The organism is Nocardia sp. NPDC004860 (genome assembly GCF_040609015.1).
In the GTDB taxonomy this organism is placed as follows: Bacteria; Actinomycetota; Actinomycetes; order Mycobacteriales; family Mycobacteriaceae; genus Nocardia.
Genome location: NZ_JBEXJI010000008.1, coordinates 1 through 47518 on the forward strand (window position 1 = coordinate 1; position 47518 = coordinate 47518).

46 protein-coding genes are annotated in these 47518 nt (G+C 69.5%); 29 read left to right on the top strand and 17 right to left on the bottom strand.

What is annotated here, in order from left to right:
- Together ABZV44_RS17350 and ABZV44_RS17355 are read left to right on the top strand one after the other, a co-directional pair.
- A partial coding sequence (locus ABZV44_RS17350; RefSeq protein ID WP_354837106.1) for a phosphoenolpyruvate carboxykinase domain-containing protein occupies positions 1–405 on the top strand: 405 nt, incomplete at its 5' end.
- A gap of 2 nt (positions 406–407) precedes the next feature.
- Positions 408–788, top strand: coding sequence for a DUF5313 family protein (locus tag ABZV44_RS17355; RefSeq protein WP_354837108.1), 381 nt, complete (start codon positions 408–410; stop codon positions 786–788).
- Between the two features lie 12 nt (positions 789–800).
- On the opposite strand, the gene ABZV44_RS17360 is transcribed toward ABZV44_RS17355, so the two are convergent.
- Positions 801–1847, bottom strand: coding sequence for an extracellular solute-binding protein (locus ABZV44_RS17360; protein WP_354837110.1), 1047 nt, complete (start codon positions 1845–1847; stop codon positions 801–803).
- Positions 1848–2197: 350 nt separating this feature from the next.
- Here ABZV44_RS17360 and ABZV44_RS17365 point away from each other — a divergent pair, with 350 nt between their 5' ends.
- From ABZV44_RS17365 to pdxS, 11 genes are all read left to right on the top strand, one after another.
- On the top strand, positions 2198–4408 hold the full coding sequence (locus tag ABZV44_RS17365) for a bifunctional SulP family inorganic anion transporter/carbonic anhydrase (RefSeq protein ID WP_354837112.1): 2211 nt from the start codon (positions 2198–2200) through the stop codon (positions 4406–4408).
- Positions 4409–4592: 184 nt separating this feature from the next.
- Positions 4593–6800, top strand: a complete 2208-nt coding sequence (locus ABZV44_RS17370; RefSeq protein WP_354837114.1) for a bifunctional SulP family inorganic anion transporter/carbonic anhydrase — start codon at positions 4593–4595, stop codon at positions 6798–6800.
- A gap of 264 nt (positions 6801–7064) precedes the next feature.
- Entirely contained in the window at positions 7065–7844 is a 780-nt protein-coding gene (locus ABZV44_RS17375) for a (2Fe-2S)-binding protein (RefSeq protein ID WP_354837116.1), read from the top strand.
- Positions 7845–8330: 486 nt separating this feature from the next.
- Positions 8331–10388: a threonine--tRNA ligase gene (gene thrS / locus ABZV44_RS17380; RefSeq protein WP_354837118.1), complete on the top strand. Its 2058-nt coding sequence runs from the start codon at positions 8331–8333 to the stop codon at positions 10386–10388.
- Positions 10385–10978, top strand: a complete 594-nt coding sequence (locus ABZV44_RS17385; RefSeq protein WP_354837120.1) for an HIT domain-containing protein — start codon at positions 10385–10387, stop codon at positions 10976–10978. Before thrS ends, ABZV44_RS17385 begins: the two co-directional genes overlap by 4 nt.
- A 1-nt stretch (position 10979) precedes the next feature.
- Positions 10980–11651 (top strand): phosphatidylinositol phosphate synthase, encoded by a 672-nt coding sequence (pgsA, locus tag ABZV44_RS17390; RefSeq protein WP_354837122.1) that lies wholly within the window; start codon positions 10980–10982, stop codon positions 11649–11651.
- 20 nt (positions 11652–11671) lie between these two features.
- A complete protein-coding gene (locus ABZV44_RS17395; protein WP_354837546.1) occupies positions 11672–12634 on the top strand; it encodes a phosphatidylinositol mannoside acyltransferase in 963 nt (320 codons plus the stop codon).
- The gene (locus ABZV44_RS17400) at positions 12631–13755 is read left to right on the top strand and encodes a glycosyltransferase family 4 protein (protein WP_354837124.1); all 1125 of its coding nucleotides are present in this window, start codon (positions 12631–12633) and stop codon (positions 13753–13755) included. Before ABZV44_RS17395 ends, ABZV44_RS17400 begins: the two co-directional genes overlap by 4 nt.
- Entirely contained in the window at positions 13755–14795 is a 1041-nt protein-coding gene (locus tag ABZV44_RS17405; RefSeq protein ID WP_354837547.1) for an NUDIX domain-containing protein, read from the top strand. The genes ABZV44_RS17400 and ABZV44_RS17405 overlap by 1 nt, the downstream gene beginning before the upstream one ends.
- Positions 14796–14909: 114 nt before the next feature.
- The gene (locus tag ABZV44_RS17410) at positions 14910–15578 is read left to right on the top strand and encodes a hypothetical protein (protein ID WP_354837126.1); all 669 of its coding nucleotides are present in this window, start codon (positions 14910–14912) and stop codon (positions 15576–15578) included.
- A 354-nt stretch (positions 15579–15932) separates the two neighbouring features.
- The gene (gene pdxS, locus ABZV44_RS17415; RefSeq protein WP_354837128.1) at positions 15933–16853 is read left to right on the top strand and encodes a pyridoxal 5'-phosphate synthase lyase subunit PdxS; all 921 of its coding nucleotides are present in this window, start codon (positions 15933–15935) and stop codon (positions 16851–16853) included.
- Positions 16854–16934: 81 nt separating this feature from the next.
- Here pdxS and ABZV44_RS17420 read toward each other — a convergent pair whose 3' ends face one another.
- Entirely contained in the window at positions 16935–17423 is a 489-nt protein-coding gene (locus ABZV44_RS17420; RefSeq protein WP_354837130.1) for an MmpS family transport accessory protein, read from the bottom strand.
- Between the two features lie 326 nt (positions 17424–17749).
- On the opposite strand from ABZV44_RS17420, the gene ABZV44_RS17425 reads away from it, so the two are divergent.
- Entirely contained in the window at positions 17750–17950 is a 201-nt protein-coding gene (locus ABZV44_RS17425; RefSeq protein WP_354837132.1) for a hypothetical protein, read from the top strand.
- Between the two features lie 119 nt (positions 17951–18069).
- Positions 18070–18507 (top strand): SRPBCC family protein, encoded by a 438-nt coding sequence (locus ABZV44_RS17430; RefSeq protein ID WP_354837134.1) that lies wholly within the window; start codon positions 18070–18072, stop codon positions 18505–18507.
- Between the two features lie 19 nt (positions 18508–18526).
- Here the strand turns inward: ABZV44_RS17430 and ABZV44_RS17435 are convergent, their stop codons facing one another.
- Positions 18527–19471 carry a DJ-1/PfpI family protein gene (locus ABZV44_RS17435; protein WP_354837549.1) on the bottom strand — a complete coding sequence of 315 codons (945 nt, stop codon included), beginning with the start codon at positions 19469–19471 and terminating at the stop codon, positions 18527–18529.
- A 110-nt stretch (positions 19472–19581) separates the two neighbouring features.
- Here ABZV44_RS17435 and ABZV44_RS17440 point away from each other — a divergent pair, with 110 nt between their 5' ends.
- Positions 19582–20217 (top strand): HD domain-containing protein, encoded by a 636-nt coding sequence (locus tag ABZV44_RS17440; protein WP_354837136.1) that lies wholly within the window; start codon positions 19582–19584, stop codon positions 20215–20217.
- On the opposite strand, the gene ABZV44_RS17445 is transcribed toward ABZV44_RS17440, so the two are convergent.
- Positions 20189–20836 carry a TetR/AcrR family transcriptional regulator gene (locus ABZV44_RS17445; protein WP_354837138.1) on the bottom strand — a complete coding sequence of 216 codons (648 nt, stop codon included), beginning with the start codon at positions 20834–20836 and terminating at the stop codon, positions 20189–20191. The genes ABZV44_RS17440 and ABZV44_RS17445 overlap by 29 nt on opposite strands.
- 92 nt (positions 20837–20928) lie before the next feature.
- Here ABZV44_RS17445 and ABZV44_RS17450 point away from each other — a divergent pair, with 92 nt between their 5' ends.
- Entirely contained in the window at positions 20929–21948 is a 1020-nt protein-coding gene (locus ABZV44_RS17450) for a hypothetical protein (RefSeq protein ID WP_354837140.1), read from the top strand.
- 42 nt (positions 21949–21990) lie between these two features.
- On the opposite strand, the gene ABZV44_RS17455 is transcribed toward ABZV44_RS17450, so the two are convergent.
- From ABZV44_RS17455 to ABZV44_RS17500, 10 genes are all read right to left on the bottom strand, one after another.
- Positions 21991–22602 (bottom strand): hypothetical protein, encoded by a 612-nt coding sequence (locus tag ABZV44_RS17455; protein WP_354837142.1) that lies wholly within the window; start codon positions 22600–22602, stop codon positions 21991–21993.
- Between the two features lie 41 nt (positions 22603–22643).
- The gene (locus ABZV44_RS17460; protein WP_354837144.1) at positions 22644–24104 is read right to left on the bottom strand and encodes a hypothetical protein; all 1461 of its coding nucleotides are present in this window, start codon (positions 24102–24104) and stop codon (positions 22644–22646) included.
- Positions 24101–24802, bottom strand: coding sequence for an FHA domain-containing protein (locus ABZV44_RS17465; protein ID WP_354837146.1), 702 nt, complete (start codon positions 24800–24802; stop codon positions 24101–24103). The genes ABZV44_RS17460 and ABZV44_RS17465 overlap by 4 nt, the downstream gene beginning before the upstream one ends.
- An 11-nt stretch (positions 24803–24813) precedes the next feature.
- Positions 24814–26106: a VWA domain-containing protein gene (locus ABZV44_RS17470; RefSeq protein ID WP_354837148.1), complete on the bottom strand. Its 1293-nt coding sequence runs from the start codon at positions 26104–26106 to the stop codon at positions 24814–24816.
- Complete coding sequence (locus ABZV44_RS17475; RefSeq protein WP_354837150.1) at positions 26103–27014, bottom strand: protein phosphatase 2C domain-containing protein; 912 nt, start codon at positions 27012–27014, stop codon at positions 26103–26105. The genes ABZV44_RS17470 and ABZV44_RS17475 overlap by 4 nt, the downstream gene beginning before the upstream one ends.
- A gap of 3 nt (positions 27015–27017) precedes the next feature.
- The gene (locus ABZV44_RS17480; protein ID WP_354837152.1) at positions 27018–29279 is read right to left on the bottom strand and encodes a tetratricopeptide repeat protein; all 2262 of its coding nucleotides are present in this window, start codon (positions 29277–29279) and stop codon (positions 27018–27020) included.
- Positions 29276–29530 carry a hypothetical protein gene (locus ABZV44_RS17485; RefSeq protein ID WP_354837154.1) on the bottom strand — a complete coding sequence of 85 codons (255 nt, stop codon included), beginning with the start codon at positions 29528–29530 and terminating at the stop codon, positions 29276–29278. The genes ABZV44_RS17480 and ABZV44_RS17485 overlap by 4 nt, the downstream gene beginning before the upstream one ends.
- A gap of 147 nt (positions 29531–29677) precedes the next feature.
- Positions 29678–30499, bottom strand: a complete 822-nt coding sequence (locus tag ABZV44_RS17490; RefSeq protein WP_354837550.1) for a PaaX family transcriptional regulator C-terminal domain-containing protein — start codon at positions 30497–30499, stop codon at positions 29678–29680.
- An 84-nt stretch (positions 30500–30583) separates the two neighbouring features.
- On the bottom strand, positions 30584–31786 hold the full coding sequence (locus ABZV44_RS17495; RefSeq protein ID WP_354837156.1) for a saccharopine dehydrogenase NADP-binding domain-containing protein: 1203 nt from the start codon (positions 31784–31786) through the stop codon (positions 30584–30586).
- Positions 31787–31805: 19 nt separating this feature from the next.
- Positions 31806–32828, bottom strand: a complete 1023-nt coding sequence (locus tag ABZV44_RS17500; protein WP_354837158.1) for a CocE/NonD family hydrolase — start codon at positions 32826–32828, stop codon at positions 31806–31808.
- A gap of 89 nt (positions 32829–32917) precedes the next feature.
- On the opposite strand from ABZV44_RS17500, the gene ABZV44_RS17505 reads away from it, so the two are divergent.
- Positions 32918–33769, top strand: coding sequence for an acyl-CoA thioesterase II (locus tag ABZV44_RS17505; protein WP_354837160.1), 852 nt, complete (start codon positions 32918–32920; stop codon positions 33767–33769).
- A gap of 82 nt (positions 33770–33851) precedes the next feature.
- On the opposite strand, the gene ABZV44_RS17510 is transcribed toward ABZV44_RS17505, so the two are convergent.
- On the bottom strand, positions 33852–35543 hold the full coding sequence (locus tag ABZV44_RS17510; RefSeq protein ID WP_354837551.1) for an APC family permease: 1692 nt from the start codon (positions 35541–35543) through the stop codon (positions 33852–33854).
- A 208-nt stretch (positions 35544–35751) separates the two neighbouring features.
- Between ABZV44_RS17510 and pdxT the strand changes: the two genes are divergently transcribed.
- From pdxT to ruvB, 7 genes are all read left to right on the top strand, one after another.
- Positions 35752–36375, top strand: a complete 624-nt coding sequence (gene pdxT / locus ABZV44_RS17515; protein WP_354837552.1) for a pyridoxal 5'-phosphate synthase glutaminase subunit PdxT — start codon at positions 35752–35754, stop codon at positions 36373–36375.
- Positions 36376–36470: 95 nt separating this feature from the next.
- On the top strand, positions 36471–37223 hold the full coding sequence (locus tag ABZV44_RS17520) for a YebC/PmpR family DNA-binding transcriptional regulator (protein ID WP_354837162.1): 753 nt from the start codon (positions 36471–36473) through the stop codon (positions 37221–37223).
- 95 nt (positions 37224–37318) lie between these two features.
- Positions 37319–37843 (top strand): O-acetyl-ADP-ribose deacetylase, encoded by a 525-nt coding sequence (locus ABZV44_RS17525; RefSeq protein ID WP_354837164.1) that lies wholly within the window; start codon positions 37319–37321, stop codon positions 37841–37843.
- 97 nt (positions 37844–37940) lie between these two features.
- On the top strand, positions 37941–38387 hold the full coding sequence (locus ABZV44_RS17530) for a hypothetical protein (protein WP_354837166.1): 447 nt from the start codon (positions 37941–37943) through the stop codon (positions 38385–38387).
- Between the two features lie 113 nt (positions 38388–38500).
- Entirely contained in the window at positions 38501–39070 is a 570-nt protein-coding gene (gene ruvC / locus ABZV44_RS17535) for a crossover junction endodeoxyribonuclease RuvC (protein WP_354837553.1), read from the top strand.
- A complete protein-coding gene (gene ruvA, locus ABZV44_RS17540; protein WP_354837168.1) occupies positions 39067–39672 on the top strand; it encodes a Holliday junction branch migration protein RuvA in 606 nt (201 codons plus the stop codon). Before ruvC ends, ruvA begins: the two co-directional genes overlap by 4 nt.
- A 6-nt stretch (positions 39673–39678) precedes the next feature.
- Entirely contained in the window at positions 39679–40767 is a 1089-nt protein-coding gene (gene ruvB / locus ABZV44_RS17545) for a Holliday junction branch migration DNA helicase RuvB (RefSeq protein ID WP_354837170.1), read from the top strand.
- Between the two features lie 81 nt (positions 40768–40848).
- Here the strand turns inward: ruvB and ABZV44_RS17550 are convergent, their stop codons facing one another.
- The gene (locus ABZV44_RS17550; protein ID WP_354837172.1) at positions 40849–41817 is read right to left on the bottom strand and encodes an NADP-dependent oxidoreductase; all 969 of its coding nucleotides are present in this window, start codon (positions 41815–41817) and stop codon (positions 40849–40851) included.
- Between the two features lie 69 nt (positions 41818–41886).
- Between ABZV44_RS17550 and ABZV44_RS17555 the strand changes: the two genes are divergently transcribed.
- The gene (locus tag ABZV44_RS17555) at positions 41887–42870 is read left to right on the top strand and encodes a helix-turn-helix domain-containing protein (protein WP_354837174.1); all 984 of its coding nucleotides are present in this window, start codon (positions 41887–41889) and stop codon (positions 42868–42870) included.
- 4 nt (positions 42871–42874) lie between these two features.
- On the opposite strand, the gene ABZV44_RS17560 is transcribed toward ABZV44_RS17555, so the two are convergent.
- A complete protein-coding gene (locus ABZV44_RS17560) occupies positions 42875–43570 on the bottom strand; it encodes a GntR family transcriptional regulator (protein ID WP_354837176.1) in 696 nt (231 codons plus the stop codon).
- Between the two features lie 149 nt (positions 43571–43719).
- On the opposite strand from ABZV44_RS17560, the gene ABZV44_RS17565 reads away from it, so the two are divergent.
- The 3 genes from ABZV44_RS17565 to ABZV44_RS17575 all read left to right on the top strand — a co-directional run.
- Positions 43720–44868, top strand: a complete 1149-nt coding sequence (locus ABZV44_RS17565) for an acetamidase/formamidase family protein (protein WP_354837178.1) — start codon at positions 43720–43722, stop codon at positions 44866–44868.
- A complete protein-coding gene (locus tag ABZV44_RS17570; RefSeq protein WP_354837180.1) occupies positions 44868–46064 on the top strand; it encodes an amidase family protein in 1197 nt (398 codons plus the stop codon). The genes ABZV44_RS17565 and ABZV44_RS17570 overlap by 1 nt, the downstream gene beginning before the upstream one ends.
- A 23-nt stretch (positions 46065–46087) precedes the next feature.
- The coding region (locus ABZV44_RS17575; protein ID WP_354837182.1) for a DUF222 domain-containing protein at positions 46088–47518 on the top strand (1431 nt) is incomplete at its 3' end.

Here is a 47518-nt window from a genome sequence, read left to right on the forward strand (position 1 = left end):
TACTTCGCGCACTGGCTGGCGATGGGGGAGCGCGCGGGCGCGCAGCTGCCGAAGATCTTCCAGGTCAACTGGTTCCGGCGCAGCGCCGACGGGAAGTTCCTGTGGCCCGGCTTCGGCGACAACGTGCGCGTGCTGAAGTGGGCACTCGAACGGCTGGACGGCACCGCTCCGGCCGAGCGCACCCCGGTCGGCTTCGTGCCCACCGCCGCCGCGCTCGATCTCGACGGACTCGGCGACGGCTACCGTGGCCTGATCGACGCCGCCCTCACCGTCGATCGCGGCGAATGGGTGCGCGAACTCGAATCGATCGACGAGTGGTACGCCACCATCGGCGGCAACCGTCTGCCCGATGCCCTGCGTGCCGAACTCGCCGCCCTGAAACTCCGCCTGGCCGAGGAAGTCTGACCGTGCGCGACCAGACCAGCCCGAATCCGCTGCAGCGCCTGCGCTACATCTGCGGCGGGACGCTGCCGCCGGCCATGTCGCAGTGGGTGATCGACGATCTGACCGGGCCGGGGGCGGCGCGGCGCTACATGCTGCGCATCCTCATCCCGATCATCCCGCCGCTGTGCCTGTTCCTGCTCATTCCCGGTCCGCTGTGGATCGGGCTGGCCATGATGGCGCTGCTGTACCTGCCGCTGATCTACTTCACGGCCGCGCTCATGTACGTGTTCCGGCGGGCCCGCCTCACCAAGCACGGCCTGGATCCGGCCCTGGCCGACCAGCGCGAACGCGATCGCGCCGCCGCCGCGCGGGCCGCCTACGAGCGGGCGCACGGCCGCGGCTGAACCCGGGGCGGATCAGCTCAGGTAGCGCTGGGTGAACTCGGTCAGGATGCCGGTGCCGTTGCCCTTCACCTGATCCCAGGAGAAGGGCAGCTGCTTGACCTCGTCGTAGGAGCGGGTGCCGGGTGCGACCGGGACGTCGGTGCGGGCGGGAATCATCTTGTGCGCGGCGGTGATCTGCTGGGCCTCGGGGGTGAACATGTAGTCCACCAGGGCTTTCGCGGCCGCCGGATTGCGGGTGGTGTTCAGGATGAAGACCGGGCGCGGGGTGATGACGGTGCCCGAGGCCGGTGAGATGACCCGCAGCGGAACGCCTTTGGCGGCCGCGTCGTAGGCCGCGTAGTCGACGCCGCCGAGGACGACGGCGTAGGCGCCCGCGGTCACCTGGTCGAGGGCGGGGCCGTTGCCGCCGCGCACCACCATGCCATTGTCGAAGAGGGCGTCGAACATGGCCCAGGTGCGGTCCTTGCCCCACGCGCTGACCATGGCGGCCAGCAGGTCCCGGGCGGTGCCGGATTCACGCGGGTCCGGCATGATCACCCGGCCATGGAATTCGGGGGCGGCCAGATCGGCCCAGTCGTTGGGCAGGCGCGGGCTCGCCTTGCTGTTGACCACCATGGTGAGCGCCGACCCGTCCCGGCCGATGAAGCCGTGATCCTTGCCGATCCAGCCGTCGTGCACCCGGTCCGCGCCGTGCGGGGTGTAGGGCAGGGTGCGGCCCTGCAGGTCGTACTCCGCCGCGGGCGTCCACGACGCCAGGTACACCACGTCGGCCTGCGGCTGCGGGCCCTCCTTGTCGAGGATGGCGGTGATCTTGCCGGTTTCGCCGTTGACGACGTGCACCTTCACCCCTGACGCCCGGGTGAACCCGGCCAGCAGGTCGTCGGTGAGGTCCTGCGGATTCGCCGAGTACAGGGTGAGCTGCCCGGACAGCCCGGGCGGCGGGGTCCACGAACTGGTCACGGCGGGAACGGATGCCGGTTCGGCATGCGTGCCGCAACCGGTGGTCGCGAGCGTGGCGGCGGCGACGGCCGCGATGACAGCGCGGCGGGGGAGCGACATTCCGCGGAACCCTTTCCGAAGGACCCCGTCTCACTTCGGGTTCCACAGCAATCTGGCGCGAGAGATTAGGCAGCGTCTCTGACTCGGCAGGGTGCGCCGGGTGAACATCCGGTGACATCTCGGACCACGGCAATCCTTTTACGCGGTGCAGTGAGCTGTGTCACAGTTTGATAGCGGTTCGCCTCAACTGTCGCAAACGTTTTTCATTTCTTTTGCACTGTCTTTACGATTACCGGCGATCTGCCAAGCGTCGTGGTTCTCCAGCCTCGCCCGCCGCTGCCTCTCGATTCGATGCCAGTACATGTTGACCGATGAACCGGGCGGCCCTGCCGTGCCGGCGAAGGAGAGATATGTCCACCGACACCGATCAGCCTCCACGGACGTCGCTTCCCGGCTTCGCCGCCCTGGTGCGCCACGATCTACCTGCCTCGATCGTCGTCTTCCTGGTCTCCCTGCCGCTGTCCATCGGCATCGCCGTCGCCATGGGCGCGCCGGTCGCCGCTGGACTCATCGCCGCGGTGGTGGGCGGCGTGGTCGCCGGACTCTTCGGCGGATCGACCCTCCAGGTCAGCGGGCCGACCGCCTCGCTGACCGTGGTGGTCGCCGGATCCATCACCCAATTCGGCTGGGCCGCTACCTGTTTCATCACCATCCTGGCCGGTGGCCTGCAGATTCTGTTCGGGCTCAGCCGGATCGCACGCGGGGTGCTGGCCATCGCGCCGGTGGTGGTGCACGCCATGCTCGCCGGAATCGGCGTCGTCATCGCGCTCGAACAGGTGCATGTGCTCATGGGCGGCGATTCGCTGACCTCGTCCTGGGACGCCCTCGTCGCGCTGCCGCACCAGCTGGCCTCGGTTCACCCCGGTGACCTGTGCATCGGACTGGTCGTCATCGCCATCCTGCTCGGCTGGCGGCGGCTGCCCGAACCGGCTACCCGGGTGCCGGCGCCATTGGTCGCGGTGGTGGTCGCGACCCTGCTGGCGCGCGTGCTGCCGGTGCGGGTCGAGCGCATCACGCTCAATGGCTCACTGCCGGCGGAACTGCATCTGCCCCAGCTGCCGCACGGCAGCTGGGCCACGGTGGCGCTGATGGCGGTGACCATCGCGCTCATCGCCAGCGTGGAGACCCTGCTATCGGCCGTGGCGGTGGACCGGATGCGCCAGAACTCCAGGCGCCGAACGGATCTGGACCGCGAGCTGCTCGGTCAGGGCGCGGCCAACATCGTCTCCGGACTGATCGGCGGCCTGCCGGTGGCGGCGGTCATCGTGCGCAGCATCACCAATGTCAAAGCGGGAGCGCGCACCAAGGCCTCGACCATGCTGCACGGGCTGTGGATCCTGCTCTTCTCGGTGGCGCTGGTCGACGTGGTGCGCTCGATTCCCAAGGCGGCGCTGGCCGGACTGCTCATCGTGGTCGGCATCCAGCTCATCAAACTCGCCCACATCCGGCGCGCCCAGCGCACCGGCGACCTCGTGGTGTACGCCGCTACCGCCTTCGTGGTGGTGTTCTGGAATCTGTTGCTGGGCATGCTGGTCGGGCTCGCACTGGCCTTCGGCCTGCTGCTGTGGCGAGTGGTGCGGGTGTCGGTGGCGGCCGAGGAGGTGGACGCGCGGCGCTGGCGGGTCACCGTCGACGGCAGCTTCACCTTCCTGGCGCTGCCCAGGCTCACCGCCGAACTCGCCAAGGTGCCCGGCAGCGCCGAGGTGGTGGTCGAGATGACCGTCGACTTCATGGACCACGCCGCCTACGACGCGGTGCAGGACTGGGTGGACCAGCACCGGAGTGCAGGCGGCACAGTCGAATTCGTGGAGGTCGGCGCGGTGCGCATGGCCGATGTCGCCGACGGGCCGCCCGCCCGCGGGCACTCCCGGCACCTGCTGAACGAGGTCCTCGGGCCTTGGCGGCGCACCGCCACCGACGTGGACCCGATCGTCGCCGGCGTGGCCGCCTATCACCGTAGCCACGCGCACGTCGTGCGCCCGCACCTCGGGGTGCTGCGCGACGGTCAGGAACCGGACTCGCTTTTCGTCACGTGTGCCGACTCCCGCATCGTGCCGAACGTGATCACCAACAGCGGTCCGGGCGACCTGTTCACGGTGCGCAATGTGGGCAACCTGATTCCGCGTGACGCCCAGGACTCGTCGATGGAGGCCGCGCTCATCTACGCCCTCGACAAGCTGGATGTCCGCTCGGTGGTGGTGTGCGGGCACTCCGGGTGCGGCGCCATGGGCGCGCTGCACAGCGAACTGGTCACCGGGTCTCAACTCGACGACTGGCTCGCGCATGCCCGGCCCAGCCTCGAGCGCTTCCGGCTCGGGCATCCGGTCGCGGTGGCCGCGGCGGCGGCCGGGTTCGATCCGGTCGATCAGCTCGGCATGGTGAATGTGGCGGTGCAGCTGGAAACGCTGTACGCGCATCCGGTGGTGCGCCGCGGCGTGCAGGAGCGCGGTGTGGTGCTCTCGGGCCTGTTCTTCGATATCGCCACCGCGCGCGTGGTGGAGGTAACCGTGGACGGGATCGCCGAGATCGATGACGTCGGGCGGGTGGCCCAACCCGCGTGACGGCCGGGGAAGAAGGGGTGTGGGCCCGAGAGGGTTCATACCCCTTTCGCGTTGGGGCCCATCTTTCTCAGACTTTGATAAGTCTTTACCTTTAGTCTTGGCTCTGCTCGTCCGGTGAGTCTGCGGCCAGAGCTGTCCGCAGCTTTTATTCGATGCCCCCTGTACATGCTCGCTGAGGAGCGAAATGTCTCGCGACACCGATTCACCGCCAGGCAGAACCGACGGCCGGCTCGACAGCCTGCTGCGTCATGATCTTCCTGCATCCCTTGTCGTCTTTCTCGTCGCACTGCCGCTCTCGCTCGGCATTGCGGTCGCCTCCGGCGCACCCATCGCCGCCGGACTCATCGCCGCCGTGGTCGGCGGCCTCGTGGTCGGCCTGCTCGGCGGTTCACCGCTGCAGGTCAGCGGGCCCGCGGCCGGCCTGACCGTGGTGGTCGCCTCTACCATCAACGAATTCGGCTGGAAGACAGCCTGTTTCATCACCGCGCTGGCCGGTATGCTGCAAATCCTGTTCGGGCTCAGCCGCATTGCCCGCGCCGCGCTGGCCATCGCGCCGGTCGTGGTGCACGCCATGCTCGCCGGTATCGGCGTCACCATCGCGCTGCAGCAATTCCATGTGCTGCTCGGCGGCACCTCACAGAGTTCCGCGTGGGAGAACCTGAAGGAACTGCCGAACCAGCTGCTCAACCTGCACGGCGACGACTTCGTCGTCGGCCTGGTGGTCATCGCCATCATGCTCAGCTGGAAGTACGTGCCGGGCAAACTGAAGGTGCTGCCCGGCCCCCTGATCGCCGTGGTCGCCGGCACCGTGCTGTCGCTGGTGCTGCCCGGTGATCCGGAGCGAATCGTGTTGAGCGGCTCGCTGTTCGACGCCATCGGCCTGCCCGACCTGCCCTCCGGCGAGTGGGGTGAGGTGGTGCTCGCGGCACTGACCATCGCCCTGATCGCCAGCGTGGAGAGCCTGCTGTCGGCGGTCGCCGTGGACAAGATGCACACCGGCGCGCGCACCAACTTCGACCGCGAACTGGTCGGGCAGGGCGCGGCCAATGTGATCTCCGGCGGCCTCGGCGGCCTGCCCGTCACCGGCGTCATCGTGCGCAGCGCCACCAATGTGCAGGCCGGCGCCCGCTCGCGCGCCTCGGCCTTCCTGCACGGCATCTGGATCCTGGTGTTCTCGGTGGCGCTGGTCGGCCTGGTGCAGCAGATTCCCAAATCGGCCCTGGCCGGTCTGCTCATCGTGGTCGGCATCCAGCTGGTCAAGCTCGCCCACATCAAGCTGGCCCGGCGCACCGGCGACCTGCTGGTGTACCTGGTGACCGTGTTCGGCGTGGTGTTCCTGAACCTGCTCGAGGGCGTCATCATCGGCCTGGCGCTGGCCTTCGGCCTGCTGCTGTGGCGGGTCGTGCGCGTCTCGGTGACCGCCGGCGAGGTGGCCGGCACCGATCGCTGGCTGGTCAGCATCGACGGCACCTGCACGTTCCTGGCCCTGCCGAAACTGTCCTCGGAACTGGTCAAGGTGCCCGGCGGGACCGACGTGCTGGTCGAGATGAGCGTCGACTTCCTCGACCACGCCGCCTACGAGGCCATCCACGACTGGGCGGGCCAGCACGAAAGTACCGGTGGCACAGTCGAATTCGTGGAACTCGGCACCGCCCGCATGGCGCACGCCCTGACGGGCCCGCCGGTGCGCGGGCGCGCCCGCACCCTGCTCGACGATGTGCTGCGCCCCTGGCGTGAGGACGACGGCAACCCGATCACCCAGGGCGTGGCCGCCTTCCATCAGCGCAACGCCCACCTGGTGCGCCCGCACCTGGACGAGCTACGCGACGGGCAGAACCCGCACTCGCTCTTCCTGACCTGCGCGGATTCGCGGATCGTGCCCAACATGATCACCAACAGCGGTCCCGGTGACATGTTCACCATCCGCAATGTCGGCAACCTGGTGGTCCCCGGCGGCCGCGACAGTTCCATCGAGGCGGCGCTCGCCTTCGCCATCGACGATCTGATCGTGGACAACGTCGTGGTCTGCGGTCACTCCGCGTGCGGGGCGATGAAGGCACTGGTCGCGGGCGGGCCCACCGGGCCCGGCCTGGGCAACTGGCTGGTCCACGGCCGGGCCAGCCTGGATCGCTTCCACTCCGGCGACCCGGTCGCCGCCGCGGCGGCGCGTGCCGGATTCGGGGTGGACGACCAGCTGTCCATCGTGAATGTGGCCGTCCAGCTGGACACGCTGCGCGCCCACCCGGTGGTCCGGCGGGCGATCCTGGAACGTGGCCTCGAGGTCTCCGGCCTGTTCTTCGACATCGGGACCGCCCGAGTCCTGGAGGTCACCGCCACGGGCATCCGGGAAATCGAGGCACCCGAGCTATCGGCGTTGGCCCACACCCACTGATAGCGCCCACCCTGCGATGGTGCGGGCTTCCCGTTCGGGAATGCCCGCACCATTGTGTTTTCCGGGTGGCGATCCGGCCGGTACTCGCCGCCGGGCGCGTCGGCGCGGTGGGGGAGCCCGCGCGGCATACGCTGAGCGCGCCTCGCGGCATCGCGAGTCGAACGGGTGCGCCGGGGGTCGCGGGGGAGCGGCCCACATCGGCGCGAAAACGTGACATCGTGGGTAGTAATCACCGTGGATCGGCCGGATCGGAGTCGAATGGAAATGGTTGCGCAGCCCCCCGTTTCACAGGCGCTGGTGCCGGGCACCGACCTACTGCGACCACAGTGGCTGGCCGAGCGGATCGCCGACATGGGAATCTCGTGGGGGACTGCCAACACGCGAGTGTCGGGGACGCTGTGGTGGTGCATGGCGGCCTCGTCGCTGGTGGATCCGATCGTCGCGGCCATCGCGAGCGGGCGGCCCGCCTTCGACCCCGCGCTCGAGCACATCGCCCTGGAGATCCGGCCCGACGGCGGCGTGGAACGGGTGCTGCCGGAACCGCGCGGCTACCTCGTCGGCGCGGGTCCGCTGCCCATCGAATCCTGGTCTCCGATCGCGCCATCGCCGCGATCCGGGGAGGCCGCGGGCCCGGCGAGTGGCGGTCCGGTGGTGCCCGCCGAGGACGCGGACGCCGAGTCCGGAGGCTGCTGTGCGACGGCGTCCGTCGGACATGCGTTGCGGCACACGCTGTCTCGCGTGATTCCGGTGGTGGCCGAGGTGTCCGGCGCGGGCGCGGCCTCGCTGTGGGCGATCGTGGCCGACGCCATCGGCAACCGCGCGCTCGACATCGGGGCCGAGGATGCCGGTGCTCGCCTGGCCCGCGACGTCGCGGGCCGGCTGCCGGTGCCACGGTTCCAGGACGTCGGCGGCCGCACCTTCGTCCGCCGCATCTCCTGCTGCCTGGTCTTCGAGGTGCCGGGCTGCGAGATGTGCACCAGCTGTCCCAAACGCCCCGCCCCCGAACGCGAAGCCCTGCTCGCCGAGGTCGCCGCGCGGGGCTGACGGCCCGGTCGAGCGCGTCGGCGCGACCGTGCCCGCCCGCAGCCGCCACTCCGGCTGCCCGAAACCTCCTGCGGCGCAGGACAAGCGCATACATCCGAGGTCGCCGCACGCGGGTGGCGGCCTCGGCGCCGCGGTGAATTCGCTTGCCGTGCCGATGCGGTCGCCCGGAGAATCATGCCGTCGACCTGCCCGGGAGCGCTGGACTCCGCGGTTCGGGCCGATCTTGTTCCACAGGTGCCGCCGGATCCTCGATTCTTCGTGCTGATCGGGTGTTTCACCTGGTCACCGGGGCGGGATCGCCCCCGGCCGGGACCCGCGCGGTGGTGGGCGACGCGGCGGGGCCGGTCCATCGGCGCGCGGTGACAACCGTGCCGATAGAGTGGTGCCGCCGGGGCTCTGCCCTTCACGAAGGGGGTGCCCGGTCATCCAGTCCAACCTGTACGGCGGATCGACCACCCGCCGTGAACCGCCAAGGAGTGTCCAGCCGTGACCACCTCACCCCAGCAGACCCCAGTCGCCCGCGTCCGGGTTACGGCTGGGACTACCGCCGGGGCCGCGGTGCGCGAGGCGGACCTGCCGAGCAAGGGCCCGGCCGCGGTCATCGTGGTGCGGGACGCCGAGGGCGCGCTCAAGGACCTGGCCTGGGTCCCCGAGCTCGACACCGAGGTCGAGGTCGTCACCGCCGATTCCCCGGACGGGCGCAATGTGATCCGGCACTCGGCCGCGCACGTGCTGGCCCAGGCGGTGCAGCAGGAGTTCCCCGAGGCGAAGCTGGGCATCGGCCCGTTCATCAAGGACGGCTTCTACTACGACTTCCAGGTCGACCGCCCCTTCACCCCCGAGGATCTGGCCAAGCTGGAGTCCCGGATGAAGAAGATCATCAAAGGCGCGCAGCGGTTTTCGCGCCGGGTGGTCGAGGTCGACGAGGCCCGCGTCGAGCTGGCCAAGGAGCCGTTCAAGCTCGAGCTCATCTCCGACAAGTCGGGCATCGACGATCCGGAGGTCATGGAGGTCGGCGGCAAAGAGCTGACCATCTACGACAACCTGGACCCGCGCACCGGCGAGAAGCTGTGGGGCGACCTGTGCCGCGGCCCGCACATCCCGACCACCAAGTACATTCCGGCCTTCAAGCTGACCCGCTCCTCGGCCGCCTACTGGCGTGGTGACCAGTCCCGCGAGGACCTGCAGCGCATCTACGGCACCGCCTGGGAATCCAGCGAGGCGCTGGACGAGCATCTGCGCTTGCTCGAGGAGGCCGAGAAGCGCGACCACCGCAAGCTCGGCCTGGAACTGGACCTGTTCTCCTTCCCCGACGAGCTCGGTTCCGGTCTGCCTGTGTTCCACCCCAAGGGCGGCATCATCCGCAAGGAGCTCGAGGACTACTCGCGCCGCCGCCACATCGCCGCCGGCTACGAGTTCGTCAACACGCCGCACATCACCAAGGGCCACCTGTTCGAGGTCTCCGGCCACCTGGACTGGTACCGCGACGGCATGTTCCCGGCCATGCACCTCGACGCCGAACTCAACGAGGACGGCTCGGTACGCAAGCCCGGCCAGGACTACTACGTCAAGCCGATGAACTGCCCGATGCACAACCTGATCTTCCGGTCGCGCGGGCGCTCCTACCGTGAACTGCCGTTGCGCATGTTCGAATTCGGCTCGGTCTACCGCTACGAGAAGTCCGGCGTCGTGCACGGCCTGACCCGGGTGCGCGGCATGACCCAGGACGACGCGCACATCTACTGCACCAAGGAGCAGATGCACGCGGAGCTGACCAACACCCTGCAGTTCGTGCTCTCGCTGCTGCGCGACTACGGCCTCGACGACTTCTACCTGGAGCTGTCCACCAAGGACCCGCAGAAGTTCGTGGGCTCCGACGAGCTGTGGGAGGAGGCCACCGAGACCCTGCGCAAGGTGGCCACCGACTCCGGCCTGGAGTTGGTGCCGGATCCGGGCGGGGCCGCGTTCTACGGCCCGAAGATCTCGGTCCAGGCCAAGGACGCGCTCGGCCGCACCTGGCAGATGTCCACCATCCAGCTGGACTTCAACCTGCCCGAGCGTTTCGAGCTGGAGTACACCGGCTCCGACGGCGCCAAGCACCGCCCCGTCATGATCCACCGTGCGCTCTTCGGCTCCATCGAACGCTTCTTCGGCGTGCTCACCGAGCACTACGCGGGCGCGTTCCCGGCCTGGCTGGCGCCGGTGCAGGTGGTCGGCATCCCGGTCGCCGAGACCTTCGCCGAGCACCTGGACGGCGTGATCGAACGCCTGCAGGACAACGGCATTCGCGCCGAGGTCGACCGCAGCGACGACCGCATGCAGAAGAAGATCTTCAACCAGACCGCGCAGAAGGTGCCGTTCATGCTGCTGGCCGGCGCGCGCGATGTGGAGAGCGGCGCGGTCAGCTTCCGCTTCCGCGACGGCACCCAGGTCAACGGCGTGCCCGTGGCCGACGCGGTGGCCACCATCGTGGACTGGATCGGGCGCCGCGAGAACGAGTCGCCGACCGCGGAGGGCTTCGAGATCCGCAAGGCGGATCGATGAGTGAATGGATTGCCCCCGTGTCCGAGCAGATCGTGGATACCGGTGCCGGGGATCCGGACCGCCTGCAGCGGTTGTGGACCCCGTACCGGATGTCCTACATCACCGGCGAGGCCGAGGATACGAAGATCGACGCGGCCAAGAAGACCGGGCACCCCTTCACCGACATTCCGGAGATGTCGGACGAGGACGGCCTGATCGTCGCGCGTGGTGAATGGGTGTACGCGGTGCTGAACCTGTACCCGTACAACCCGGGCCACATGATGGTGGTGCCCTACCGCCGGGTCGCCAACCTCGAGGACCTGACCACCGAGGAGAGCGCCGAGCTGATGGCGTTCACCCAGCAGGCGATCCGGGTGATGAAGCAGGTGTCGCGGCCCGAGGGCTTCAATGTCGGCCTGAATCTCGGTGGCGTTGCCGGTGGTTCACTCGCCGATCACCTGCATCAACATATCGTGCCGCGCTGGAGTGGGGACGCGAACTTCATTACCGTCGTCGGCGGAGTGAAGGTGATGCCGCAGCTGCTCCGGGAAACCCGGGCGCTGCTGGCACAGGCGTGGAAGGAAGCCGACGCATGGAAGGACGCGGGATAGCGTGCTGAGCTTCTTCGGTCGCGAGACGTTCGCCAAAGCGACTGCGCCCCTGGGCAAAGCGCTGGTGAGCACTGGGCTCACGCCCGATGCGATGACGCTCATCGGCACCACCGCCTCGATCGTCGCGGCGGTGACCCTGTTCCCGACCGATCACCTGTTCTGGGGAACGATGGTGATCTGGCTGTTCGTCATGTTCGACATGCTGGACGGGGCCATGGCCCGCGCCCGGGGCGGCGGCACGAAATACGGTGCGGTGCTGGACGCCACGTGTGACCGCGTGGCCGACGGCGCCATCTTCGCGGGGCTGGCCTGGTGGTCGGTGTACCACGCGAACTCCAAGCATCTGTTCGTGGCCACCCTGGTGGTGCTGGTGACCTCGCAGGTCATCTCGTACGCGAAGGCGCGGGCGGAGGCCAGTGGGCTGTCGGCCGACGGCGGCCTGATCGAGCGGCCCGACCGGCTGGTCATCGTGCTGGTCGGCGCCGGATTCACCGGTATCGGCGGCTATTTCGGCATCACCTGGCTGTCGTACGCGGTGTACGCGGCCATGTACGCGCTGGCCGTGCTCAGCATCATCACCGTCTTCCAGCGGGTGCTGGCGGTGCGCAATTCCCCCGGCGCCCGTGACATCATCGCCCCCACGGCGAAGGCTCCGGAGGAACCGCAGCGGTGACAACCGATTTCACGTCCGCGATGACCGACAAGGCGTACGCGGCCGGGTGGCGGCTTGTCCGCGGACTGCCGGAGGGCATGGCGCGCAAGGGCTTCGACGCGGGCGCGAACGCCGTCGCCCGGCGATCGAACCGGAAGGCGCACCGCGGGCACCCGAACCAGCTGCGCCGCAACCTCGCCCGCGTGCTGGGCACGACACCCGAGGCGGTGCCGGACAGCCTGATCGCGGCGAGTATGCGGTCCTATGCCCGCTATTGGCGCGAGGCGTTCCGGCTGCCGTCGATGGACCACACCGTGCTCGGACAGCTGCACGTGCAGGGGGTCGAACACCTGGACGCGGCGCTGGCCCGGGGTAAGGGTGTGCTGCTGGTCCTTCCGCACTCGGGCAACTGGGATATGGCCGGGGTCTGGCTGGTGCAGAACTACGGCCAGTTCTCCACGGTCGCAGAGCGTTTGAAGCCGGAGTCGCTGTTCGAGCGGTTCGTCGAGTACCGGGAGAGCCTGGGCTTCGAGGTGTTCCCGCTGACCGGCGGCGAGCAGCCGCCGTTCCCGCAGCTGGCCGATCGGCTGCGGGACAACAAGGTGGTCTGCCTGATGGGGGAGCGCGACCTCACCGGCAAGGGGGTGCCGGTCACCATGTTCGGTGAACGCACCTGGCTGCCCGCCGGCGCGGCCAAGCTGGCCGCCGACACCGGTGCCGCGCTGCTGCCCGTGCACTGCTGGTTCACCACCGAGGCCGACGGCCGCGAGGGCTGGGGCATGCAGGTCTTCGAGGCGCTGGATCTGTCCGGGGGCGTGGCACCCGCCACCCAGGCGCTGACCGACGTGTTCGCCGCCAATATCGCCGCCCATCCGGCGGACTGGCACATGCTGCAACCCCTGTGGGAAAGCGACCTGTCGCAGGCCAGACTGGAACGTATCGCCGCTGCGCAACAGGCGCTGGGCTATGACGCGCAGGGGTCGCAGGGAACAGGGGCGCTATGAGAATCGGCATGGTCTGCCCGTATTCGTTCGATGTGCCGGGCGGGGTGCAAGCCCATGTCGTGGAGCTGGCGCAGGTGCTCATCGAGCGCGGCCACAAGGTGAGCGTGCTCGCGCCCGCCGCCGACGACACGCCGCTGCCCGATTTCGTGGTGTCGGCGGGCAAGGCCGTGGCCATCCCCTACAACGGTTCGGTGGCGCGACTGTCCTTCGGGCCCACCGCCTATACCCGGATCCGCCGCTGGATCGCCGAGAACGACTTCGACGTCCTGCACATCCACGAACCCAACGCACCCAGCCTGTCCATGCTGGCGCTGAAGATCGCGGAGGGGCCGATCGTGGCCACCTTCCACACCTCGACCACGAAGTCGCTGGTGCTGAGCACTTTTCAGGGTGTGCTGCGGCCGTACCACGAGAAGATCAGCGGCCGGATCGCGGTGAGCGAGCTGGCGCGGCGCTGGCAGGTGGAGGCGCTGGGCGGGGACGCGGTCGAGATCCCCAACGGCGTCGACGTGCCCGCGTTCGCGCACGCGCCGCTGCTGGCCGGGTATCCGCGCGCGGGGAAGTCGGTGCTGTTCCTGGGCCGGTTCGACGAGCCGCGCAAGGGCATGGAGGTGCTGCTCGGCGCGCTGCCGGAACTGGTGCGCCGGCATCCGGGGCTCGAGCTCCTGATCGTCGGCCGCGGTGACGAGGACCGGCTGCGTCGCGAGGCCGGGGAGAACGCGGGACACCTGCGCTTCCTCGGTCAGGTGTCGGATGCCGAGAAGGCCTCGGCCATGCGCAGTGCCGATGTCTATGTCGCGCCCAATCTCGGCGGTGAGAGCTTCGGCATCGTGCTGGTCGAGGCCATGGCCGCCGGGACCGCCGTGGTGGCCAGCGATCTGGACGCCTTCCGCCGCGTGCTGCGCGACGGCACCGCGGGCCAGCTGGTGCCGGTCGGGGACTCGGCCCGGCTGGGCGAGGCGATCAGCGGCATGCTGACCGACGACGCCCGGCGCGAGGAGTTCATCCGCACCGCGAATCAGGTTGTCGGCGAATATGATTGGCCGGTCGTGGCCGAGCAGATCCTGCGGGTGTACGAGACCGTGACCGTCGGCGACGTGCGTGTCAGGACCGCTGGATGATCACCTTCTCCGCGACGACCATCCTGGTCCTCGCCCTCGTCGCGGCCCTCATCGTCACCGCCGCGGTCTGGGCCTACACCACCGCCAACCGCCTCGACCGCCTGCACGTGCGCACCGACCAGGCCCGCCACGCGCTCGACGCGGCGCTGGCCCGGCGCGCGGTGGTGGGGCGCTCGGTGGCCACCACCCTGGCCGGGCTCTACGATCCGTCCCTGGTCGAGCAGGCCCGCCGGCTGACCGCCCTGGCCGACCGCGCCGAACGCTCCAACTGGCGCGACCGCGAAACCGTCGAGAACCAGCTCGCCGCCGCCCTGTCCGCGGTCGACATCGCGCTGCTGCCACCCCAGCTGGTGGCCGAGCTCGCCGATGCCGAGGCCCGGGTCCTCATCGCCCGCCGCTTCCACAACGACGCGGTCCGCGACACCCTCGCCCTGCGGACCCGCCGCCTGGTCCGCTGGCTGCACCTCGGCGGTACCGCACCGCTGCCGACCTACTTCGAGATCGCCGAACGGGTCACCCCCGCCGCCTCCACCGGCCTCGACGTCGACACCGTCCGCACCTCGGCCCGCGTGGTCCTGGTCGACGAGAACGACCGGGTCCTGCTGCTGCAGGGCGTCGACCCCAAGGTCCCCGACGTCCCGTTCTGGTTCACCATCGGCGGCGGCGTCAACCCCGGGGAAACCCTGCGCGAGGCCGCGATCCGCGAGCTCTACGAGGAAACCGGCCACGCCGCCGACTCCTCGGCCCTGCGCGGCCCGCTCTGGCGCCGGGTAGCGGTGTTCCCCTTCAACGGCGAACTCATCCGCTCCGAGGAACTCTTCTTCGCGCTGCGTGCCAAGGCGTTCGACCCGGTTCCCACCAATCTCGACTACATCGAACGCCGCTCCATCACCGGCAGCAAATGGTGCACCCCCACCGACATCGCCCAGATCGACCACTCCGGCGAGACCGTCTACCCCTACCACCTCGACCACCTCCTCGCCGAGGCCATCGCGGCCGCCGACTCGGAGATCGACCCGGAAGTCCGCTCCATCCGCTGACAACCGCCGGCCTCGGTCCGGTGGGTGGGATCGGTGGCTGAAAGCTCGCATTCCGGGCCGCGGTCGGGGCTACGGTGGGGCGATCAATGGTGATCTGTGGCAAGGACTTACGGCATGAAGTTGATGTATGTGTTGTGGGGTGCGGGGCTGGGGGAGCGGCTGCGGGGCGAGGAGCTGCGCAAAGAGCTGGCCGGGGTGGGGGTGACGGCCTATCAGGTGAATGTGCGGGATGCCGATGTCGAGGCCGCGCAGGTGAAGCACACCACCTATGACGCGCCGATCGACGCCATCGTGAGCGTGTGGACCGAGGGCGAGCACGCGGCGGTCACCAATGTGCTGCGGACGGCGGCGGACGACGTGAACGGCTGGGTCGTGGACGAGCGCCGGCCCATCGAGCCGCCGGTGATCGAGGACGGGGTGCGGACCGACGCGCTGGCGAATATCGCGATTCTGCGGATTCCCGAGGACCTGACGCGCGAGGAGTGGCTGCATCGGTGGCACGTCCTGCACACGCCAGTGGCTATCGAGACGCAGGACACGTTCGGCTATGTCCAGAACACCGTCACCGAGGCGATCACCGGCGGCAAGCGAGTCGATGCCCTCGTCGAGGAACTGTTCCCGATGGCGGCCATGACCAGCGCACATGCCTTCTACGGCAGCGGCGGGGACGACGCCGAACTGCAGCGGCGCGTGACGGCCATGATGGAGAGCGTCGTCCGCTTCGGCGCGCACCTGAACCTGGATCTGGTGCCCACGAGCCGGTACGTCTATACCCTGGGCTGACCGGCGGCTTCCCGGACCTTCCGTGATCTATGGCGCAATCTCCGCTAGGGTCCCTGGGAAGGTTTGCCGCGCAACGGAATCGGCGAACCGTGTGTGGAAGGTGGAAAATTCTTCGTGTCTTACCTGCTCTATGACTTCCTGGAGCCGTTGATGGGTCCGGCCGCGGCCGAGTACTGGGCGACGATTTTCGTCGTCGGACCGCTGTAGTAGCGACGCGGTAACCCTGGCGCTGTGACGCCCGTCATCCCGTGCGGGGCGGGCAGTCCAGTCGTGTTGGACTGGCTATGAAGTGGCCTGAAAGCGCCGCCTAGAATCGACCTGTTCGATTCCGAGCGATCCGACCGATTGGCCCACATGACCCAGGAGTTTGCCGTGACCACGCCCGACACCACCCCCACCATCGGTACCGCCCGCGTCAAGCGCGGCATGGCCGAGATGCTGAAGGGCGGTGTGATCATGGATGTCGTCACGCCGGAGCAGGCCAAGATCGCCGAGGATGCCGGTGCCGTCGCGGTCATGGCGCTGGAGCGGGTCCCCGCCGACATTCGCGCCCAGGGTGGCGTGTCCCGCATGTCGGATCCGGACATGATCGACGGCATCATCAACGCCGTCTCCATCCCCGTCATGGCGAAGGCCCGCATCGGTCACTTCGTCGAGGCGCAGATCCTGCAGTCGCTGGGTGTCGACTACATCGACGAGTCCGAGGTGCTGACCCCCGCCGACTACGCCAACCACATCGACAAGTTCGCCTTCACCGTCCCGTTCGTGTGTGGCGCGACCAACCTGGGCGAGGCGCTGCGCCGAATCACCGAGGGCGCGGCCATGATCCGTTCCAAGGGTGAGGCGGGCACCGGCGACGTCTCCAACGCCACCACCCACATGCGCAAGATCCGCGACGAGATCCGCCGCCTGACCTCGCTGCCCAAGGACGAGCTCTACGTCGCCGCCAAGGAACTGCAGGCCCCCTACGAGCTGGTCGCCGAGGTCGCCGAGACCGGCAAGCTCCCCGTCGTGCTGTTCACCGCGGGCGGCATCGCCACCCCCGCCGACGCCGCCATGATGATGCAGCTCGGCGCCGAGGGCGTGTTCGTCGGCTCGGGCATCTTCAAGTCCGGCAACCCGGCCGAGCGTGCCGCCGCCATCGTCAAGGCCACCACCTTCCACGACGACCCCGACGTCCTGGCCAAGGTCTCGCGCGGCCTGGGCGAGGCCATGGTCGGCATCAATGTCGAGGAGATCCCCCAGCCCCACCGCCTCGCCGAGCGCGGCTGGTAATCGGCTCCGGCCGGTAAACGGCTCCGCGACAATCTGATTCGACATCGCCGGGTGGTCTTCGAACCACCCGGCGATCGTCGTTCACTTGCTCCCGGTGATATTGCTCAGATCCGTGGTGCAGGTGGCCATGGCCAGCGAACCGGTGGCCGTGTTCTCCACCAGCACCTTGTCGCCCTGCACGATGCGGCAGCTGATGGTCGCGCTGTCATCGTCGGCGGCCGTCGCGGTGAGGGTGGCCATCTTGAGAATGCCGGTCAGGGTGACATCCTTGCTCCACGGCAGTTGCGCCGCGGTGCTGGTCCCCGATCCCGTGTCGCCGATGCTGTAGGTGATCGACGGCTTGACGTACGTGCCTTCGCCGGACCCCGTCACCTCGTAGCGCACATCCACGGTGCGCTTGGACTCCTTGGCGACGTCGTTCGCGGCCTTGCCGAACACTGCTGTGCAGGCTGCGAACGGCAGCACGATGAACAGCAGCAGTGCCCCCACGATCCACGGCCAGATCTTCCGCTTCTTGGGCGGTGGCGGCTGCATCGGATATCCCGGAGCCGGAACGCCTTGGTACGTCATGAATCCCCTTGATTTGTATTCCTGTGGACCGGAGCGGAACCGTATCAGCGCGATTGCGCCGTGAGAACCGCCCGAAGCGGGTACGGATAGGCCGTCCAATCGGTCAGGGAATCCGTTGGTATCGGGTGGAATTGGAGATTCTTGCCGAAGTCGGCAGACCGAGGATCTCAGGTGATTTCGCGGTTGCTTTGTGCGCTGTTCCGCAATTGCATTGTGCACGAGTGACCTTCGGCCCTAGTCGGGTTGCGGGATGGGTGCTAGGCGTCAAGGACCGCAGACGTGGGACGCGCGGTGCTCCGGGCCCGCCCATACCGGCGGCTACCTGCGTGCATACCGTTCAGCAAATCCCAGCAAATTATTTCGGCCTGCTGTTCCAGGTCGGCATCACCGAGATCGACCAGCCGGATCTGAGCCGCATCCGCGGTCAGTACGCCAGCCGCTTCTGGCCCGCGCGCCGCGCCGGCAGCGCGCCGGTCGAGGATGAATACCCCACCGAAACCGTCGACGCTCGCCATCGCCGGTGGTGAGCCGACCGGGTTCGGCGAAGCCGGCGCGGACACGCCGCCCAGGTGGTGGCCCGGCCGCCTGCTTGCTGGTGTCATGAACCAGCATCGCTGCCGAACACCCTCGAGGCGAAAGGACCGCCATGCCCGCCGCGTCCCGTACGGTGACCATCGCCCGCCCCATCGACGAAGTGTTCGCCTTCTTCGCCGACTCGACCAACAGCGCCCGCTGGCGCACCGGGGTCAAGCAGATCACCGCCGAAGGCCCGCCCGCCGTGGGCACCATCTACCGTCAGACGGTCTCGGGTCCCGGAGGCCGGGGCATCCCCGCCGACGTCCGGATCACCGAGTACATCCTGAACGAGAAGGTCGTCCTGAAGGGCATCGCGGGACCGCTGCGTCCCACGGTCACCTATGCCTTCGCGCCGGTGGCGGAGGGCACCGCGGTGACCTTCTCGCTGGCCGCGGAACTGTCGGGCCTCAAGAAGCTGCTCATGAACGGCCCGGTCCAGAAGACCATGACCGCAGAGGTTTCCGGCCTGGATCGCGCCAAGGCCCTGCTCGAGTCCGGCACGGCCTGACCACGCCGGGACCGTCCGGTCACGCCCGGCGCGCGGTCCGGAACTGGGCCCGATAGGCGGACGGGGTGATACCGAAGCGCCGGAAGAAGATGCGGCGCAAGGATTCCTCGCTGCCCAGACCGGATAGGTGGGCGGCGGCGGTGACCGAGGCCCCGGCTTCCAGCATCGCCTGTGCGGCCTCGACGCGCGCCGATTCCACGAATACCGCAGGGGTGGTGTCGAGTTCGTCGCGGAACAGCCGCGTGAGCTGCCGGGTGCTCACGGCGGCACGGGCCGCCATGGCGGTGAGCGAATGATCCGCGGCCGGGTCGGCGAACACCTCGTCGACGACGGCGCGCACATCGTCCCGGCGCGGCACCGCGGTGCGGGACGCCACCGAGAACTGCGATTGCCCGCCCGGCCGCCGCAGGAAGACGACCAGTTCCCGCGCCACCTCGCGGGCGAGGTCGGCGCCCTCGTCCTCCTCGACCAGGGCCAGGGTCAGGTCGAGGCCCGCGCTGACTCCGGCCGAGGTGAGGTATTTGCCGTCGCGAATGTAGATGGCATCCGGTTCGACCGTGATCGACGGGTAGGCGCGGGCCAGCCGGGCGGCATGCCGCCAATGCGTGGTCGCCCGGCGGCCGTCGAGAAATCCGGCCTGCGCCAGGACGAACGCGCCCGTGCACACCGAAGCCGTCCGGCGCGTGGACGGCGACAGGGCGCGAACGGCGTCCAGAATCGCGCTGTCGACGGGGGAGTGCGGAAACCGGTCGTCGCCCGGCACGATCAGCGTGTGCACGCGGCCCACCTCGGCCGCGGCCGCGTCGACGAGCAGGCGCGTACCCGCCGCGGTGGTGACCGGTGCGCCGTCCGGTGAGCACAGCGTCACGTCATAGCGCGCGCCCGACCCGGCGGCGGTGCTCAGCACCTCCAGTACGGCGGTGACATCGAGCAGCCGGACGCCGTCGAAGGCCAGCACCGCCATTCGCTTCCTGCCCACCACCCGAACCTAGCACTCCGGCATGTCTGGATCTGTGGGGTTCCTGTCCGGAAAGACACGGTGCCGCGCCCGCCGCGTCGGCGAGTGTGGTTGCCATGGAACACATTGCCGATATCGCCATCCCCGACAGCACTCTGGCCCGCGAGGCCACCGAACTGGTCCGCGACACCGCGGGCGAACTGCTCTTCGATCACTCCCGCCGGGTCTACCTGTTCGGTGCGCTGCAGGGTGCGCGCCGCGGCCTCGGCTACGACCCCGAACTGCTCTATGTGGCGGCTATGTTCCACGACCTGGGTCTGACACCCCGGCACCAGGATTCCCGGCAGCGCTTCGAGATCGACGGCGCGGACGACGCCCGGGCCTTCCTGCGCGGGCACGGCATCCCCGCCGAGCGCGCCGATATCGCCTGGGCCGCAATCGCTCTGCACACCACCCCGGAGATCCCGGCCCACATGGCACCCGAGATCGCCCTGGTCACCGCCGGTGTCGAGCTCGATGTGCTCGGCATCGGCTACGACGATGTCACCGAGGAGCAGCGCGCCGCCGTGATCCGCGCCCACCCGCGCCCGGATTTCAAGCGCCGCATCCTGGCCGCCTTCACCGACGGGATCGCCCGTCGCCCGGACACCACCTTCGGGAATGTGAAAGCCGATGTCCTGGAACACTTCTCGCCAGGATTCCGGCGCGGCGACTTCGTCGAGGTCATTCTCGATTCGCCCTGGGCGGCCTGACCTCGCCCCGGTGGTGACCCGCGGCCGAATAGCCGCGGATCAGTGGCAAGTACACGGTGTCGACGATGTCCACCAGGACATCGTCGGGCACCGTCGGCACGCCGCGCGTCACGAACTCGTTGCGCAACAGGTCGATCGGCGTGGTGGCGACCCGGGGCACGCAGGCCGCGGGCGAGGCGTCGCCGCGGTCGACCGCCCGCTCGAGGATGGTGAGCCACGGCCGGGTCCCCGCGTCCCCGGACTGTTCCCGCAATTGCGCGAGCAGTTCGGGCTCGTTCGCGAGCTGGGAGAGCAGGCTGCGCAGGATCTCGCCGAGCGGCGAGGACAGATGGGAGTTGGCGCGGCGCAACAACTCCAGCGCGTCCGCGCGCAGGGCCCCCGTGTCCGGCAGTTCGAGCGCGGCCGAGGTCAGTTGGCGATACGCCGCGACGCCCAGTGCGGCGCGCTTGGGCCAGCGCCGGTAGATGGCGTTCTTGTTGGTGCCCGCCCGGGCGGCGACGGCATCCATGGTCATCCCGGGGTATCCGGATTCGAGCAGTTCGTCCACGGCCGCGCGCAGGATCGCCTGTTCCAGTGCCGGGCCGCGGCGGCGGGTCGGGCGCTCTGTCGATTCGCTCATAACGGTACTGAGCGTACCTTGCGAGACCGGTTCCACGCGGGCTATGGTCGCAACTAGGGTACGAACCGTACCGTAAATGGAGGAGGTAGCCGATGAGAGCGATCGGCGTTTGCTACGACACCGGCTTCGTGAACCTGGGCAGCAGCACCCACGAGCCGTTCGATATCGCACGGGTGCGCGAGGATATGCGAGTCATCCGCGCGGACCTGCACTGCGACGCGGTCCGCATCACCGGCGGGTACCCGGAACGGCTGAATCTGGCGGCCTCCGAGGCCGCGGCCGCCGGATTGGAAGTCTGGGTGTGCCCGTTCCTGAACGACGTGACCGAGGACGAGGTCCTCGCCGTCGTCGCCGACTGCGCCGACCACGCGGAACGCCTGCGTGCGAGCGGCGCGGAGATCGTGCTGGCGGTCGGGTCCGAGCTCGCCATGTTCGTGCTCGGTTATCTACCCGGCGAAACCCTGGCCGAGCGGGCCGCCGCCCTGCGCACCCCGGCGGGCCAGGCCGCGCTCGCCGGAATCCCCGCTCGCGTCAACGATCTCCTGGCCCGCGCCGCCGCGATCGCCCGGGACCGGTTCCGCGGCAGGCTGACCTATTGCAGCCTGCCGTTCGAGCAGGTCGACTGGGAGCTCTTCGACATCCTCGCCACCGACGCCGGATACCGCGGCGCGGAGCTGGCCCCCGGCTATCGGGACACCATGCGCGCCTACGTCGCTCAGGGTGAGCAGCTCGGAAAGCCGGTGGCCATCACCGAATTCGGCTGCCCGTCCTTCCGGGGCGCGGACGATGCGGGCCCGCACGACTTCGACATCATCGAATGGGACCCGGACACCGCGCGGCCGCTACGCCTCGACGGCCGCTACGAGCGGGACGAGCCCGCCCAGGCCGACCACCTCACCGACCTGCTCGGCATCCTCGATACCGCGGGCGTGGACGCCGCCTTCTACTACTGCTTCGCCCGCTACGATCTGCCGCACCACGACGACCCCGCGCTCGACCTGGACCTGGCGAGCCCGGGACTGGTGAAAGTCCTTCAGCCGGACGGTGGTTCGCTGGCCTGGGAGCCCAAGGCGGCGTTCGGGGCCCTGGCGGCGCAGGCGGGATCGCGCTGAGTTCCGCGCCGCGGCTCGGCCGATCAGGATTGCCGGGCGGGTTCAGCCGACCCGGATCGCCGGCCGGTCCGGATGGTCCCAGGCGACCTGGATATCAGGTTCCTCGGCGTGCTCGCGCTGGAACTCGAGCAGCCCGTCCACGGTGAACCGGCTCGCGGCGTCCGTCCGGCGGCGCAGCGCCCCCGCCGACATGCCCAGGCCGACAGTCAGATCGAAGTCCAGGCCGCGCCCGAGCAGCATGGGTCCGGCGATGAGCAGCACCGTGGTGTCGTCGGCGGTGCGGATGCGAGCGCGGGCGGAGCGATCGGCGCGTTCGTCCCAGAGGGCAGGCAGGTAGCGCCCGGTGTCCCGGAGCGGTTTGAGGACTTCGCGATTCAGCGCCGCGTAGTCGAACCACCCGGTGCGGTAGGTGAATTCGCTGTCGCGATCGTATTCCAGGCGTACGGAGGCGGGCCGGACGAAATCGTGCAGCGACACCACCGCGGCGGGACGGCCCCGGGTGCGCAGGAGTTCGGCGACCCCGTTCGCGACGGTGAGCGGATCCGCGGCATCCGCGCCGTCCACCGCGATCACCGCATACCCCGTCAGCGTCATGGCCCGCTCGGCGATGAGTGCGTACAGGGCGTCGGGGCTGATGGCGGTGAAATCGGGCACGAGACCATCTTGGCCGAGGTCTGGTGCCCGGTCACCTCCGGTCAGCGGTACTCGGCCAGGCGCGGGCGGACACCGAGCAGCACCAGCACCGCGACGACCATGGCCGCGCCGTACGGGAGCCAGGTGCTCCAGCCCGACAAGTCGTTCTCGCCCTGGGTGATCGCGGTGTCGAAGGCGTGCTGGTTGATGTCGATGGTCGACACCAGGGCCGTGTCGTAGGCGGCGAAGTGGTCGTTGGAGGCGCCGGTGTCGAGGGCGATGGCCGCCCGCAGGTCCGAGCCCGCCAGTCCGCGCAGCGCGTGATCGTCGTGCTGGTAGGCCTGATAGGCGAGCAGGCTCTGCTCGGCGGCCTGGCGCTCGCCGGAGAAGGTGATGTTGCGCAGTTCCTCGCCGAGGAAGGAGCCGGCGCTGATGGCCTGTGCGAGATCGCCGCCGTGTGCGCCGATCGCCTGGTCGAGCGCACCCGCGTAGTCGTCGACGCCGCGCGCCTGGACGCCGGCCAGTCGCTGCGCTTTCTCGAAGTAGCTCTGCTGGTATGTCGCCGCGTGTGCGGGGTCGAGCAGTAACCGGCTCTCGTCGGCATTGGCGTCATAGCTCAGCGCCCGCGCCTGCCGCAGTGCCAGCAGCGAGTCGAAGGCGTCCCGCTTGGCGACGGTGAGCTGGTGCGCCGCCGCGGCATTCGCGAGGTAGCCGCCGCTCAGCACCCCCAGCATCAGCACGGTGGTCGCGGCCAGCGCCGGGTTGACCCGCCGATGCAGCACCACCCGCAGCACGACCTGCAATCCCGCCAGCACGACGAGCAGCAGCAGGCCCAGCACGGCGATGCGTACGCGGGCCGCGACCGTGGTGTGCTCGCTGTCCTGGTAGGCCTGGCTCAGCACACCGCTGTTGGTGTCGGCCAGCTTCTGGGCGCGCGACAGCAGATCCGGCACCATCCCCGTCGCCGCCCGGTAGGCCTCCAGGGTGCGCGCCGCGGGCTGTCCCGCGGCGCCGCGGTCGAGATCACCGAGCTGGAAGGTGTCCGCGGCCAGTGCCTCGTACTGCCCGAACTTGTCGAGCAGCTCCCGGATCTGCCGGGACGCATCGTCATTGGTGGCGATGGTCATGGCCTGCTGCAGATCGGCGTCGGCTTGCACCCGGCGTCGCTCGTAGCCGGCGAGCGCGTTCTCGCGCACCGTGGCCAGCGTCGAATCGTTCCCGGCGAGCAGCACATTCGCCAGTTGGGCGTCCATATCGGCCAGTGCGAAGTACAGGTCCTCGGTGGCGGTCACGGTCGGCGCGGTGTGCCGGCCGATCACCTCGATGCCGTGCCGGGTCGCCCGCGCGTCGGCGGCGATGACCAGCGCGGTCACCGCGGTGAGCAGTACCGCGGCCACGGCCAGCAGCCGGATCCAGCCCGGGGTGTCCGAGCGGCCCGGGAGCAGCCCGCGCACCTGCGTGAGCACCCCGGCCCGACCGGTCTCGGGGCGCGGAGTCCGGGGACGGGTGAGCATCGTCGTCATGACGGGGTGTCCTGCTTCAGGGTGAGAGTGGTCCACGCGCCCAGGTGGATACGGTCACCGGATCGCACCGGCACCGCCTGCCCACGCGGAATGGGATCGGCGGCCGCGTTCACGCGGGTGCCGTTGGTGGAGCCGAGATCGATGACGGCCCAGCCGTTTCCGGGCTGGGCGACGAACAGCACGTGCAGGTGCGAGACGCCCGGATCCTGTGGGGGACCGGTGAGATCGATCTCGGGATCGATGCCCTTGGAGGCGCTGTAGCGGCCCACCCGGACCTGCGCGCCCTGCAGCGCGAAGACGCGTTCGGGGCAGTACGCGGGGAAGTCGACGTCGTCGTCCTCGCTGCGCATGGTGTCGAAGTACTCGCGGTCAGCGAAAACGGTTGCCGTCCAGGCGGTTATGGAAGCCTCGGAGTCGGGCGGCGGCACGACCATCGCCGGTGCGGGCGCGACCACGGCCGGCGCGGGCACGGCCACCGTGGCGGCGGGCGCGGCCCTCGTCACCACGGGCCCGCCCGCCACGAAGTCGTAACTGCACCCCTCGCAGAACCGTCCCGTCTGCGGCTCGCCACACGCCGGGCACGGCACACCCGTGGGTTCCGGTGCGGGCGCGGGTTTCTCGCCCGCCTCCATGAGCAGCCCGCACACATCGCAGTAGTCGCCGGCCGCCGAAGCGTGTCCGGCCGGACAGGTCAGCATGGTCGTCCCCCTCACCGCTTGTGCACGCGGGAGGTCTTGGTCGACCGCGTGTCCAAGGTCATCTCGTCGGCCTTGCGCACCGCGGACTTCAGCCGAACGGTCCCGGTCCGCGCATCGAGCACGTCGACTACGCCCTCCAGAAGTTTGGCGGTGTCCGTATTGCCGGACACCGCGGCGATCTGCACCGCGCGCCCGAGTTTCCTGGTGGCCGTGTCGAGATCGCCGTCGCGGCGCGCGGCGAGGCCCTCCTGGATGACCCCGGCGAGTTCGGCCTGCCCGGTGTAGTGGGCCACCTCCGGGCTGATCTTGCTGGACTGGGCGACGTCGTCGGTCCACACGGCCTTGATCAGCCCCTGCCCGAGCACCTCGGCCTGATCCCCGCTGCCGCGCACCAGCGCGACCCGCCCGGCGAGCATGACATCGCCGAGTCCGCCGGGCGCGACCTCGACGCAGATGTGGTAGTCGCGGCTCTCCGCGCCACCCCAGGACCCGGTCGGGTATTCGCCGGTCTGCGTACCGGTTTCGGTGCGCCGCCCGGTCAGGTCGAGCAGCTCCGGCGCGACCTGCTTGACGAATTTCACGGTGGCCCCGCGCGGGGTCCACAGCCGCAGCGCGACATCGGCGACCGACTTGCCCATGGCTGCGGTGGTCATGGACTGGAAGTCGGCCACCAGATCCCGGGCGTCGGCGACGATGTCGACGGTGCCGAGCAGCGCGCTCGAGATCTTGCGCAGTTCCGCGATCTCCCAATCGGTGCCGACGCCCCGGCAGTCGCACACGTACACCCCGGTGCCGGCCTGGATCTCGGCGTCGAGCTGCTGCGGCGTCTCGTGCTCGTCACGGCCGTCGGTGAGCAGAATGGCGTGGCGCAGCCCGGTCCGGTCCCCGAACAGCTGCCGCGCCAGCCGCAGCCAGGTGCCGATCGCGGTGCCGCCTCCGGCGCGCAGGTTCTGCACGGCCGCAATGGCATTGGCCTTGCTGCCGGGGGAGGCGGTGATCAGCGACGGCGTGACCGGGTACACGATGCGCGCCTGGTCGGTGCCCGCCACCACGGCGAAGTCCACGCCGTCGCGCACCGCCGAGATGGCGGCGGCGGTGGCGTTCTTGGCGGCGGCCAGCTTGCCGTAGGCGTGGTCCATGCTGCCCGAGCAGTCGACGATGATCACCTCGGCCGCCCCGCCGCCGGCCGGTATCGCGCCGCCGCCGGTCGCGGCTACTGTCACGACCGCGTCGACCCGCGTCGCACCGGCGGGCAGGTACTCGTTCTGGAAGGTGTCGATGCGGAAACCCAAGGGGTCGTTCATGATCGGTCATTCCTCGAAAGGGCGGGAAACGGTGCGACGGCGACGGTGATGTTGTCGCCGCCACCGGCGGCCAGCGCCAGATCGGCCAGCCGGTGGGCCGCGGCGCGGGGTTCGGTCAGGGCGGACGGCAGGGCGAGCGCGGTGAGCGCGGCGGCGTCGGGGTAGTTGTTCCACAGTCCGTCGCTGCACAGCAGCACCGCGCCCGGCCCGTCCGGGACGAAGGTGCGCAGATGGGGTTCGACGCCGTCCGCGTCGGCCCCGAGCCAGGCGGTGAGGGTGTGCGCGTCGGGCATGGACATGGCGGTCACCTCGTCCACGCCCAGATCCGCCAGCCCGGCCGCCACCGAATCGTCGATGCTCAACCGGCGCGGCGGGGTGGCCGCGGCGTCGGCGGTGAGCCAGTAGGCGCGGCTGTCGCCGATGGACCCCACGGTGACCGCGGTCGCCGTGACCGCCGCGGTCACGATGGTGCAGGACGGTGTCAGCTCGCCCCGATCACCCAGGGCCGCAACGGCTTCGGCCGCCGCGCCGATGGCCAGCAGGGTCGCCGCCTCCGCGCCGAGACCCGCGCCGAGCTCGGCCGCCAGCCGGTCCGCGGCGGTGGCGGCGGCCCGCTGGGCGGCGTCGGCGGCGTGCTCGGAGCTGGACACCCCGTCGCACACCACCAGGATCCGGGTGCCGTCGAGGACGCGCAGCGCCATCGCATCCTCGTTGTGCGCGTGCCGCTTCCCGCGATCGGTGACCGCGGCGAGGGTGCCGAGGTCGAGCTGCCACCGGGCGGGCACGGCCGCCGGCGTGATCTCACCGGTCAGCGATGCGCCGCAGTCCTCGCAGAATCGGTCGCCGTCGGCGCATCGCGCTCCACACGCCGGGCACACGTCAATTGTCTCCTCGAGTGTCGTCGTCATGGCTCACACCCAGCTGACGGGGCGAATGGCATTGGCGCGGTTGACCAGATCCCGCCGCGTCAGCTTGTCGGGGGCCAGTCGCGCCAGCGTCCGGAACTGGGATTCCAGCGCGGTCCGCAGCTCGCGATCGGCGAATCGGCAACCCAGCACGGCCGCGCCCGGTTCGACCGGCTGTGCGGCCGCCAGGGTCCGCGCGGCGTCGAGGACGGCAATGCTCCGCCACGCCTTGTGCTCCGGATCCAGGGGCAGGCCGCTGAGGCGATCGCCGGCGGCGACGAGATATCCGTGCCGGCCCGACCCGCCCACGAGTTGCGCGCCGAAGGCGGCGAGCTGGGCGGCGGTGTGATGGCTGGAGCCGGCGGGCACCGATTCCGCGGCGGCGATGGCGCCGTCGATATCGCGCTCCTGCAGCCGGGTGCGGGCCAGACCGAAGGCGGCACTGGGGTATCCGTGGTCGGTCCGCCACACCTGCAGGTACAGCCGCGACGCGGCGTCGAACTCACCCGCGCACTCCCGGGCCGCCGCGAGCGCGAGCTTGGCCGCCGCCTCACCGGGCAGCATGCCGTAGACGGTGTCGAAATGCTCGCGCGCGGCGGTGCAGTCGCCGCGGGCCAGGGCGGTCGCCCCGCGATACCAGGTGATCCGCCAGTCGGCGTCCTCCGACTCCTCGAGTGCGGCGAGTTCGGCGGTGGCCGTGTCGAAGTCGCCGCTCTCGATGCGAGCACGGACCAGTGCCAGCGCCACCTCCGGCGAGGACACCGGTGCGGCCTCCAGCGCGGTCACCAGCTGCCGGGGATCACCGATCGAGGTGGTGGCCAGGAAGCCCGCCGCGGGATCGGACGGATCGACCATGGGCACCGGCAGTGCCGCCACGATGGCCAGCGGGTCCGGAGTTGCGGGCCACCGCTGCGGGTCGGCGCCGAAAACCGCACGCTCGCCGCCGAACACGGTCGACAGCGCCGGCCGCGGCTGCCCGTCCTCGGCGGCCACCACCTCGCGCAGCACGCCGGTGACCTGCTCGGCCATCTCCGAGGCGGACCCGAACCGCTCGTTCGGGTCGGCGGCGGTGGCGCGCTCGAGCAGCCGCCGGAACGACGGGAACTGCGTCAGCAGCGGCACCTCCGTCGCGGGCGGCAGGGTGTACCGGTAGGCGCGCTGATAGTCGAAGTTGAAGGTCAGCACGGCCAGTGTCCGCGCCACGGTGAACAGATCCGACTCCACCGACGCGCCTTCGGTTTCCAGCTCCGGCGCACAGTAGCCGTCGGTCTTGAACCCGGCGCTGTCCTCGTCGTCCCTGTGCCGGACCGCGCCGAGGTCGATGAGCTTGAGCTGCTCCTCGGTCTGAATCATATTGTCGGGCTTGAAATCGCAGTACAGCAGATTCATGCCGTGCAGGTAGCCGAGCGCGGGCAGGATCTCGAGAATGTAGGCCAGCCCCCGCGCCAGCGGCAGCGGCTGCAGCCGTCCGGACGGATCGTGCTGGGAGCGAAGCTCTTTCAGCGATGCGCCGCCGATGTACTCCATGACGATGTAACCGACCGGCTCCTGCGTGCGGGGGTCGGGATGGCGGACGAAGTTGAAGATCTTGACGATGTTCGGGTGCTCCACCGCCGCCAGGAACTGCCGTTCGGCCACCGCCGCCGCCAGAGCGTCGGCGTCACCGGTGTCGAGCAGGCCCTTGAGCACCACCCAGCGGTCGCTGACATTGCGGTCGCGGGCCAGATAGATCCAGCCCAGGCCGCCGTGGGCCAGACAGCCCAGCACTTCGTACTGCCCGGCCACCAGATCACCGGCCGTCAACTTCGGGGTGAAGGAGTAAGCGGTGCCGCACTGGCGGCAGAAGCCCTCGGTGCGGCCCGGCGCGCCCTCGCGGCCGCGGCCCACGCGCTGATTGCAGTTGCTGCAGAAGCGTTCGTGCTCGGGCACCCGCGGATCGGTCATGACCGCCGTGGACGGATCCCGGTAGGGCACCTGCGGAATCGACACCAGGCCCGCGCCCAGGCGGCCCCGGCTGGACCGCGCGGTGCGAGTCGAGCGGGAGGAGGAGCGGCTGGAGCCGCGGCGGCTCTGCCGGCCCGAGCGGGACGCGCCCACCCCGGTCCGGGAAACCGGATGCCCATCGGGCGTCGGCGCGGCCCCGGTGAAGGCGGCCGCGAGGACCGGTGTCGAAACGTCCTGTGCCGGTGCGGCGGGCGCCAGCCCGCATTCGCCGCAGAAGCCGTCCTGAATGGTGCCGCCGCAATCCGGCCGCAGGCAGTTGGTCATGGTCGTGCCGTCTTCTCGGTGATAGCCCGCTGAAACTCGGCCACCGCGCGGGTGGCGACGGCGAGATCGCAAGGGGCGGAATGGAGTAGCTCGTAGGCACGGCCGTAGCGGGCGGCGCTCACACCCGTCGGCGGTACCCCGTCCAGAAACCGGACGCCCGGATCGTCTTGCAGCTCAGCGAGATTCGCGGCGATTTCACCATGGTCGGCGTCGAGCCCGGCCAAGGCCTGATCGACCTCGGCTATTGCCAACACTGGCACCCCCCGTTTCAGCGATGTCCCTCATCGGGCGTGAGCCCGTCAGCACATGCTCCCACCGCTGAGCGTAAGCAAACCGTAAGGATTTTCCGGGTTCCGGGTCACCGTCGCGGCCGAGCCGGGGGATGATGTGCTGTCGGTCTAATCCCGGGCGCCGGTGGGGGCGGTGATCTCGGCAACCGCTTCCGCGTACCAGCGGAACAGCCGAATCGGCGGCAGGGGAGCGGCGTTCAGCTCCGCCCAGCACTCCGCGACGGCGGCCCGCGCGGTCACCCCGATCCAGTGCTCGGGAAGCAGTTCCGGCGGCAGCAGCGGATCGGACACGACCGCACGATCGAACTCGCTCGCCAACGTGATTGCCAGCGAGAGCTGCCGGGTCGGATCCGCGGTGCGCAGTGCCGGCAGGGTGCGCTCGGCGGCGGCGAGCAGCCGCTCGTGCCCGGCGGCCAGCCGGTCCAACGGCCACAGTCGCGCCGCGAGCTCGACACCCCCGGTGATCCCCCCGACCGACAGCTCACCGGTCGACAGCGTGGTGAGCTGTCCGTCGATGCCGAGTTTGCTTGCCAGGGAACGGATTCGGTCCTCCCACGCGTGCGGCGACACATACAGCCCGCCCTGGATCGGCGCGCCGCCGCGGTACACGATGTCCTCGCGCATGGCGTCACGCGCCTGCCGATTCGCCTCGGGCACCGCGAACGCCGCCAGATGCCAGACGCCGTCCCACTGCACCTCCCCGCGATCCTGGGCGTACGCGAAGCGCAGATACTCCAGATCGGGTTCGATGGTCCCGCGGGTGTCCTCGGTGGCGCGCAGCACCGCCTTGCGCCCGCGCCCCTCGTGCGTGAATCGGCCCTCGGCCACCAGCCTTTTGATACACAGCCGCACCTGCTGATCGCTCATGCCGAGCACGGCCGCGACATCGTAGAGCTCACCGGCGTCGATCGTGGCGTCCTCCCGGATCATGCTCTCCACGAGCGTCCGGGTCGGAATCTCGGTGGCCGGAATCAGATCGTCCACGGCGTACTCCTCACTCCACGATGCACGGTGCTACCCGACCGGTTCCCGCTCGATGACGACCGGTGAGCCGCCCCCGAATTCGCGGCCCAGATCCGCGAAGAACCGTGGCGCGTCGATGACCGCCTCCGGCGGATGCACCCCCGGCCGGCGGGCGCAGCCGTCGATGACCTGGGACATGCCCAGCGCCAAAGGCATCCCGGTCGCCCGCGCCATATCGCCGAACAGCTTATCGATGCCACCGGCCACCGACGGGTCCAGGTGTGCCAGCACCCGATATTCGCGCCCGGCTCGCCGGCCCGACAGGGCGGCGAAGAACGGCGGCAGATTCCCCGGCCCCCGGGTCCGCAGGGCCGTCGGCACCGAGCGGGCGATCCGCGCCAGCGTCGGCCGCGCCAGCTCCTGCGCGGCCTCCTCATTGGTGAGCCGGCCCGCGTCGATATCGCGGCGCAGCATCTCCAGATAGGCCAGCGTCGACGGCGTCACCACCATCAGATTGGCCGCGTCGCCGACCGGTTTCAGGCTGCGCTGCAAGGTGATCGGCTCGGGATGGCCGATGGTGTACGCGGTGCCGCGCCGCCCGCCGGGCAGGGTGAGCTCGACCGGGCGCAGGGGACGCTGTGCGACCACCCGGCCCGCCGTCACCGCCGAGATGGTGCCGCTGCTCTGCTGCATCCAGTGGACGGCCGCCGCGGTCGGCTGCTCGTCGCCGAGCAGCGACTCCGCACCGCCGCCCGCGCCCGGAACATCCACCGGCCACGCGGTATACGCGTCCAGGACGGTGTCGAGCTCGGCCGCCGCCAGCGCCGCCAGCAGATTGCTGATCCCGGGACTGGCGCCCATTCCCACGATCGCGCACACCCCGGCCGCCCGCGCCCGGTCATCGAGCCCGAGCATGTCGACCGTCGGCTCCCAGTCGTCGCAGATATCGAGATAGTGCGTGCCGGTGTCGATCGCGGCGCTCAGCACGGTGCGGCCGAATCGGTAGTAGGGGCCGACGGTATTGAGCACCAGATCGACCTGCATGAGCGCGTCGCGCAACGCGGGGGCGTCGGTGACATCGAGGGGGCACGCGGACACCGGTACCCGGGCGCCGGCGAAGCGCCGGGCCACCGCCGCGGCGGCCTGCCCGTCCCGATCGGCGATCACGATCCGCTCGACGCCCAGCAGCCGGGCGGCGGTGTCGACGGCGGCGGCGCCCATCGCGCCCGCCGCGCCGAGAGCGAGGACCTTCATGGCGTACTCCTGTGCAGCATCAGTGGTTCGGCGGCTGGGCGGCGTACTCGCGCAGCGCGTCGAGATAGCCCGGGGCATAGAGGGATCGGGGCGCGAACAGCGCGACCAGGAAGGACCGCAGGCTGTCGGGCTTGTCGAGATCGAACGTCACGATGTTGTGCGAGGCGTCCGGGAAGGTCCGGATGGTGAGCAGGCTCGCGGGTATCGATTCCCGGTACACGCGCGCCGTTTCGGCGACATCGACATTGAGGTCGTGCTCGCCGAGCAGCAGCAGCGTCGGAACCCGCAGTTGCGCAAGGGTTTCGGTGGCATCGGAACGGAAGTTCTTGCCCACGAACCGCCAGCGGTCCGCCGACATGGGCGGGGAATCCGCGGTGGCCGCGAGGTATCGGTCATAGCTCGCGCCCGCGCGCAGCAGTGACAGATCGTTCTCGCGTCGCCGTAGCTCGGCGGCGATCTCGTCGTCGGAGGCGTGCCGTTCGCGCAGTTCGGCGCGCAGGTTGTACTCGCCCTGCCGGATCCAGTTGACGGCCGTGCCGACCGCGATCATGAACCGCAGCTCCGGATGCCGGACCGCCACCTGGGGCAGGACCCACCCGGCCTGGCTGATGCCCCACAGGCCGATGCGGCCCGCGTCGATGTCCGGACGCCCGCGTGCCCACGCGATCGCGGCCTCGGTCTCGGCGGCCCGATCCGGCATGCTCTGGTCCAGCCAGTTGCCCGGCGCGCCGTTGACACCCGGCTTGTCCCACGCCAGTGACGCGTACCCGGCCCGCGCGAAGGTCTCCCAGATCGGCCGGTAGAACTCGTCGCGATCGGCGGTGGCCGCGCCGTCGCCGTGCACGAAAACCACCAGCCCGAACGGTCCGTCCCCGCGTTCCGGCAGCGCCAGCGTGCCCTGCAGCGGTTGAGCGCCCCCGGTGACGGTGACCCGCTCCGCGCGAATGTCGAAGTCGTGCTGGACGATCACCCATCCGCCCGCCGACAGCACCAGTGCGACAACACAACTCACGGCGATGAGGGTCCGGCGCTTCCAGCTCATAAAACTATCGTAGCAAAAACGATCGTGTAGTGATTGATAGATTTGCGCGGTTGTTAGCCTGAGCGCGACAAACGCGAAGGGACGGGTGCATGGCGACGATCGAAGAGGCGCTCGAAATAGAGCAACTCGAACGCGACATCTTCCGTGGCGCGTCCACCAAGACGCAGCTGCCACGCACATTCGGCGGGCAGGTGGCGGGGCAGGCGCTGGTGGCGGCGGTACGCACGGTGGATCCGCACTATCAGGTGCATTCACTGCACGGGTATTTCCTGCGGCCGGGCAATCCGGAGCGACCCACCGTCTACCTGGTGGACCGCATCCGCGATGGCCGCTCCTTCTGCACGCGCCGAGTCACCGGCGTGCAGAACGGCGAGGCCATCTTCACCATGTCGGCCTCCTTCCACGTCGGCGACGCGGGACCCGAGCATCAGGACCGGATGCCCTCGGTGCCGCCGCCGGCCGAGCTGCCCGACGCCAAGGAGTCCATGAGCCCGGAACGGCTGTGGGCCATGCGCGAATGGGAGCACTGGGACATTCGCACCATCCCTCAGCAGGAGGTGGACCGCCGCGACGGCCTCGCCGCCCAGCAGCAGGTGTGGTTCCGCTACCGGCACGCGCTGCCCGACGATCCGCTGTTCCACGTCTGCACCCTGGCGTACATGAGCGATATGACCCTGCTCGGCTCGTCCAAGGTCATCCACCCCGACGAGCCCACCCAGAACGCCTCGCTCGACCACGCCATGTGGTTCCTGCGCCCGTTCCGCGCCGACGACTGGCTGCTCTACGACCAGCAGTCGCCCTCGGCGGGTGCGGGCCGCGCGCTGACCGGCGGGCGGATCTGGAACCAGGCCGGGGAACTGGTGGCGGTGGTCGTGCAGGAGGGTCTGATCCGTACCTTCCGTGACGAGCAGGCCGAGTCGTACCCGGCCGGTACGGCCTGAGCCGCACCCGAAACCGTCCGAGCTGCAAACACATCGAGCGCGCCGCCGGTGAATTCCGGCGGCGCGCCCAGGTTTTCGGAGATCAGGCGGTCTGCACCCGCAGGTGACACACCACCGTGTCGTTCATTTTGCGCAGCACCCGCTCCAGCTCGTCACTGCGATGGCTGGGCAGCACGTGGTTCCACCCGGCGGGCGGCTCGATCTCGGCGATCACCACCACCTTGCGGCGGCCGGTGAAGTTATCGGCGACATAGCGCGCCACCGGGCCGCCGACCGTCGAATCACCGTCCTCTAGCAGCACCAGGCGCACATCCGGATGCCAGGCTTCCCACTCCTTGGTGAAGACGGTGATGTTCTCGCCCGGCAGGCAGACGTGCACCGCGGTGACGTCGCGGCCCAGCGACATGGCCGCCGAGAGCGCCTCGCGGCTCAGCTCCGACACCTCCGACACCGGCACCACGATCGCGGTCTCGGTGGCCTTCGGCTCGGCGGGCACACAGCCGGCGCCGCGGCAGCCGTCGATGCGGGTGTAGATCGCGCGGATCCGCTCCATGGCCACCACCAGCAGCGGCAGCACCACCACGATCAGCCACGCGCCCTCGGTGAATTTCATCGCGGTGGTGACGATCAGCGCCACGCAGGTGAGCACCGCGCCGAAGCCGTTCAGCGCCGCCCGCCACTGCCAGCCCGGCGTGCGCACGTCCAGCCAGTGCCGGACCATGCCGACCTGGGCGATGGTGAAGCCCACGAACACGCCGATCGCGAACAGCGGCACCAGCGCGTTCATATCGCCGCGGGACGCGGCCAGCAGCACCGCCGAGGACACGCCCAGCGCCAGCACGCCGAACCGGTACACCTGCCGTTGCGAGCTCACCGCGAACCGGTGCGGCAGCGAATTGTCGTCGGCGAGAATCTTGGTCAGCGTGGGCAGGCCGCCGTAGGAGGTGTTGGCCGCCAGCGCCAGCAGGATCACGGTCGCGAATTGCACGATGTAGTAGGCGATTCCGTGGCCCAGTGCCGACTCGGTCAGCTGTGACAGGATCGTGGTGCCCTCGATCGGGTGGATCGAGAACTTGCCGATCAGCGTGGCCAGCCCGAGCAGCATGAGGCCCAGCAGCACACCCAGCGCCACCTCGGCCCGCTGCGCGCGCTCGACCTTGGGCCGGGCGAAACTGGGCACCGCGTTGGCGATGGCCTCCACGCCGGTCAAGGCCGCGCAGCCACTGGAGAAGGCCTTGAGCAGCAACAGGATTCCGATGGTGCGTGCGTTCTCCGCGACCGCCGCGCCGGTGGCGACCGTGGCCGGTTCCGATCGCAGCAGGCCCGCGATGATCACCGCGCAGATGCCGAGCACGAACACCGCGGTCGGGGCCATGAAGGCGCGGGCGCTCTCGCGGATGCCGTACAGATTGAGCACGGTGATCCCGGCCAGCACGGCCAGGCAGACCCACACCGTGTAGGGGAACAGCTGCGGGAACGCCGAGGTCAGTGCCGCCACGCCCGCGGCGATCGACACCGCGACATTCAGCACGTAGTCCACGATCAGCGAGGCCGCGGCCACCAGACTGGTCCGCCGGCCCAGCCGGGCCTTGGCCACCGCGTACGCGCCGCCGCCGTTCGGGAAGGCGGCGATGACCTGCCGGTAGGACGCGATGAGCACGGCCAGCAGCACCACGATCGCCAGGGTCACCGGCAGTGTGAAGCCGAGCCCGGCCGTCCCGGCGGCCGCCAGCACCAGCACGATCGCCTCCGGCCCGTAGGCCACCGAGGCCATGGCGTCCAGCGAGAGCCCGGCCAGCCCGGTCGCGACGGTCAGCCCGTGCCGGGGCGGCGGTGCGTCGACTCCGCCGCGCGGCCCGGGCGAGGTTTGCGGTAGCAAATCAGTCACATGCCGCAGTGTTCACCCGAAACGCCTGTTGGACACCCGCCCTAACGGAACCCTGACACCGTAGGTGAGCAGGGCCACACACCCCCGCAACCGTATGCTCGACGGCGTGAAACCGAGGATTGGTGTGCTGGCGCTGCAGGGCGATGTGCGTGAACACCTGCATGCTCTCGAGGCGTGCGGGGCGGATGTGGTGCCCGTGCGCCGCGAATCCGAGCTGGCCGCCGTCGACGGTCTGGTGCTGCCCGGTGGCGAATCCACCACCATCAGCAAGCTGCTCGAGGTCTTCGACCTGCTGGAACCGGTCAGGCAGCGACTCCGCGACGGCCTGCCCGCCTACGGCTCCTGCGCCGGCATGATCCTGCTCGCCTCCGAGGTCCTCGACACCCGCCCGGACATGCAGCCGCTGCACGGCATCGATATGACCGTGCGGCGCAATGCCTTCGGACGTCAGGTCGACTCCTTCGAGGCCGATCTGGACTTCGCGGGCCTCGACGACGGCCCGGTCCGCGCGGTGTTCATCCGCGCCCCCTGGGTCGAGCGGGCCGGGGACGGCGTCGAGGTGCTCGCGCGGGTGCCCGCGGGCCCGGCGGCCGGGCGCATCGTCGCGGTGCGGCAGGGCAATGTCATGGCCACCTCCTTCCATCCGGAGGTGACCGGCGATCTGCGGGTGCACAAATTGTTCGTCGACACCGTGGTGCGTCCGCGCGCCGGAGTCTGAAAGTGCACTCGAGTAGACTGGTGCAGTTGTCCGTCCTCCGGGGCGGGTAGTTTGCGACTTGAACGACAGCGCCCCCTGAAACGAGGAAGTAGGGAATGAGCGGCCACTCAAAATGGGCCACCACCAAGCACAAGAAGGCCGGGATCGACGCGAAGCGCGGCAAGCTCTTCGCGAAGTTGATCAAGAACATCGAGGTGGCGGCCCGCACCGGTGGTAGTGACCCGGACGGCAACCCGACTCTGTACGACGCCATCCAGAAGGCGAAGAAGTCGTCGGTCCCCAATGACAACATCGAGCGCGCCCGCAAGCGCGGCGGTGGTGAAGAGGCCGGTGGCGCGGACTGGCAGACCATCATGTACGAGGGCTACGGCCCCAATGGTGTCGCCGTGCTGATCGAGTGCCTCACCGACAACCGCAACCGCGCCGCCGGCGAGGTGCGTGTGGCGATGACCCGCAATGGCGGCAATATGGCCGACCCGGGTTCGGTGTCGTACCTGTTCCACCGCAAGGGCCTCATCACCCTGGAGAAGAACGGCCTCTCCGAGGACGACGTGCTCATGGCGGTGCTCGACGCGGGTGCCGAAGAGGTCAACGACCTGGGCGACGCCTTCGAGATCATCTCCGAGCCGGGTGACCTGATCGCCGTGCGCACCGCCCTGCAGCAGGCCGGAATCGACTACGACTCCGCCGAGTCGAGCTTCCAGCCGTCGATGTCGGTGGCCGTCGACGCGGACGCCGCGCGCAAGGTGTTCAAGCTGATCGACGCGCTCGAAGACAGCGACGACGTGCAGAACGTCTTCACCAACATCGACGTGTCCGACGAGGTGCTGGCCGAGCTCGACGCCTGATCGAGCTCCGAACGACGCGGGCCGCTTCCCGAACCGGGAGGCGGCCCGCGTCGTATTTCCCGGGCTCCACGGGTGCCGGATGCGAGAATCGCGGCGTGCCCGAATTGCGCGCCGTGCGAGGCGATATCACCGAACAGCAGGTCGATGTCATTGTGAACGCCGCGAATTCCTCCCTGCTGGGCGGCGGGGGAGTGGACGGGGCGATCCACCGCAAGGGCGGACCGGAGATCCTCGCCGCCTGCCGCGCACTGCGGGCCTCCCGGTACGGCGGCGGCCTGAAGACCGGGCAGGCGGTCGCGACCACCGCCGGAAACCTCCCCGCCCGCTGGGTGATTCACACCGTCGGCCCCGTGTGGTCGGTGACCGAGGACCGCTCCGCGCTGCTGGCCTCCTGCTACCGCGAATCCCTGCGCGTGGCAGACGAACTCGGCGCGGACACCGTGGCTTTCCCGGCCATCTCCACCGGCGTGTACGGCTGGCCCATGGACGACGGCGCCCGCATTGCCGTGGAGACCGTGCGGGGCGCCGAGACCCGGGTGCGGGAGGTGCGGTTCGTCCTCTTCGGCGACGAGGCGTTCGGAATCTTCGCCGCGGCGCTCGCCGCGCATCAGGGTGGGTGAGCGGGCGAATTCCGGGTTTACCCCGATAGGCGTGAAACCTCCTGTGCGGCAAGCTGAATCCCGGGTCGGGTCACAGTTGATAGGAGTTGATTCACACATGGCTCAACGGTTGCTGGTCGGTCTGGGCGCCGCGGCCCTGATCACCGCCGCGGCTGGCGCCCTGGCCCCGGCGGCATTCGCGACGGATCTGGCCGAGGGGGTTTCGTGCAGTGATCGCAGCTGCCGCAACGACACCGACGACATCTATCGCATCCAGGTGCGGGTGCACTGCTCGGGATTCGGTGACGGGTACGAGACGTCGGTCTGGGTGAACAGCCACACCACTGAACAGACACAGGTGGGGTGCACCGGCCGCTGGGTGTCCGGCGGATTCCGCCCCGGCACGCCTTCGATGAACCCGGACGGCACCTGGAACTCGCCTCCGATGGAGAAGGAGCCCGACAGGTTCGAGCCCAGTTACCTGACGGGCATCGACTACCTGAGTGCCGTGGTCGACAACAGCGGCCGCCGGCGCCCCGGCGCCCCGGCGCCCAGCGGCTCCTGATTCCGGCGGATCACCCGAGCCCGCACCGCGACCGGCCGTGTCGATGGACAATGTCGCCGCGAGGGTCCGTTAGACTCTCGAACAGTTGTTCGTTCATGGTGAGAGGGGTTTCGGTGCGGGTGATGGGCGTCGACCCCGGGCTCACCCGGTGCGGCATCAGCATGGTCGTCGGCAGCATGGGCCGGCAGGTCTCGATGCTCGCCGTCGACGTGGTGCGCACCCCGCCGGAAATGGAGCTGGCGCAACGGCTTCTGCTGGTCGCCGACGCCGCCGAGGCCTGGATGGACACCCATGAGCCCGAGGCCGTGGCCATCGAACGCGTCTTCTCCCAGCACAATGTGCGCACCGCCATGGCCACCGCGCAGGCGGGTGGCGTCATCGCGCTCGCGGCCGCCCGGCGGCAGATCCCGGTGCACTTCCACACGCCGTCTCAGGTGAAGGCGGCCGTCACCGGCAATGGTTCGGCGGACAAGGCGCAAGTGACCGCCATGGTGACCCGTATCCTCGGGCTGGCCGTCGCGCCCAAGCCCGCCGACGCCGCCGACGCGCTCGCCCTGGCGATCTGCCACTGCTGGCGCGCACCCATGCTGGAACGCATGGCCAAGGCGGAGGCGATGGCCGAGCGGCAACGGCGCATGTACGAGGAAAGGCTTGCCCAGCAACGGAAGGCGGTAACGCGGTGATCGCGTCGGTACGCGGCGAGGTACTCGAGATCGGGCTCGACCATGTGGTCATCGAGGCGGCGGGAGTCGGCTACCGGCTCAATGCCACCCCGGTCACCCTGGCCGGGCTCACCCGCGGCGAGGACGCCCGGCTCTACACGACCATGATCGTGCGTGAGGACTCCATGACGCTGTTCGGCTTCGCCGACACCGAGACGCGGGAGCTGTTCGTGCTGTTGCAGACCGTGTCGGGGGTGGGCCCGAAGCTGGCCATGGCCGTGCTCGCGGTGCTCGAACCCGAGGCGCTGCGCAAGGCGCTCGCGGAATCGAATGTGGCGGCGCTGACCCGGGTCCCGGGTGTCGGCAAGCGCGGCGCCGAACGCATGGTGGTCGAGCTGCGGGACAAGGTGAATCTGGTTCCGGTGCAGTCCGGCCCGCCCGGATCCGGGCCCGCGCCCGTGGCCACCCCGGTGCGCGAGCAGGTGGTGGACGCGCTCATCGGGCTGGGCTTCCCGGCCCGGCAGGCGGAGGGTGCGGTGGACGCCGTGCTGGCCGACGACCCCGGCATCGGCACCTCGCAGGCGCTGCGCACGGCGCTCGGGCTGCTGGGCAAGAATCGATAGGCCGTCATGACCGACGAGTTCGACGATATCGACGACACCGAATCCGCCGTCAGCGCAAGCTATCTGCAATCCGACGGCGAGATCGAGGCCAGCCTGCGCCCGAAGTCCCTCGACGACTTCATCGGCCAGCCGCGGGTACGTGAACAGCTGGCGCTGGTGCTGCGCGGGGCGAAACTGCGCGGCGGCACCCCCGACCACGTGCTGCTGTCCGGCCCGCCCGGGCTGGGCAAGACGAGTATGGCCATGATCATCGCCGGCGAACTGGGCACCGCGCTGCGGCTCACCTCCGGCCCGGCGCTGGAACGCGCGGGCGACCTGGCCGCCATGCTCAGCAATCTGGTCGAGGGTGATGTGCTGTTCATCGACGAGATCCACCGCATGGCGCGGCCGGCCGAGGAAATGCTGTACCTGGCCATGGAGGACTTCCGCGTCGACGTGGTGGTCGGCAAAGGCCCTGGCGCGACGTCGATTCCACTCGATATCGCGCCTTTCACGCTGGTCGGCGCGACCACTCGATCAGGTGCCCTGACCGGCCCGCTGCGCGACCGCTTCGGCTTCACCGGCCATATGGACTTCTACGAACCCGAAGAGCTGCAGAAGATTCTGGAACGCTCGGCCCGAATCCTGGGCGTGCGCTTGGAGTCCGACGCGGCGGCCGAGATCGCGGGCCGCTCCCGTGGCACGCCCCGCATCGCGAACCGGCTGCTCCGGCGCGTCCGCGATTATGCCGAGGTCAAGGCCGACGGACTTGTCACGCGTGAAATCGCCTGTGCCGCACTGGCGGTGTACGACGTGGACGCACTGGGGCTGGACCGCCTCGACCGCGCGGTGCTGAGCGCGCTGATCCGCAGCTTCAACGGCGGCCCGGTCGGGGTCTCCACCCTCGCCGTCGCGGTCGGCGAGGAAGCGGCCACGGTCGAGGAGGTGTGTGAACCCTTCCTGGTACGGGCCGGATTGGTGGCCCGCACGCCCCGCGGCCGCATCGCGACAGCGGCGGCGTGGGAGCACCTCGGCTTGGTCCCGCCGCCGGACCTGGTTTTCGGATCGATCGAAGTGCGGCGTCACGAGCCCCAGCTGGATCTGTTCGAGCCGTAAACCGTTCACGGGTGCGAACTTCCGTGAATGGAACCGCGCCGCTTGCCGTTCTCCGGCGGGCGGTGCGGTTCCATTGCTACTTCACCCGACGGTGAGGACGAGCTTTCCGACGGTGCGGCCGGTCTCGCCGAGAGCATGGGCCTTGGCCGCGTCGGCGAGCGGGAACGACCCCGCGATGGTGGGGCGCAGCGCGCCGGATTCGGCGAGCTCGCGCAGCGCCTCCATCCCGGTGTGATCGGCCTCGACGAGCAGGATTTCGGCACGCACGCCGAGCTGCTCGGCATCGGCCTTGTAGTGGTCACCACCATTGGCGCGCAGGGAAACCAGAATGCCGCCGGGCCGCAGGGTGCGCAGGGAGCGCTGGGCGTGGTCGGCATCGATGGGGTCGAGGACCATATCGATGTCGTGGACCGTGTCCGCGAAATCGGTGGTGCGGTAATCGATCACCTCGTCGACGCCGATGCCGCGCAGGAAATCGTGGTTGGCGGCGCTGGCGGTGCCGATCACGTACGCGCCGCGCGCCTTGGCGATCTGCACCGCGAAGTGCCCCACCCCGCCGGCGGCGGCGTGGATCAGAACTCGCTGCCCGGCCTGCACATTCGCGGTGTCGACCAGCGCCTGGTAGGCGGTCAGGGCGGCCAGCGGGATGGCGGCGGACTGCGCGTGGTCGAGATTGGCGGGCTTGCGGGCGAAGGCCCGGGCCGGCCCGGTGACGTATTCGGCGGCCGCGCCGTGCCCGTGCGGGTAGGGGAGCATGCCGAACACCTCGTCGCCGGGCTTGAACAGGGTGACGCCGATCCCGGTCGCCACCACCTCGCCGGAGACGTCCCAGCCCAGCACGAACGGGGGCGGGGGTAGGAACAGGCCCGCGCGACGGCGGTGGCCCCAGTCGGTCGGGTTGAGGGCCGTGGCGCGCACCCGCACCAGGATCTCGCTCGGACCGGGCTGCGGCACCGGCATTTCCACCTCGTGCAGGACCTCGGGACCGCCGAGGATGTCCTGGCGGATGGCCTTCATGGTGGTGGGGATGGTGATCTCCTTCTCGCTCATGCCTCCAGCTTGCCGCCGGGTCAGCGGGGAGGAAATGGCACGATTGCCAATATTCGATAGATTCGTGCCATGCAGTCGGAGAAGGCGCAACCGCACCGGGTCGTCGTCCTGGCACTCGACGGGGTCTACCCGTTCGAGCTCGGCATCCCGAATCGGGTGTTCGGCACGGCCGATGGGCGGTACGAGGTGATCACCTGCTCGCTGGACGGGCGGCCGGTGCGCAGCGGTTCCGACTTCGACATCGCGGTCGCGCACGACGCGAGCCGGCTGGAAACCGCCGACACCGTGGTGATTCCGCCGTGCGATGTCGCGCCGATCCTGGAGAATGGCCTGCCGCAGGCGGTTTCGGACGCGCTGGCCTCCATCCGTCGTGGTGTGCGGCTGGTCTCCATCTGCACGGGAGCGATCGTGGTCGCCGCCGCGGGCCTGCTCGACGATCGGCCCGCCACCACCCACTGGAACTTCGCCGACCGGTTCCGGCGGACCTTCCCGCGGGTCCACGTCGACCCGAACGTCCTCTACGTCGACGACGGCGACATCCTCACCTCCGCCGGCGCCACCGCCGGAGTCGACCTGTGCCTGCACCTGATTCGCGCCGACCACGGCAGCGAGGTCGCCAATATGGTGGCCCGCCGCTGTGTCGTCCCGCCCTGGCGCGAAGGCGGCCAGGCCCAGTTCATCGAGCAGCCGGTGCCCCCGCCGAACGCCGCGGGCACGGCCATCGCTCGCCAGTGGGCGCTCGAGAATCTGGACCGGCCGCTGACCATGGCCGACCTCGCGGATCGAGCGCGCATGAGCGGCCGCACCTTCGCCCGCCGGTTCCGCGACGAGGTCGGGATGAGCCCGGGACGGTGGCTGATTCAGCAGCGGGTGTTCCGCGCCCGCGAATTGCTGGAGACCACAGAGCTTTCCGTGGATCGGATCGCCGGGGAGGTCGGCTTCGCCACCGGAGCCTCCCTGCGCCAGCACCTGCACGAGGCGATCGGTGTGTCGCCACTGGCCTATCGGCGCACCTTCCGGACCGAGGTGGCGGTCGGCGCGATGCGCGCCTGAGCGCTCAGCGCGGTGCGATGCTGAGTTCGCGTACCTCCCGCAGGTGCCGCTCCATGGCGGCGGCCGCGGCCGCGCTGTCATGGGCCGCGACGGCCTCGTAGATCCGGTGATGGCCCTCGAGCGACAGGCGGCGGGCGTGACGTGAGCGGTGGGAGAGCGTGCGGGTGCTCCTGGTCCACTCGGTGGTCATGGTGCACAGCGTCACCAGGAGCGGATTCTGCGCCGCGTGCGCCAGCAGCGTGTGGAATTCGATGTCGAGCCGGAGGGATTCGGCGGGGGAGAGGGTGTCGCTGGAACGGGTCAGGACGTCGTCGAGGGACAGCAGGTTCGAGTCCAGCGCACGCAGGGCGGCCAGCTCCGCGATGCGCGGTTCCACCAGATCACGCAATTCGATGGCGTGGCCGAGCTCGATATCCAGCGCCCGCAGGCCCTCCGTCAGCGCGTCCGCGTGCCGCGGGGTTTCGGTGACGGTGCTGCCGCGGCCCTGACGGCGTTCGATGAGCTGCTTGGATTCCAGCTCGAACATGGCCTGGCGCAAGGATGATCGCGACACGTTCATATTCGCGGCCAGCTCGCGTTCCGACGGCAGCCGATCCCCGGCCCGCAACTCGCCATTGGTGATCAGCGCCTCCAGATGCGCGGCGACCTCCGCGCTGACGCTGCGCGCGCGCCGGCGCAGCGGGGGAATCGATGCTGTCATCGCCCGAGTTTAAATCCGTTCCCGGCCAGGCCATTTCGGTCAGGTAAAACGCCAGTTACGTTCGGTTTCGAGCGCCGTCACCGCCCGTTCGCCCGGCTTATGGTCGGCACATCGGATGGTCCGACCAATTCGGTCGGGTAGGAGAGGTAGTGAGCGTGACGTCGATCGTGCGGGAGTTCATCCCGGCGTTTCCGGTCCTGCAATCGGGTGAGGGGATCGGCTCGGAGACCGGTTATCTGCCGGTCGATCCGTCGGCGGTGCTGTGGGGCAGACTGCCGTGTGCGCGGGACCGGCCGATCGCGGCCGTCGAGCCGGGACGCAGCATCGTGGTCGACACCGTCAGCCACGAAGGGATTCTCGACGACCAGGGCTCCGATCCCGTCGGGTATTTCGGGCGGAACGGCGTCGAACGCGACCAGGTGCTGGCAGACGCCGTCGACGTCGCCGCGACCAGGAACCGTGACTCGCTGGCCGGGCCGCACATCGTTACCGGGCCGATCGCGGTGACGGGCGCCCAGCCGGGCGACCTGCTCGCCATCCGCATCGACGAGCTGACCATGCGCGCACCCTACGGCGTCGTCTCCACGCGGCACGCGCGCGGCGTCCTGGCCCATCGGCGCGGATTCGACGGGAACTACGGGCAGTTCTGTGCGGTGGAATCCCGGGAGGGGAGGTGGTTCGGCGCCATGCCCCTGCATCCGGATCGGCCGCAGCGGGCCAGTTTTCCGCTGCATCCGTTCCTGGGGATCATGGGGGTCGCGACCGACACCGGCAGCAGGGTGTCGTCGGTGCCGCCGGGGCTGCACGGCGGCAATATCGACCTCCGCCGCCTGACGGCCGGCGCGACACTGTTCCTGCCGGTTCAGGTTCCGGACGCGCTGTTCTATATCGGCGACCCGCACTTCGCCCAGGGAAACGGCGAGGTGGCACTGACCGCGCTGGAAGCGCCACTGCGGGCGCGACTGACGGTCGACGTGATTCCGGGCGCGCAGGTCGCGGCCGGACTGCGCCGGACGATCGGGCCGTTCGCCGCCGCACACGGGCTGGTCATCCCGACCGGCTTGGACGAGGACCTGAACCGGGCGCTCGAGGTCTGCGTCCGCAATGCGGTGGAACTGGTGGTCTCGCTGTTCGACGCCGACCCGCGGCAGGCGTACCTGTATCTCAGCGCCGCGGCGGATTTCACCATCTCACAGGCGGTGGACCAGGTGCGCGGGGTGCACGGTGAGATACGGGTCGCCGACTTCGCCCACCACGCCGCGACCGAACTGGCCCGGCGCGTCCTCGAGCGGGCCTGATGACGATCGTGAAGCAGATCCCCGATCGGGCAACGGATTTCGATCGGCGGGTATGGCGTGAACTGGGGGCACCGCTGGTCCGCGCCACTGGTGCCGGTGTTCTCAGCGGGCACACCGTGGCAGTGAAGGATCTCTACTCCGTCGCCGGATTTCCACTCGGCGGAGGAGTTCCGGACTATCTCGGCGCGCCCGCGCCGACCCACGCACCCGTGGTGGCCCGCCTGCTCGCGGCCGGTGCCGACATCACCGGTATCGCGCAGACCGACGAATTCGCCTACAGCATCACCGGCGGCAACGGACGCTATGGAATGCCGGTGAATCCCGCTGCTCCACAACGGGTTCCGGGTGGATCGTCGAGCGGCTCCGCGGTCGCCGTGGCGAGCGGCGCGGTCACCATCGGGCTCGGCACGGATACGGCCGGGTCGATCCGGGTTCCGGCCGCTTATCAGCGGTTGTGGGGAATCCGTACCTCGCACGGCGCGATACCTACCACGGGAGTGCTGCCGCTCGCGCAATCATTCGACACGGTGGGATGGATGACGCGTGACGCGCCCACTTTGGCTGCCGTCGCGGAATGTCTGCTGCCCGAACAGGAATCGGGCGACGCACAGTTGATCGTGGATCCGAGGGTGTGCGCTGTCGCCGATGACGAGCCGGCGGCCGTGAGCCTCGCCGCCGCGAAGCGGATGGGTGCCGTCGAGGCAGATCTGAACGCCGACACAGCATCGTGGTTCACGGCGTTCCGGACCGTCCAGGCCTTCGAAGCCTGGTCCAACCATGGAGCCTGGATCCAGGCGCATCCCGGAGCGCTCGAATCCGAAGTGGCGCAGCGCTTCCGGTTCGCGTCGACGATCACTCCATCGCAAGCGGCGGAGGCCGGCGAAGTGCTACGCATAGCCGCCGAACATCTCCGCGCCGCACTGCGCGACCGGATTCTGATATTGCCCACCACCGCCACACCGCCGCCGCCCCGGACGGCCGGCGCCGAAGCGTTGGAATCGGGCCGGACGCGTACCCTGCATTTGACCTGTTTGGCCGCTATCGCAGGCGCACCTGCCGTCACCTTACCGCTGGCGGATATCGATGGAATTCCAAATGGTCTGTGTTTGATTGGGGCGCCCGGTATGGATCGAACCCTCATTCGAAATTCAATCGAAAAGGCCAGGGATACTGGACAATTCGGGTTCTCTCAATGATCACGCGGCGGTAGAATTGGCACATGGATTCGAAGGGAGAAACACTCGACACATGCGGCATCGCCGACCTGGCAGCCGCGGTCGAAACCCTGTCGAATTCCGTCCTGCAGGGAAACCTGAACCCGTTCTCCGACGGTGATGTCGTGGAGCTGATGCAGCGCCTGGAAACCTGCAAAAGGCAACTGTCGGCGCTGGATTCACGCCTGATCATCGAAGCCTGCAATCGTTCGCTGCCCGAGGGCAGCGGGGCGAAGGATGTGGTGCCGTTCCTGCGGCAGACACTGGGGCTGTCGAGGTACGACGCGTCGGTGCGGGTGAAGATCACCCGCCAGTGCGGCGAATTCTTCGAACCCACCGGACACCTGCGCCCGGCCACCTTGGCCGCGACTGCCGAAGCCTTTGAGGCAGGTGCGATCTCGCGTGATCATGTCCGCAACATCATCGACGTGATGCACCACCTGCCCGCCGACATTCCCGTCGAGTCTCGGGCGGAGGCCGAGGACATCCTGGTCGATCACTCCCGGGTCGGTTGGCCCGATGATCTGCCGAAGATCGGTCGTGACATCCTCGCCCGGGTCGACCCGGACGGGAAGGTCGTCTCCGACGCCGACCGCCGTCGCCGCCGGGGCCTGGTCCTGGGTCGTGCCGGGGTGGATGGGATGTCGTGGATCGAGGGCTGGATCACCCCCGAACTGCGCGCCCTGCTCGATGCCGTCTTCGCCAAACTCGCGCGTCCGGGCATGTGCAACATCGACGACACCGACAGCATTGCCGCCACCGTCAAGGTCGTCGACTCGAAGGTTCTCGAGGCCGCCGCCCGCCGCGACCGCCGCGACGCCGGTCAGCGCACCCACGATGCCCTGTTCGCGCTCCTGCAGCCCGGCGTCGACCCCGCCGAGCTCGGCTCGCACCGTGGCCTGCCGGTGCAGGCCATCCTGACCATGTCCGTCGCCGACCTCGAGCGTGGGGCCGGGGTCGCGACCACCGCCTCCGGCGGGCACGTCTCGATCAATCAGGCGTTGAAGTTGGCCGAGGGCACGCGCCCGGTGTTGGCGGTCCTCGACGCGGACGGGTTGCCGCTGTACCTGGGCCGCTGCCAGCGCCTGGCCACTCCCGCCCAGCGCCTGGCCCTTGTTGCCCGAGACAAGGGCTGTACCCGCCCGGGATGCGATGCACCCGCGTCGATGTGCGCGGTGCACCACATCACCGACTGGGCCAAGGGCGGACCCACCGATCTGGCCAACCTGACCTTGGTGTGCGATCACTGCCACGCGCTCGTGAATGACAGTGCCGAGGGTTGGAAAACCGTTGTCATGGGCAAGGATTCCCCGTATCGGGGGAGGACCGGGTGGATTGCCCCGAAACGTCTCGACCCCACCGGCATTCCTCGGGTGAACGATAGACATCACGTGGGCCAGCAGGTCGCCACTGCGATCGATTCCAGTTGCCAGAGG

What these genes read in the sequence shown, in the direction of transcription:
- ABZV44_RS17360 (WP_354837110.1), bottom strand. Translation starts at nt 1,847, where the DNA reads ATGTCGCTCCCCCGCCGCGCTGTCATCGCGGCCGTCGCCGCCGCCACG.
- ABZV44_RS17365 (WP_354837112.1), top strand. Translation starts at nt 2,198, where the DNA reads ATGTCCACCGACACCGATCAGCCTCCACGGACGTCGCTTCCCGGCTTC.
- ABZV44_RS17370 (WP_354837114.1), top strand. Translation starts at nt 4,593, where the DNA reads ATGTCTCGCGACACCGATTCACCGCCAGGCAGAACCGACGGCCGGCTC.
- ABZV44_RS17375 (WP_354837116.1), top strand. Translation starts at nt 7,065, where the DNA reads ATGGTTGCGCAGCCCCCCGTTTCACAGGCGCTGGTGCCGGGCACCGAC.
- ABZV44_RS17385 (WP_354837120.1), top strand. Translation starts at nt 10,385, where the DNA reads ATGAGTGAATGGATTGCCCCCGTGTCCGAGCAGATCGTGGATACCGGT.
- ABZV44_RS17395 (WP_354837546.1), top strand. Translation starts at nt 11,672, where the DNA reads ATGACCGACAAGGCGTACGCGGCCGGGTGGCGGCTTGTCCGCGGACTG.
- ABZV44_RS17400 (WP_354837124.1), top strand. Translation starts at nt 12,631, where the DNA reads ATGAGAATCGGCATGGTCTGCCCGTATTCGTTCGATGTGCCGGGCGGG.
- ABZV44_RS17410 (WP_354837126.1), top strand. Translation starts at nt 14,910, where the DNA reads ATGAAGTTGATGTATGTGTTGTGGGGTGCGGGGCTGGGGGAGCGGCTG.
- pdxS (WP_354837128.1), top strand. Translation starts at nt 15,933, where the DNA reads ATGACCCAGGAGTTTGCCGTGACCACGCCCGACACCACCCCCACCATC.
- ABZV44_RS17420 (WP_354837130.1), bottom strand. Translation starts at nt 17,423, where the DNA reads ATGACGTACCAAGGCGTTCCGGCTCCGGGATATCCGATGCAGCCGCCA.
- ABZV44_RS17430 (WP_354837134.1), top strand. Translation starts at nt 18,070, where the DNA reads ATGCCCGCCGCGTCCCGTACGGTGACCATCGCCCGCCCCATCGACGAA.
- ABZV44_RS17435 (WP_354837549.1), bottom strand. Translation starts at nt 19,471, where the DNA reads ATGGCGGTGCTGGCCTTCGACGGCGTCCGGCTGCTCGATGTCACCGCC.
- ABZV44_RS17440 (WP_354837136.1), top strand. Translation starts at nt 19,582, where the DNA reads ATGGAACACATTGCCGATATCGCCATCCCCGACAGCACTCTGGCCCGC.
- ABZV44_RS17445 (WP_354837138.1), bottom strand. Translation starts at nt 20,836, where the DNA reads ATGAGCGAATCGACAGAGCGCCCGACCCGCCGCCGCGGCCCGGCACTG.
- ABZV44_RS17450 (WP_354837140.1), top strand. Translation starts at nt 20,929, where the DNA reads ATGAGAGCGATCGGCGTTTGCTACGACACCGGCTTCGTGAACCTGGGC.
- ABZV44_RS17460 (WP_354837144.1), bottom strand. Translation starts at nt 24,104, where the DNA reads ATGACGACGATGCTCACCCGTCCCCGGACTCCGCGCCCCGAGACCGGT.
- ABZV44_RS17465 (WP_354837146.1), bottom strand. Translation starts at nt 24,802, where the DNA reads ATGCTGACCTGTCCGGCCGGACACGCTTCGGCGGCCGGCGACTACTGC.
- ABZV44_RS17470 (WP_354837148.1), bottom strand. Translation starts at nt 26,106, where the DNA reads ATGAACGACCCCTTGGGTTTCCGCATCGACACCTTCCAGAACGAGTAC.
- ABZV44_RS17475 (WP_354837150.1), bottom strand. Translation starts at nt 27,014, where the DNA reads ATGACGACGACACTCGAGGAGACAATTGACGTGTGCCCGGCGTGTGGA.
- ABZV44_RS17480 (WP_354837152.1), bottom strand. Translation starts at nt 29,279, where the DNA reads ATGACCAACTGCCTGCGGCCGGATTGCGGCGGCACCATTCAGGACGGC.
- ABZV44_RS17490 (WP_354837550.1), bottom strand. Translation starts at nt 30,499, where the DNA reads ATGATCCGGGAGGACGCCACGATCGACGCCGGTGAGCTCTACGATGTC.
- ABZV44_RS17495 (WP_354837156.1), bottom strand. Translation starts at nt 31,786, where the DNA reads ATGAAGGTCCTCGCTCTCGGCGCGGCGGGCGCGATGGGCGCCGCCGCC.
- ABZV44_RS17500 (WP_354837158.1), bottom strand. Translation starts at nt 32,828, where the DNA reads ATGAGCTGGAAGCGCCGGACCCTCATCGCCGTGAGTTGTGTTGTCGCA.
- ABZV44_RS17505 (WP_354837160.1), top strand. Translation starts at nt 32,918, where the DNA reads ATGGCGACGATCGAAGAGGCGCTCGAAATAGAGCAACTCGAACGCGAC.
- ABZV44_RS17510 (WP_354837551.1), bottom strand. Translation starts at nt 35,543, where the DNA reads ATGGCCTCGGTGGCCTACGGGCCGGAGGCGATCGTGCTGGTGCTGGCG.
- pdxT (WP_354837552.1), top strand. Translation starts at nt 35,752, where the DNA reads ATGCTCGACGGCGTGAAACCGAGGATTGGTGTGCTGGCGCTGCAGGGC.
- ABZV44_RS17520 (WP_354837162.1), top strand. Translation starts at nt 36,471, where the DNA reads ATGAGCGGCCACTCAAAATGGGCCACCACCAAGCACAAGAAGGCCGGG.
- ABZV44_RS17530 (WP_354837166.1), top strand. Translation starts at nt 37,941, where the DNA reads ATGGCTCAACGGTTGCTGGTCGGTCTGGGCGCCGCGGCCCTGATCACC.
- ruvB (WP_354837170.1), top strand. Translation starts at nt 39,679, where the DNA reads ATGACCGACGAGTTCGACGATATCGACGACACCGAATCCGCCGTCAGC.
- ABZV44_RS17550 (WP_354837172.1), bottom strand. Translation starts at nt 41,817, where the DNA reads ATGAGCGAGAAGGAGATCACCATCCCCACCACCATGAAGGCCATCCGC.
- ABZV44_RS17555 (WP_354837174.1), top strand. Translation starts at nt 41,887, where the DNA reads ATGCAGTCGGAGAAGGCGCAACCGCACCGGGTCGTCGTCCTGGCACTC.
- ABZV44_RS17560 (WP_354837176.1), bottom strand. Translation starts at nt 43,570, where the DNA reads ATGACAGCATCGATTCCCCCGCTGCGCCGGCGCGCGCGCAGCGTCAGC.
- ABZV44_RS17570 (WP_354837180.1), top strand. Translation starts at nt 44,868, where the DNA reads ATGACGATCGTGAAGCAGATCCCCGATCGGGCAACGGATTTCGATCGG.